Consider the following 57,671-nt stretch of genomic DNA (forward strand, 5'->3'; position numbering starts at 1 on the left):
TGGGCCTTTAGGTAACGTTGTTTTCTTTGGGTCACGGAGCATATTATAGTTCAATGTAACTATATCAGGGCTATCAGCTCCCATGTTCATTCCTGCCATGCTTTTATCATTTGGCATCTGCATACCGGACATTGCATTTTTTTTGGTTTTTGCTTTCGGATTTTCTTCGCCCGTTACTTCCGGGTACATGACGGTATTCATATCCATAACCTGATTCTGCATTTTCATGCCTTCCATTTCCACCATGTTACCGTTCATATCCATCATATCATTCATCATCTTCATTCCAGCAAAGTACTTCAACTTTGGCAGCTTCTGAGCAGGGACTTTCTCTCCATTACCCAACCAAAGTGATGCAGAATTAGTACGGTCTTCAGGTGTAACTAAAAACTCATAACTTTTATTTTCCGGAATGGTTACCACCACATCATAAGTTTCAGATACAGCTATAATTAATCTGTCAACTTCTACTGGTTCTACATCGTTTCCATCGGTAGCAACGACGGTGATTTTACCTCCTGCGTAAGTCAACCAGAAATAATCAGATGCCCCGCCGTTAGCAATACGAAGTCTTACTTTATCACCTGCTTTAAATTGGGGCTGTTCATTCTGGTTTTTGCCATTTATCAGAAATCTATCATAGTAGACATCGCTAACATCCATGGCATTCATACGTTTCCACTCATTGGTCAATTTAGTTTTGAAATGACCCGATTTAATCGCCTCTATATAACTTTGGGTCGTCCCTTTTTTAATTGCAAACCAATCGTTGGCGTTTTTCAGGCTTCGGTGTACCTCTTCAGGCTTCATATCTGTCCATTCACTCAATACCACCGGAATAGTTGGGATATCCCATTCTTTCCTTTTGTTCATAATGAATGCGCCATACATCCCAATCTGTTCCTGCAGCTCACTATGACTATGATACCAATGTGTACCATGCTGAACGATGGGGAATTTATATATATAGGTAGAATGTGGCTTAATAGGCATTTGGGTTAGGAAAGGAACTCCATCCATCTGATTTGGCAAAAACAGGCCATGCCAGTGCAGAGATGTCTCCTCATTCAGTTTGTTATGTACATATATTAAAGCCGTATCACCTTGGGTAAACGTTAAAGTTGGCATTGGTATCTGTCCGTTAACAGCAATTGCCCTTTTTGTTTTCTTGCCATAGGTTACAGTTGTATCAGCAATGTAAAGATCATAGCGAACAGTACGAGGTGGGACATTACTTGCAATAGTTTTAATTGGCCCTAAATTTACCTTTGCCTTTTTAATGTTTTCTAATGTGGTACTGTTATCCCCCATGTCCATACCACCCATGTCTTCCTCTTTGTCATTCTTTTTGGGAGTATCTTTCATAGGCATTTCCATTTGGTCATGCTTAGGTGTAGTAGTCTTAATTTTTTCTGGCACCAGTTTCATTCCGCACTTAGGGCAATTACCGGGCTTAGAAGCGTGTATTTCGGGGTGCATCGGACAAGTATAAGATACCCCTTTTGATGGTTCGTTACTTCCTTGTTTTTTAATTGGCATCTTCATATCACCCATATCTGATGCCTTTGCAGGTTGTTTCTTCTTAGCTGGGGCAGACGCTTTTGGTTTAGCAGCTTTTGTTTTTTGAACCACGAGTTTCATACCACATTTCGGACAGTTTCCAGGCTTATTAGACTGTATTTCCGGATGCATGGGACAGGTATAGATAGTCTCCACCTGCTTATTGTCTTCTTTTTTTTGCATCTTCGTTCCTTTGTTATCCTGAGCAGAAGCTATAGAATAAAGAATCAATAAAAAGGCCGTTAATATGTTTTTCATGTCTTTGGTGATTAAGGGTTAGTTAAAGATCCTTTTTTTAAACTATCCTTTGAGTTTTGAACCCAATTGATAATTAGCGATTTCTCCGCTTCGCTCAAAATCGCATTTCTATGGATCAGGGTGTAAGAAGACAAGGGCATAGTGCCATCTTTTAAACTATTCTCTATGGAACGTAATTTACTCTGCTGTCTTCTTGGAGTGTAAGTGCCGAATTCATTAAAATTTAGTTCTTCTTTACCAGATTCTATGTGATAATTCATAAACCAATGCATGGGCTGTATATAAATATACCAGGGATAATCTGTATTGTTACTATGGCAGTCATAACAGGCCTTCTTCAAGATTCCCTGTACATCACCTGGCATGGCAACCATTTTGGAAATATCATTTGGCATACCCTGCCCACTTTTGTTGCGGGCAGGGTGTATAAACTGGATAATTATAAGGATTACTAATAACCCAAGAAGTATTTTCTTTATGCCGTTCATGGCTATTATTTCAATTCCTCTTTAACAGTACCGCAAGTTGGCATAGCCTGTCCCAAATAAGGATTGCTGATGTCTTTGGACTCACTAATCCAATTTGCACCTTTGTTCTCATTATACATCGGGCAATGGTCAACATATAGCTTCTGACTTGCACCAAATCCTTTAACCAGATCATAAATATCCTGACTTAGGGTTTCAAAATGTTCACGCTGATGCTTAATGTTGCCGACATTTGCGCCAATATGTTCCGCATGTTCCTTGGCATCGGTAGCTATATCATCATATAGCTTAGCTTTATCTGCGGTCAAAGAAGATTTATCAAAGTCTGCGAATGCAGTTTCCAACGCCTTACCAGACGATGCAGCATCTTTATCGTTATCTTTTGTAAGTGCATTCTTTAACTGTAAATAAGCACTAATAATGTTGTTGATTGGTGACTCCTGTTGCGATTTTGGAGTAGTGTCTACCCCGGCTGCTGTTATACTATCAGCACTGGAAGTAGTTTCGTTCTTCTTTGTTTCATTGCTACAGGCAGCTAAAAAAAGGATGGACGCAGCCAAACTAAATATGATATTTTTCATGATGTTTTTATTAAAATACAAGTAAAGCCCCAAACATGATGCTTGAGGCTAATTATAAAAAGATTACTTAATGGTTTCTACTACTTTGCCGCATGTCAGCATAGAGCTGCCGTAATAAGGATTTTTAATTGCTTTCTCACTGCTTAGCCAGTTGGCCTTTTTCATGGGGCAATATTGTTGGTAAATAGGTTCGGCAGATAACTTCGTAGATTTAGCGAGTGCAATCATTCCGTCAGAAAGACCTGCAAAATGTTCACGTTGACTTTTCAGCTCTTTGCTTTCCGCAATCATACCTGCATGTTCCAACAAAGAAACTTTCATTGCCTTACTGACAGTTTTGTCATCAGTACTATTTAATGACTTAACCAATTCTGCCGATTTTGAGGCAGCAAGATTAGCATTTCCTGCTACAAGTGCATCCTTGGTTTTATAGTAAAGATTTATCAGGTCGCTAGATTGAGTGTGACCCGAGTGGTCTTGTGCAAAACTATAGTGCACAAGGGACGTTGCTAAAATTGCAACTAAAAGAAATATTCTTTTCATGATGATTTGATTTCAATGGTTTATAGAAAATTATAGGCATAGAGGTTCATCCTCCATGCAAAAACTATGAAATCATTTAATCAAATTTGAAAACTTTGAATGCTTATCCTTATATCCCATGTGGGCGGATGATAGCTTCTTACGAAATATTTAGTATTGGGTTGATATACAGAGGATGCCAAAGCATTTAACTGATAATAAGTGGGAAGTAGAGCGAAAAAAGTAACTGGTTGTATACTGAATGTTATTTTAGAAGGAGATACTTTGTCTTCCTTTAGTAGTTTTGTGACTTCATCCTTACAGCATTCATCTTTATCTTTTTTTGTGGTATGATGATCCGTCAAATCGTGATGAGCATCCGCTGATTTAGAATGGTCATGATTAGCATGATCATGACCTGTATGTTTATGTGATTCTGTGGCATGTTGCTCCTGTTGAGGAGTACCATTCTGCATAGTGACAGCACAGGCAAAACCAACCACTGTGTTTAATAAAAACACAACCAGTAAAAACACTGCTTTTAATGGTACGGATAGTTTTCCTTTCATCAATATCAAAATTACGTGATATTTCTCCTCCTAGATTTATATTATTCTGTTATAATTTTATATAATTCTGGCAAGCATCATTAATTTGTAGAACAGTTCAATAAAGATATTGTTTAGAATATGTATAGTTTTATTTTGACCGTACTTTAAGCTTATTTAGATTACTTCCTCTGAAACCAAGTTCCTTTAACTATTTATAGCCCCGTAGTGCTATATTTAATAGAAATCTATATGACTATTTCCATCCCCAAAAATCTTAGACATGGTTCAATAGGTGGCACTTAAATTTGGAGATTATCCGATTTACTTTAATACCACTTTGATCAATAAATATTCGTCATTGCTGAGCCGTACGTAACCGTTCTCATAACAATAGGTACAAGTATGTCCTCTATAGTTTCCATTGCTATGGGTATGGTAATTAAAATTGAACCCTGATGCCATTAACTTAATAGCACTTACTTTTGTTTCTTTGTCTGGGTTAAGCATTTCCAGTATGTCACGGTTTCTTTTTAAGATCAGGTTTACCGATTTGATTATGATATTGTTTTCTGCTTTTATTCTATTATTGTAGTTACTTCTACACTGGTCATGACAGAACTTTTTATCAGTTCGCCCATATAGGGGGCGACTGCAATCTAAACATAAACGAGTTGTCGGTAAGGTCATAGCTTTAATTTACGAAACCTGACTAGCATTTTATTTAACAGAATAAGGTCTGATAAAGTTGATCAAATAGATTGCTTCGACCAGTTTTTCTAAGTATTCCATTACAAATATCATAGGGCAGCCATTATCTCCGTAGGTATCATCATAATCTTCGTTACTACAGGCGCAAAGAACTAAGTTATCCAACATAGTGTGCCAATCAGAAAGAGGCATGAAAGAAAACAAATCTTCGAAAAACACCCTCACATTGTTTATTTCAAGGTCGGTCAATTGTCGGAAGTAAATAGCAGGATAGCCAATTGATTCTTCATTATCAACGTGGTAACCAAACCAATAACTACCTTTTCTATAAAGGGGGTTTTCTTGTGAAACTTCCAAATCTTCCCCGCTACACTTCAAATAATATGCAATTTCCAACATCTTTATAATCTGCCGCTGGTTAATTATATGACTTTGCATATCCAGACTGGCCTTTTCGGAAGTGGTGTAAGCTGATTTTATCAAAGTAATAACCCCGAGTCTTAAATCTTCAATACAAAAATCTAGGGTACAAAGATCATAAATACAGCTAAATAGATTATTCATTTCATCTTCCTTTAGGTATCTAAAATGACGATTGGCAGGCGTTTTACATTCTATTAACATATAATATAATTTGGTTTTGAATTATTTTGACTAACACACGATTGCATTAAATTTCACTTTTTGAAGCTCAATAAATAACGCCAAACATTACAAATGTAATGCTAAACATTTCATTTACCAATAAATAAAGTGATTTAATTTATTGAGGGCTATATTTAAAATGTCCCAAAAAACAAAATGAATTAATGACCAGATTTGGCGAATTTCTAGCTCGTAGACACATCAACAAAAGTTCCTTATCTAAAAGAACTGGATTAACTACACAACGTATAAATGATCTTTGCAATAAAGCCAATTCTAGGCCGATGGCATTTGAAGTCTACTTGGTTGCAAAAGCTATTGGGGCAGATTTGAACGAAATTAATCTGTTTTTATTTGGTGATTTAGAGTTAAGAGAGGTAAATCAGGAAAAATCTACTGATTCAAAATAAGGCTGTAGAATAGCAAGTCTTGTTTTCGATGGCTTTATCCTTCTGAGCAGCGCAATAGTTTATACCAATGACATAAAATCCAATCACCTACCTCTTGCGCTGGTAATAATCTATGACCTTGTTTAAAAAGCTTTCGCCTTTACTTCTAAGTTCATTAATTTCTTTATGATGTTGTTCGATTTTCAGTTCAATTGCTTTATGATAGGCCGTATTCCCTCCCTTTGGATCACGCATTATCATATTCTCCAAAATGTTAGTGATCTGATAATTATTAAATTCCTTATTTGCATATTTCTCCTGAAATTCTTCTGGTGTGTACCAATTTCCGTTCGATTTGTTGTAGAGCCACACTTTATGCAATAGCGCTTCTTTAACAATTGGCATTAATCGTTTAAAATCTCCACGCTGTTGATCATAGTGGCTAAGTCTTCTGGCATCCTCCGTTTTCTGTCTCATTGTACCCCTCCATTCATTTAAATTTATAGTAACAAATTTATACTAATATTTTTAGCAAAAAGAAGCGTTTTATAAATTTATTTGAGCCTGGCTTTGTAAGTTCCATTCCGTACGGATTTAATAGAGATTATAGAATACTATTATCGTCAATTGCAGATCACTTATAAATCACTTAAAGCGCCGACGAAAAAAGCCCTCATTTCAACCTTCTTAAAGTTCAAATAAAGGGCTATTCTGGCTATGGGAGCAGATATTTCTTACGGTTGATAAAGTAAGTTAACCGCAGTTTTGAACTTCTCATTTTTGCTCTTACGGTCTGCATATTTGACGATACGATCATTCACAAAAAGACTATTGTGCATAAAAAACAATTGATCAGAAAAGACTCTACTGCTTTTTTTCATATTAAAAGTATGTCTTTTTAAGATATCTGCGGTATTCTCCGCTATTGAAAACCAATATTCAAAAGTAATAAGACCACAATCCCACTCCTTTATATATGCTTCTTTTCGTTCTTTAAGGTCTTCACAAACCTTGGTCAAATCCTCCAAAAAAAGAGGAATTTCGGCAGGGAAAAGATCGTATAGCAATCTTGCTTTTTCGGTATTTGTTAAATTTTGTAATGCTTTCATAACTTAGGCATTAAGGGGGATTACTCCCCCTGTGATTGGTCAGTTAATTAAGTGCGCTGTTACCCATTTTCGCAAAATCAGTACAAAGGTTAAAAGCGGATTGCGTCCGGTTCATTGCAGTACCGGACATAATTGATTTGAATTTTGCTTCTTCGTCTTTGAAATTCCGAACGTTCTGGTAATACCCCGTAATTGAATTAAACGCTCCGAATACAGTTCCTTTGGTTGTTTTCATTTGTTGGCTCTCACTGCTCATTGCATATTCATATACGTTTTCAATGATATTGTTAAAACTGGTCGATAGTTGTTCGTCCTCTCCTTTACGGAGTTTTTCCAACATCACCCGATTTGGAACCATTGCAAGCTGTATTAATCTTTTTAATTCAGGATCAGTAATGCGGACCTGTGACCATCTGTTATAAATTCCCTCCATTTCTACGGACAGCATATTGCTAATACCTAACATTTTATGCGCCAGTTTCAGTTTTTCGGTTGCACTCGCTGTGTGACGGATTTTAATACGGCCTGTATTGTTTTTCAAAGCTGCGTTTAAGGTATTATTACACACAATCCGTATAGGCGTGTATGCAATTGTAATACTACCCAGTCCGTCATGAGTAGAAGTTAAAAAAAGATATTGCTCGATCAGGTCGTCACGCCCCACCCGTATATAATCCGGTAGCTTGGCGGTAATAAAAATAATTTCACCTTTGCCCAATGCTCCGGCGGTTTCGTACTTAATACCGTCCCCGCCTACGATGTCATCAAAAAACGCGAACGCTTCGGTATTTTGTACCACCTCATAATCAGCCCCAATTTTACCGCCCAAAATATCTTCTGTGTCTGTCCGGAAAGTAAAGTAACTGTTATCAGATATAATGTTCAGACCACTTGGTAAAGGGTGAACATTAGAGCGCTTAGCTACTTCATAATCAAGCCCCGCATATTTTACGGCTTCGGCACTGGTTGGGTAGTGTTCAATTACCTGACCTAAATTGTGCCATGCTTTTTCTTTGACACTCATAAAACTGTACTGATCTGTTTTGCTGTTATAATTGATGTTATGTGCCATGATTTAGTTATTAAAAGGATTAAAAGATTCAATTTGTAGCACCTCAGCGTGCAAAAACCGCACGTTTTCTGTATTGCTGATTAGGAAAAACGCTTCCTTTTTCACCTCCTGAATGCTGTCAGACGGCTCTAAATCGCTGTCTACTTCTGTACAGATGGTTACATATAAAAAATACTTTTTCATAATGTCAAGTTTTAAACACCCCCGTAATACGGGGGTGTAGGTTTCTACTAGGCAGGAATAAAAATTTCGCCTTCTATTTCACCTAATTTTTCAGAACATAGGTTTAGCACCTGCGCAGCAACGGCACTAATGATAAAGGTGTTTTTGGTAGTAAATTCATTCCCCTTATCGTCTTCAATAGTTAACATGCAACGGCTGAAACGATTGGTTTCTGTTTCGTCCGCATCTTCATGCTGTTTGATCTCAAAGGATTCTAAATTTTCAATGGTTTCTAACAGCTTACCCCTTTGGTTGATTCTTCGGTTTAAGTCTAAAACCAGTTTTACCGTGCTGTCCAGATTTCGGGCGGGTTTGGTTTCCTGCAAATCTTCTTTAATCTCCATTTTTGTGGCCTCTGCAATAGGTTGATTAACTACATTTTCTACCGCTTTCACCTCTTCTTTTGGTGGCTCTGCGGTTATGACAACAGGAAGGGTTGGCATGATAACTGCATTTTCTTCTTTTTTTACCTCCTCAAATGTTTTACTAGGTGTAAGCGCAGTACTGTTTGAAGCTAGTGCCGGACGGATCGCTGTTTTTTCTGTTACTGCCTGATTGTTAACTGTTCCTTTAGTTGCGCTGATAGTTACTTTTGAAATTTTCATGATTTCTATTTTTAAATGATTAAATAATTTTTAATTGATAGTGGCCGGATACGGCATAAGGGACGATCTGCTTTGTGTGAGCGTCTAAGGGGCTGTGGGTGGGCTTCTGCCGTTGGTTGTTTTCATGGGACTATGGGTTAAAAAAATATCTGTCGGCAGGAGCCTCCTGCCTTTTTGATAATACCCTCACCTGAATCCAATCCCTTTTTCAAGGCCAAGACTTTGCGAAAAAAAATACTACCCGAGCGTAGCGAGGTGTGGAGATTTTTTTTCAGCAAACCCCAAGGGGGTCTGTCTTGACGGAAAAGGGATTGTTCATTAATTTGTATTCAAAAAGGTCGGGGGCAATTTTAATATGACCTTCTAAGGCAAGTATCACTTAGAAATAGTGCCGTGAAAGGTTAACAGAAATCAAGGACGGGAACAACAGTGGGGAAAAAAGAGCGGGAATTAAACATGAAAATATCGCAAAGCCAATAAACCGAGACGCTATCCAAGAAACACTATGCCTAAAGGGATTGGGTTCGCAGAAATGAGCTCAATAAAAAAGCCCGAATGTTTCCATTCAGGCTTAAAATTCAAGAGCAATCTTATTTAACTTTTCTTTTTGGCACTCACATCTTTTCTGATATCATGGGCCAAGGTTTTGGAGGCGAACAAAGCTTTACGCAATCGGGTTCCTGCTGTCTTGTTACCTTTTTGGTAAAAATCAATAGCATGCCTTTCTGCTAAAAGGATTAATAATTTTAATTCATGAAACTTCTTCATATTGATAGGATTAATGGTTAACAAAATATTTTTATTTTCAACGTTATCGTACTTTTGATGCCTAAACACCCAATGCTTGATTTTCAGCTAGGTTATTTTCTTTTGACCTATCCTTATTGGACATTTGATTCTCCAACGCTGGTGCCTTTAAAAACAGCTCCCGTTTTTCAGGCTTGCCATCAGGTCTAAAAAAATTGAGTTTACCGTAACGCACAGCAGTTTCCAGATTCACTTCTATGGTTTTCCCCTCCTTTACTACTGTTACTAACGGCCTCTCACCATTTCTCAAAGCAGCATCTATTTTCTCCAGCTCACCCGGCTTTTCTAATTCCTTGATTTTATAATCCTGAATTACTTTAGTTAAATCAAAGCCGTATGCGGGGTCACGAAAGCTCTTTAGCTTAAAATTAGGGCTATTTTCTTTCTTGCCGCTATCAATATCCAGATTAACCCAGGCTTTATAAACCTCGCCAGTATTGAAAGCGACCAGATCATCACGATATACAGAACGACCCTGAACCATATTGCCTGCTTGTGGAGCAGTGAAACCTTTCCCCTCTTCACAATAAAATGTTTGTTCCGTTGGTTTCGCATAAAAACTTCCACGGAAATCTTTTGATACGTAATTAACCGTACCGTTCTCCATGCTCGCTAAGGTTGTTTTGTTTGCAACATCCTTTCCTACAGCCAGCTCACAATTCTTATCTCTTTTTTTAAATTCTCCGATTGCATCAATTGGATGATCGAGCTTTTTCACATCATTTTTCCCTCCATCTTTTGGCGTGATGACAAAATAAGATTGCCCTTCTTCCAATGGCTTAATCTTATAATGTGCAGCTGTAAACCTAGTGAAGTAATAATTTTCGGAATGTTCAGGCCGTTTAAACGGATACGTTATATCAACATGTCCATTTGTAGCGGGTTTTGTTTCCCTGACTGTAAAATTAAGCAGCCCCAGCCTCATTTTATCTTCCATTTCTTTTATGGATTGCTCACTTGCACCAAGAGCCTGCATGTCCGCCTTTCTGTCTTCCAGATTGTTTAAATTAATTGTACCCATAGTCTTTTAATTTTTTTTAGAATTAGTTCAACGATTAATTTGAATGTGATTTTCCTGTTGTATGTCTTTCTGCTTAATGAATTTGAGTTCTTTAGCTGTTTCTTTTTTGGCCGGATGAATGATTTGTTTTAAAGAAGCCAGGTTAATTGGCTTGTTGTCTATATCAAAAAAAGCTACGGTTCTGGCTGAAGGATTTGCAGCAACGGCATACCTCCCATTTTCATTTATTTGAAATTCAACTTTATTTCCTGCTTCCAATCCACGCTGGACAGCTTCTCTGGCGATACTGTAAAAATCAAGTTGGATAGCATTTTCAAGCAGTGTTTTTTTAAGATCAAACGTATGTGAAGGTGAAAAACTGAGCAGTTCATGAGTCGGTTCCAGATGTTTTCCTACATAAGTTAGTTCAAGCCATCTATGACTAATGGTGCCATCGGCATTTTCGTGACCTTTATAAACTGGCCTGCCTTCCAGGATATTGACAGCCTCATTTAGATTAACATTTTTGTGTGCTGAAAAGAATGCAGATTTCTTTTCACCCTCTATATCAATCATGGAAGCTGTATAACCATTAAATCTATAAGAACCTTCACTGACCTTTTCAAGGTGAACTTTAACCTCCAATTTACTATCACCAGCAAGATTACTCAACGATTTCAAGTCAATCTTTCGACGTTCAAAGTCCAGTTCCCGACCTAAGTTTCCCGAAAAATGATGAAGTCCTGCCGATTTGAGCTGTCCCTGAAGTTTTTCAAGACACTCCTTTTTCTGTTCCTTAAATAAGAAGAGCTGCGCAGGTTTTTCTAGAAATAAGTTATTCAATCTATGAAAGAACCTGATCACCGGATTCGGATAAAGCTGTTTTTGAAGCTTAGCTGTTACATTTTTAATGGCAAAAACATAGAGTTTTTCTTTTTCCCTGGGATCAATTGAAAGCCGGTTCAAACCCTTGGTCAAGTAGCTATATTTGAACTGTAAGGTGGCCTTATCTTCCTTTGACCCAGTGAGTTCCTGTATCTGCGATGCTCTATGCTCCCAATTTTCCCAAAGTTGTTTTGCTCTATTGACCTGACCGTCCATACTAACGAGGTTTTAATTGATTGTTTCGCAACAGAACGATCTGCCCCGCTTCCAGTTTAACTTTTACCCTTCGTAATTTTTTACTCATGAGATTTTTTGCCGCATCAATTCCAGCGCCTGCAACTTGGGTCGCCAGAGACTGATCAAAGCCAATTAAACCAACATCCCGAACAGCCTGATCGGTTCCACTATTGAGCGCATCTGTCAGCATCGCTTCAGGTGCGTTAATACCAATCATACCATCCAAACTATAGACAGATAAGTTTACAGGAATTATAGAAGTACCTAAACGGATTTGCTTAATATCAAGCAACAGGCGCTGATTGACGATTTTGCAGGAACCAAACAGTTCATGCCCTTTTGGAATTATCACCCCGTTAATGCGAATACTATCCTTCAAAATAAGTTTTATTGTCGCACCTTGAATGGCCTTTTTGTTATTCGCTATTGTTGCGGGAATGGCTTTGAAAACACTATCAGGACTAATACTTTGCTGTTCCTTGTACTTTTGCTGTACCCGTTCGGGATGCTGAATGTCAAGGATGTTCTGCATTAAGCCATTGAGTTGTTTCATCTCTGGGTCTTCAGTTTTATTATTCTCCTGCATGGTTTTCATCAAAGCTTCCAATCTGTCTACATCACTTTTCAGTGCCGAGGGTTGGGGGTTTTGAGACAAGGGATTTTGACGATTACCACCTGTTTCAACAGGTTTGTTGATTTCTCTGTTTAAGGCTTCCAGTTTAGCGTCAATCTCTTTTGTCTGCGTTTGCTCAACATTAGAATTAAAGCCTAGATGCTTAGCTACACTTTCAAGGCCATTTGGTTTCGAGTTCATGGAATCCTTGTCGGCCTGGTCATAGAAGGCCATTTTATCCTTTGGCTGATTTTTATTAAAAGTTGCGTCAGGCAGGCTGGTATTGATGCCTTTTTTTAGCGCTTGTTGCTCCTCCCCGATTGTCCCCTCTCCACCGCCCAGTAACTTAAAGGCCAATGCAAGTAAAGGCAGGATTAATAGCGGAAGCAGTAACAGTACTTTTCGCTTGTCTATGCGTTTTTTCGTTTCCATATTGTATAATTTTGGTGAATATTTTGTTGTTAAAAACTGCTGGTTATGAGGTAGAGGCAGTAAGAGCCGATTATCGTACAGAACAGGACTAAGGCGAAGATTAAAGTCTTACCTCTAAGAAACTGGGTTTTTGTATTTAAAAAATCTGCCAATTTCCGTTGTCTCTTGATAACCCAAAGGCTGAGCTTACTGCTCAATGTGCCTTCTGTCTGAGGCCGCTTATTTTTTATAAAGAATTTCATAGGCTAGGGCTTAGAGGGTAAGTCCTTATTTTCCAGTATTTCCCAGCCACGGATCAGAAAACCATGTGGGTTATCGTCCGTCTTTTCTTTAAGCTCATCAACAACTCCTTGCGTGATTAGCCTACGGTAAACTGTAGAGCTTGACCTGACTAATTTCTCTGTAGCAAAGCATGTGAACAGATATGGATATTGGTTAATGTTGAGCCGAATGCTATCCACTTCTATATCTTTTGAGATATTCGCTGAGATTAGGTTATTGATGTAGCCTGATTCCTTTAAATTATCAAACTGCTTTTTCGCAGATTCATCAGCTAAATACAAAGCCTTGGTAATGGTTCTTCGGATCGCTTTATCATCAGGACTCAGGTTAAAGAAATACTGGTGAAAAGTCTTGATGTGATCCCTTAATTCAACAGGAAGGTTACTTTTTTTATCTGAAGCTATTGCTTCAAGAACTTTCCCGTTATAAAGCAGATATATGCGATTGCTCGCCCTTTCAGTGATTCTGCTATTGTTATAGATCACAAAGCAAATAGTGATTGTATTAGCTAAAATCAGGAAGAGACTGAAAGTCTTAATGTGCTTAAAAGCTGTATCTATATTTTTAAGTTGTGAAAACATAAAATTGGAATTAAAAGTTTATTTGCCTGAGAGTTTATCCTTGAAGTAGTCCTGCCCCGATGCCTCTGCCATTCCTTGTGATAAATTGCGTCTTGCATTGTCAAAACTGTCGACAATCATTCCTGCACCTGCCTGGGCACCCTGGTAACCTTTTTTTGCCATGTCCTTTGCTGAATTTGCAGTATTGGTGCTGATGGAATTAACTTTACTCAGTATGGAATTACCTCCACCAGCATGTATGATCATGTTGGCAACATTTGGCACACAGAAATAGCCGACTATTCCGATGATCATAAAAATGAGATAAGCGGTATCAGTCGCACTAAAGAAGGTATCCCCGTTCTGCTCAATCTCACTTATGTCCAGCTTAATCATATTCTGCTGAATTTTCCCGAGAATTGCCCCAAAGATATTTGCAATTGGAAGCCACAGATAAATGTTAATATAGCGGGCAACCCAAACGGATAAGGTATGTTGCAGGCCATCAAAAACAGACAGGCCTAACACGATAGGGCCAAGTATTGCCAGAACAATTAAAAAGAAAGTCCGTAAAGTATTGATGCAAAGGGCCGCTGCATAATAAACAACCTGCAATACTTCAGACATAAATTGTTTGATACTGTGACGCATCTTATAATCCTGCTTATCCAACCAGAACCTCATGTTGTTCCCGATGGCTTCAACCCAGTTTTCGTTGTTTCCTTCTTTGTCATCGGGGTGTGTCAGTTTGTACCATTCTTTTCTATCTCCTAATCCATCATCCCCTACCAGATATTTCCATTTATCTGTTTTCTTCAATTGTATTTCTTTCTGTTTTAAAAGTGCCTTGATCGCCTTATCGCCATCCTTAACCATTGAAGTTGTTCCAATAACAGTTGGTTTTAACACCCCATTCATGGTAGCGATGAGTGCCGGAAAAAGCAAAATGGCAAGACCAATGGCAAAGGGGCGCAATAAGGGGTAAAAATCTACGGGTTCCGCCCTGGCAATGTTACCCCAAACACGGGTTGCGATAAACCAGAGGGCACCGAACCCCGCCATGCCCCTCGCTACCGAAATAAGACTGGAGCAAAGCGGTATCATCTCGTTATACACTTTATCCAACACGAGGTTCAATCCTCCTATCTCCTCACCTATACTCTGGGCCATAGTCAAAAAGGGAAATAGCAAAAGGCTGGTTGCAGTAAAGACTGCAACCGAAATTTGATTCGTTTTCATAGTTTTGGGGTTAAGGAAATAAGCCTAATGTTTGCCCGAGGTCTTCTTTTTCCTTTTCCCGCTGTAAGGATAAGACCAGCGCATGACTGTTGAAACTTCTTAGAAACATCAACTTGTCCTCGGTATCTTCAAATATTTTATCAATGGCCAGTAAACGCTCCTGGTCACTCATCCGAAGTTTGGATGAGGTAATGATCAGCACGAGCTGATCAAGGTTATCAATGCTCTGATCAAATAGCTGTTTATAGACCCTGCCCAGATAGTCTATTTCTAAAACGTTGAAGTTATTGGTTGCCTTAAAGCGATTAAAGGCGGATTTATATTCTGAAACTATCCTTTTCTGATAGACAATTATATCAGCCACTTTTCTGTACTTCTTAACTTCAGGACTGACTATCATTAAACCATCGAGGAAAACATCATGCAGAGAAAAATTGCCCTGAGAGATATTTTTAATGGCATTGTAACCACCTGAAACAATGGTATACCCTTTCTTCATGTCCTGCAGGATGTTCTTTAATTGGCTCAGTTTTTCAACGTTTAGTAATAATTGCTGGACTTCAGTAGACTGGGCGCAGATTCTGCTTCCTGTAAACGCCATCATTAGGATCAACAGAACTGATATTTTGATTTTAATTGATTTCATAATTCCTTCTTAATTGATTGATAAATTGTTCTTCTTTCTCGGCCTGATTGATCATTACCATAACCTGCCCAATAAAATCCATCGTAAATGCGTATTTATCAACCATAGATTCATAGATACTGTCCAGTCTTCGCATTCTTTCTTCATCGCTCATTTCCACCTTTCCGGAAGTAATAACCAGGAGTAACTCTTCTAAGTCTTTTCCGCACTCATTAATTACCTTTTCATGAACACTGAGTACATATAGCTGATTAGAGGTCGTCAGATAAGGACTATATTTTACCGTACCAAAGACTTTTCCGATCCTGATCTGATATTCGAGAATCTCAGCTACTTTAATGTGCTTACGGATCACAGGACTGACGGTTTTCAGGGAAGTAATGAAAGCTGAGTGTAGACTAAACTCCCCCCCCGTAATGTCTTTTATGGTTTGCAATCCGCTATTTGCGATGTCATACCCTTTTTTTGCATAGCCGATATAAACCTGTAAAGCGGCTATCTGTTGAAGCAGGTACTTTTTCTGCGTTTTCTTTTGTTTAAAAAATTCCGCAAAAGTTTGCGCCTGACTGATCTGTACTGTCAAGGCTGATAAAAGACATGTCAGTACTATGATTTTGATTAATCTATTCGATGCCATATATCTCTTTTAATTTTGCTGTTTCGTCAAGAGAAACCGCTCTTTGAATACTCGTTGATATGTTTTGATAATTGAACTTTTTGAGGATCGTATAGTTAGCTTCCATCTGATCAGCTGCCTTGTTGATGATTTCCAATCTTTCGGCATCGCTCATTTGCGTCTTGAAAGAAGCTAAGACCAACAGGATCTGGTCAAGATTTTTAATACTTTCTTCAAGGATTCCACCATATACCTTCTCCATGTAGTCGAGTTCCTCAACAGTAAAATGCTTGTCTTGCTGAAAGAGGTTCCAAGCCCATTTATATTCATCGACTATCGCAACCTGTTTTGCCGTTAAATCCTTAATCCGCTTGTAATAAGTAATGGCAGATTTTATTTTCCATAGCTCCTGGTAGTATTCGGTATAAAGATTTTTCTGTTTTTCAGTCCAGTCAGCGATTTCCGTTAGCTTTAGTTTGGATAATTGGTTTTCTAAGACCTTTTGGGCATTTTGTAGCCAGATCGTTTGATTTTGGAGACGCTGTATCTTTAAATCCACAGCTTTAATAACTTTTTTAACTCCCGCCTTGATTACTTCCACCACTGCGATCTGGGCATTCGCCCCTTTCGGAAGTGCGACAAATAACGTCATGGTACTGACTGGCAGGATGACCATGTACTTTTTCATATACTTTAATATTTTCATTGGGTTTATAATTAGTTTTATGGCTTATGAAACTCTTTATCAGTTTCATTGATTATTTGAGATTTACAGGGGACATTCAGGTTTTACAGTCGCTTTCCAGCTCTGATCTCCTCCGCAAGTACAGCTATACCTTTTTGGGTACTTCCGTATTTTTGGGCATACGCTTGCACCTGTATTTTTTCCCGTTCTTCTGTGCTGTACGCGAGGTATTCTTCGAGTGAAACTTCTGTTCGATAGACTTTTGAATGCCCGTTTCCCAATGAGATGAATACCTCTTTGTATTTCCTGTTCGGATCATTTGCTTTATTGAGTGAAAGCACCTGCGCTTTTTCCTTCTCCGTCAACCCCAGAAGCTCCTGAATGATGTCAAACTTGTTCTCGTATTTGCTCTGGTCCAGCAGGATCTTACAATCACTGTTATTGATGATGGCATTTTTCACGATTGGTGAACTGATGATATCCTCTATCTCCTGGGTCACAACAATAGGTTCCCCATAAAATTTGCGCATGGTTTTAAATAAATAACGGATATATTCGGCTGTTCCTGGCTTTGCGATTGCCTTCCAGCACTCTTCAATCAGCATTATTTTACGGATACCTTTGAGCTTGCGCATTTTTGAAATCACGAGTTGCATGATCACCATCACGGTGACGGGAAATAGGATAGGATGATCCTTCAAATTGTCCAGTTCAAAGATGATCATGCGCTCGTGGAGCATATCCAGATTCTCAGTCGCATTCAATAAATAGTCAAATTCTCCTCCCCGGTAATAAGGGTTAAGAACGAACAGAAAATTTCCGATATCGAAGTCTTTCTCCTTTACCTTTCCGTTTTCCAATACCTGCATGTACTCTTCCATCAGAAACTCATAGAAGGTATTGAAGCAGGGAAATATGTCTGGATTTTTTTCTAAATGTGCCAGGTATAACGTAAGTGCGTTGGAAATGGCAATATATTCTGATCTGGTATATGGTTCATCGTCTTTTTTCCAAAGTGCCAGTAATAATGTCTTGATGCTTTCTCGCATTTCAGTATCCATTACGTCACCTTCAGACAAATAAAAAGGGTTGAATTTGATAGGGTCTTCTTGTGTGTAAGTAAAGTAGTACCCCTCAACAAGCTCACATAAGCCCCGATAGCTATGTCCAATGTCCATCACTACGATATGAGAACCTTGTTCGTAATAGCTTCTCAGCATGTGATTTAATAAAAAGCTCTTCCCAGACCCGCTTCCCCCGAGGCAAAATTTCGACCTGTTATTGATCCATCCCAAATCATAAGGTTCATTACTGATGTCTACGTGAACAGGTTTCCCCGTAAGGCGATCACCGAAACGAATACCATAAGTACTTAAACTTGACGTGTAATTGGTTTCTAAGTTAAAAAGGCAACTGGCTTGTTCCAGGAAGGTATCAAAGCTATCATTCATCGGAAAGTCGCTCTGGTTACCCGGTAATCCGGCAAACCATATTTGTGCCTGACCATCGGTTTCTTGTTTCGCTGTAGCATCCATTTGCGACATTGCCGAACTGATGAGGTTTTTTAAATCTTTAACCTTAGTTTGATCCTCTGACCATGCCACCACATTAAAATGCGCTTTTACAGGTAATTTTCCTGAAGCAATGGCTTCATTGATAAAATCGTTCACCGCATCCCTGTTAATTGCGTTTTCTCTTGAATAAGAAGATAAAGAATGGAGGCGTAGCTTTTTTGCTTCCAGCCGTTTGATGGTCTTTTGCGCATCATCAAGAAAGATGTACTGGTTGAAAATGTGGTTACAATTCACTAATAACCCTAAAGGACTGGCAAACCCGATGCTGAACTTTGTACGATCAGTACTGTATTTGTCATAGTTTATTCTGCTACCACACAAAGAAGGCAGGTCTTCGGTATCGGAAAGTGTATATAATTCTACATGTTTATCTCCAACACGGATTTCATCTTTAATGTGAATATCTCGTATCACAGACATTTCATCCTTACCTAAGAGAAAACAATAGCGTTCGATGATTCCAGGCTTATTTGCATTTCCAGCGAGATCATCATCAGTGAGTCTTTGCAAAGCACAAAAACCGCTATCGGTCATGATGCGCTCAAATTGTCCCGTTGCGTTGGTAAATTCTTTAAACAGCTTCGGATCAATGGTCTGGGTTGGCACAATTGTTTTCCGGCATATATTGCTGTACACAGAAGATGAAAGCTTTCTGCCAGCAGGTTTTTTGGTTAGATAAATGAAACACTCATGTTGCAGGTAAGGACGTTCATTAAAGAACTGCTCACTTGACCTGGACAGGAAACCTTGATTATTTTTTTCAAAATCAGCTTTATACTTGCTTTCAAGGAACCAATCCTGTTTATGAAACACACTATGCTGAGGAAGTAGCTTGATTGCCCTGACCCAGGATTGATGGTAGGTTTCATAATCCCTTTCTGAAAGCGTGAAAATTTCAGGAAGCGTTGCTTTATAGACAATGGTAATATCTCCCGCCATTGAAAGTATACAATCATGCTCAACCTTATAGATTGGAAAAATATTTAATGCTTCTACCATGATTAATGTTGCTTTAGTTGAGTAAAAAGCCGCCTGGAGCGGAACTTCAAATGGTCGGGTAAGTTGCGTTTAGCAAGGAATTTCATCAGGCCATGTTCACCGTATTTGTGGCTTAAGCGAAAGACCAGGATAAATAGAACCGACCCTAAAGCAAGAATCAGGGGCATTAATAGGAATAAGCTCATCCCAGCAACATATCCTGCTGCAAAGCCGAGTAAGAGTAAGACAAGCCCAATAGCTAAATAAGCGATGTACTGGGCTTTAAGACCTTTAAACATGATAGGTTTGCATACTCCTTTGTTGATTTGATAGACACTCGCCATGATCAGACCCCGAAAAAAGATTTAAGAATTGTAGCGACCACGACCAGGAAAATACAGGAGCCAAACCATGCTGAAGCCACCTTGCTGGTATCAGGTTCCCCCGCGTTCCATTTATTAAATACCTTAATGGCTCCTATGATCCCCATAACAGCACCAATGGCATACATCAATGTGCATCCTGTGTCGAAATACCCTGCAACCTTATCGGCGGCAGCCTGAATACCTGCCTCGCCATCGGCTGATTGCGCGAATGCAGGGAGAATGGACAGGATATTATACAGGCATAGTGTAAATACCATCAGCAGGCATTTGGCTAGAGTTTGTTTTTTATGTGTTACGAATTGATTCTGCATAGATTTAATATTTTGATAATGAAAAATTGAAGTGTAATCAGATCAGTACCATAGGGTATCCAATTCTTCCCTGGTGATGTGGAAAGACGCATTTGAGATAATAAAATCGTTGATTTGGTCAAGGTTGGGATGGGAAGCTATCTTCGGATAACTTTCCCTGACTGATTGCATAAGATTTACGAAATCATATTTGTTTCCGTCCTCTTTAACAAGAATGCCAAAGATGGTTTTGATCTCTTCCAATACATCAGCTACAAGGCCAAGCTGTTGGGGTTTAGCATCTGCAAAGCCTATTTCCTCTGCACTTATAACCGAAACCCCTTCGGGCATTTTCGATTTGCCCATCAGATAATCCTCAGCTTCCTGTTCAAACTGATCAACCTGCTGATCCCAGTGGTGTGGAAGCGGTTCTATTGCTTTACTCTGAGTGGGCTTTCCATTTAAAAAGGATTTTAACTCTTTGCGGTAAAAAAGAAGAATGACTAAACAATACCAGACGAGTGTGAGTACTGCGGCGGCTACAAGAAACTGTGCCCAGGTGAATTGTGCTAACATAAAATTTGCTTTAGCCCCAGTGCTTTATTGCACCGGGTTCAAAAGCAAATTTTGTCTGACTGGCAATTTTTAATTGACAACCAGTTGGGTAGTGGCTATAAATAAACTTTAAATTATCCGCCCATTAAAGGGTTTTTATGCGTGTTTTTTATTGTCATCAGGATGATAAGCATCGTCATCATCAATCTTTTTGTTAATAGACTTTATCATGTTGTCCAAATATTGAGTTCGGCTTAACCTTTTGCGTTGTTTTATTTCAGCGAACCTCCGGTAAGGTCTTCCCATGCTAACATTAAATACTTTTTCAAACTTTCTGACCAACTCCCCTATTCCAATTTTACCCTGATTAATCTGCCCGGTATAATAAACGCCGTAAGCGACTTCGAGCAAATTTATGCTCTCGCCAGTCCAGTTTGTTTCAATGTCATTTTCGGCAAAAGGGTGAAAATCTAAACCAGTTACAGCGTTTTCAAGGTATCGGGCAATTTGTTCAGTTGCCATGATACGGGCAAACATATAATCTCCTGCGGTGGAAAATCTTTCATCCTGGTCAACACGAATTTTACACAACCATCTTGGTGGATCTGCAACGCCTCTAAGAAATAGTTTACTATCTAAATAATCTGCCTCTGACCGATAATAGGCGTAAACTTGCCGATTGCTATCGAAAAATCTTTTAATAGTTTTCAGTTCGTTCTCGTAATAACCTTTTAAATGGGAAAGGCTCCCCTCCGGTTTGTCAATTTCAATACGTTCTATATTGCTATAGAAGATCAAAAGGCTACTAAATTTTGGTTTTGTCTCTTTAAAAAAACAAATCTCTTCCTCTTTAGAAGCGAATGAATAGTTAAGGACTCGTTCTTTGAGCTGGATTAAATAGTTTGAAGTAGTTTCAACCCTGGCTTTTCTCTGGCCTGTAATGCTCTGATCAGAAGAATTATCAATCGCATCAAGTTCCAGACGCTCTTCTTTAAAGAGCAATTCTGCTAAATCTTTAATCATAATAATTGCTTTCAGTGTAAATTGAAATCAAAATGTGATAAATAGATTTCACCGAAAAGTGACATAGCTTACATGATCAAAGTGTAAGGCATTGCAAAATCAGTAGGTTAAGTACATAAAAAGGCATATTTACATGACAGTTTCATGTAAGCATTTTACTAATTGATAAGAAATAAATTCGTTGTAAAAATGCAATTAGTTTAAAATCACATCGAAAATGAACGAGTAGCTAAGGGCACCAATAAACCATATTTTTAATTGACCTCCAAAGTGCGTATCGATATAATTAATCATTGTCATTAACCATCCCCTTATCTTTCGTATAATTCTGGAAGGCACTTCTTTATTTGGCCCAAATATGTTTCTCATGTATTGAGCTGATGGACTTTTTGAACGGTCTGTTCTAATATGTCTTGAAACAAAACTGTATAGATTGGCTTTAAACTTTGTTTTTATAAAACGTACTTCCAACATCACCCTCATTAAGAAAAACAATTCCTCAATAGTTGTAGCTACTTCAAAGTAGTAATTTGAGGTACGGCCGTTTGATCCGTTTATGGTGTAAGGCATCAAAACATCTTTCATCTTTGCCACTGTCGCAAGCTCCCGCTGAAGATAGCTGCAAACAGATTCCTGTATCGATGGCACCTCAATATTATACCCGTTTTTACGTTCTGGTCTAACATTTTCTATTGTCCTTAAAAATATAAGCAATTCCATTTCCTGCTCTTCATAAGGCATATCTGCACTAACGAGCCGGACAGAATAGTCCAACATAAATTCGTAAAAAACAAGGGGATTGAAATTGCATCCAATGAGAATTTTAATCAGCTTTAATGTATCTGTTTCAGATCTGGAGGTTTCTATATAAGTCAAAATATCATTGGAAAGGTTTTGCAAATAGAAAAATTGTCTCCAACTTTTAATTTTAGAATCTCCAGGAACATGCAAACAGTTAAGGTAACTATCGACAATCTGTATTAATTCAGGCTCAACCTTTCTTAATTCAAGATTATGTTTAATGCGATTCTGGTATGCTATCGCTTTTTTATTGACGTAAATAATCCAATATGGAATATCCGCGTTCATTTCAAAATGCTCGGCATATTTAGTGTATAGGGTTTCTAAAGTCTCCTTAACCTCTATAGCGATTTGATATAAAAAATCTTTTATCTCTAAATGGCAACTTTCTTTGCATGGCTCCAAATTGGTATAGAGCTTATAAAGCTTGTCTGCAAACACCGTAAGGTTGCTTTGAGCAATTCTGATAAAAATTGATAATTTATCATAGGTGTCTTGCTCTTCTATACGTTTTTCAAGATCAACTAAAAATTCGTCCCAAATACCCCTTATTGTCGCCTCTTCATTATGATACTTCTCTTCCCCGCAGCAAATTTTGCCAAGCTCCGCCGCTGCTACAGTAAAAGCATTTAACTGAATAAAATCGCCTATCAAAGTATATCCCGTTTTGGTTAAACATGCAATGCCAAAGCTGATTCACCTATCAATAAAAAGTTTAGTGAGCAGAGCGTGAGAGGATTGCGTTACAATTAAAGTAAATATCACCAAAATGTGAGAAAATATAAAATTTATTTTTGTCATGTATAATCACACCCATAAGTACGATAAAGGCAGCTTTTCAATAAAAGTTACATACTTACAGCCAAGTGATGTCATGCGTAATACTAATATTTTAGTTGTTAATTGCTGCAAATAATTAACGAAACCTGAAGAAGATTGGAAAACAGTCTCACTAATCAGCCTATTTATTATCCGCTTTTCTTAGGTACAAAAAGTATAAGCTATGATCAATCCAGCCTTTCAACTTTTGATAGAGGAACTTGAAAAGTACTACCCCCTGATTTCAACACGTTTCAAGTTAAAATTGCTTGAAAAACTATATGAAATAACCTATAGAAAAGGGAGCCGGGTATTGAACTACAAACAGATTCAGGATTCAGGGCTTTTCATCTATAAAGGTTCAGCAGTAGAGCTATTTGTAAATCCGGCTACATTGGAAGAGACAGCAACTAAATTCTGGTTTGAAAAAGATTTCCCCTACACAACCCCAGGCTTATTCGGAAGAGAACCATCGCCAAGCTATATAAAGCTTCTTGAAGACACCCACTTTGTCGGCATACAATTCGAGGAATTCTTAAAGATGAAATCCGATTTTCCAGAGATAGAACCGCTTACTGAAAACATAAGAAGTCATTATGATAAACTTCGTTATGAATATGAAGAGGATTTTAGGTTCTCCGCCAGACATAGGGTAAAACGTTTGGAGCAAGCGCATCCCAACATCTACAATCTAGCGGAAATACAACACATTGCCCAATTTCACAAGATCAGTCTAGAAACACTTAGAAGACTTAGAAAACATTAAAAAGGCCACAAATGTGCGATTGAAATACCACATTTGTGGCTTTTTTTTGCCTCAAATATGTGATTTTCCCAAGCACAAGTTCCTCAACTTTAATCTTACGGTGAATGGTATTATTCACTGCAATTCAATTTTAAAGAAAGGAGTGCTGTGACAAAGAGTAAAAATTATGATCAGTGGGTCACGTACCCGCCAGTGACGGTAGTCACAAAATCAATTGAATGACAAATCAATTTTACATCTATGGAAAGTATAACCGAGCGTAATAGATCATTTAGGTTTAATGACAGTTTTAAAGAATGGCTAGTATTGAGTATATGTCTTATCTGTACTTTTTTATTTCTGTTTTCGGCTTATGAAAAAATAATTGATCATAACAGATTTGCCAAAGGCTTGTCTAAAGTGTCAATCATTAGTTCTTACGCAATCCTTATTGCCTGGGCTGTACCTATTTTAGAAATACTGGTGTCCATATTATTAATTGTCCCTAAGACACATCAATGGGGCCTTTATGGATTTACAGGTTTAATGATTCTATTTACGGTCTACATTCTGAGTATGCTGCTCTGGAAAGAGAAATTGCCTTGTCATTGTAATTTGATTATTGAAAAATTAAGCTGGGGACAACATTTATGGTTCAATCTGGTCTTTATAGCCTTAGCCATAAGTGCGGTTAAACTTAGCAAACCAAATCTTAAATTTTAAACGTAACAACATGAACAACCTTAAAAAACTAGCTTTAGGCTTATCAGTAGGCGCTATGGCTATCGGATTCAGTGCTTTCAAAAGTTCTGAAAATGCAAATGCTAAATTTGCTCCACAAAAATTCTATAACACGACTGGTGTTCAAAGCAATGACCCTCTTGATTATCAGTACAGACCAGATGGTGCTTGTGAGAGCCTACCTGCGGCTGCTTGTAGTGCTTTATGGAATCATTCTGGAACATTATCAGAGGGAGCTCACCCAGATGGATCAAAAGTTTCCACTACCGATGCCATCGGCACCTATGATGGTAATTAAATAAGGAAGGGCTGTAAAAACAGCCCTTTTATTAGTTTGAACGTTTTGCTTCCAACAGAAGAGCGGACAACCTCTCCACTGAACTTCGTAAATCACTTTCTGTATTATTGAATAGCTTTCCCTTCTTATCTATAATTATTGGTCTTGGATAAGAAGTAACAGCAAAGTGATTAATTATGGGGTGGTTTACACCCAAACCGTTTGTATATAAATTAATAGCTGACAATGATGTGTACTCCCCTTCATTAACACTTTTTATCCATTTTTCTTTATTTTTATCAACGGATATCGTGATAAACACCACAGTACTATCCTTTTCAAACGCTTTCTCAACCTTTGAAAGAATCAATTTGTGATAACTACCACATCCAGCACACCCAGTGAACCAAAAATCAAGAAAAACAACCTTACCCAAAAACTGACTAAGTTTGATAAAACGGCCACTACTATCAGGCAATGAGAAATCAAAAACATTGCTTCCTTTACTTTGAGTATTAGCTGTAGTTTTTATCAGCTCAATATAGTCCTTATCTGAAATACTTTTTAAAGCGGCCTCAATAGCCATTTTTTGATCAGTAATTTCTGTAAAATCAGTAAGAATATATTCCGTCAACAACCGCTCCTTTAACTTTCGGTCTGTGATATTGTTGATCCTTATCCATTTCCCTTTATCATTTAATGCCAGATTCTCAAATTGGAACTGACGTAGTAAGAATGAGGTATAAAACATAGAAAGCGGAAGTACTCTATTCGGAAATCCAACCTTTGATCTAATTTCTTCCAAATACCACTTTAAAAACTTCCCTTTATCTCCTGAATTTAGTGCATGAATTTGCTTACGTTTTATATATAACTGTTTATATATTTTAAACATTTTTTTTGAATACAGATTCACTCTGACCAAATCAAAGGCGAAATCACTCATACTTGATTTATTCTTTTGAAGAATAGTACCATTACCATGATCAAGAACTGTAACAAAGGAAATGGCATGTTTTAATCCCTCAAGTAACCCCTTCTCAATCATGGAATTTGGTCGTTTTTGCCAGTCGCCCAGATTATTCTTCTCATTTTGATCTATCAGGTATTGACAGGTATATTTTCCTGCCCCTTTTCCCTTAAACATAAGACTCTGAATGCTAAAATTACTATTGCGGCTATCAGTAGTAACAACCACGTTAATATCATCTCCCCGCTCTGCTAAATAGGAAGTAAACAGTTGTATTTTAGCACCATTATTTGATTTATATACAAGAGACACATAAACAGGATTCTTCGTTTTTATTTCAAATTTAAACTTCCCATCATCAGAAATCGCATTAATTTGTTTTCTTTCCCGCAGTACTAAAGATTCTCCAAATGCGAACTTACAGTCTTTGTAAATCAGCTCAATAGAGTCCTTGTGATTAGATTTTAATACCCCACTTATTTTAACATTTGCAGGAGCATATTTTTGTGCTGATACAAGGTTATTAAAGGCAAAGCAATTAAACAGCAAAACTATCGTAAGTATAAGAACTTTGTTTTGACGTATATTTTCCATGATTTATTTTTTTTTAAATTAATCCCGTTTATTCTGCTCAATTCCACTTAGTCTAATTTCATCAGGTGGTATGGAAAGGGTGTATTTTATATCATTTGGTACAAGGTTATGTGTCTGCCCGTCCAGGGTTCTTTTTAAAGTAATTGCATAGTTAGGATCTATATTTAGCCTTCTTAGGTCAGTCCACCTCAACTCCCGAAACAACAATTCCTTTCTTCTTTCCTCCAAAATTATTTTGATGGCTGCGATGGTGTTTGAAGCAGTTTTATTAATATAAGTACTACTTCCATCAGGGTTTTTCTTCCATCTTGTTTTGAGTAATAAATTTAAGTCGACCATAGCCTCATCAACTTTATCTTTCCTCGCCAGACACTCTGAGCGGATCAGCAGCATTTCATCAACTGCAAGGCCATTAAAGAAAACATTGGAACCACTGTAATTACCTTTAAACTTTGCATCCGATCCAGAGAGGGTAAAGTATAGCGATTTGCGCAGATCATTTATTTCGTACGCCTTATATAATTCAGTGTCAACATTAAAGTTCGTTCTGCTTATAATTCTGTACGTGGCTGCTTCGCTGTGAAATATCACTTCAGCATTGAACCTCGAAAAGGGAAGTGCTACGGTTGGTTTAAGTGTATTGTAATCTATTAGAAGCTCGGAAATGCCAAGAGAGGCATTTGAACTCTTTAAGGCACTATCAAAGTCGCCCATAGACAGGTAAATTCTAGCTAACAGCGCATAAACGGCATTCTTCGATGGCCTTGTTAAATAGGTTGATTTTAATGGGAGTAATTCAAGCGCATTATTTAAGTCTGTGACGATCTGCTGATATGTTGCTTTAACACTTGTTCGCCCAACTTGCTCATTAACATTTGATGATAAACGCATCTGAAGCCCCAAATCATTGTTAGCACTATTTTCCTGATAGGGTTTACAAAACAATTGGGAAAGATTAAAGTAGCTGAATGCCCGATAGAATAAAGCACTTCCTTTTACATTGCCCCAATTCTTTAAATTTTGATCTGTGGTGGTAATTTTACTTATTCCCTCAATTACCAGATTGGCATATAATATTTTCCTATAGCTTTCGTCCCAATCTGGATTATAAGTATCGCCACCATAAAGGTCTTTTGACCATATATAATTATTTCGTTCCAAAGTACTACCGCTACCCTGCCAATTTGCTAAAGTGACAAAGTAGTTATCAGAACAGACCTCATTTAAGCCCGGATAGTTAGTATTAAACACATCCGTGTTGTCTAATATTGCCTGATAATCCTGAATGGTTGTAGGGATGGTTAATAATTTATCCGGTTTCGCTTCCAACCACCCCTTTTTACAAGCTTGATTTAAAATTAAGACCAGAACAAAACACAAGATGTGTATTAGCTTTTTGTGAAATGAATTTTGATTTCTCATGATTACATAGATTATAAGTTGATTTTCAGCCCTAGTGCGAATGTTTTGGGGCTCGGGAAAATTGTGGTTGTATTTGATCCGGGAATGAAATCGGGGTCAAGATTGCTATTTGTGGCCTTCCAAAGAATACCAATATTATTCATGTAGGCATAAAGCTGAATATCATTTACAGGAATAAAAGGGAAATTGGATTTTCTTAAAGTGTAGCTTAAACCAATATCCTGTAATCTTATATGATCGCCTTTCTCTACCCGAATAGAGGAATTGGCGTAAAATTTATCTCTGGCGGAATTTGCAGGGTATACACCTGAAGGTACATTCGTGGTCAATTCATCCCCCGGTTTCATCCAACGATTGCTATAATCGGCGTTACCTTGGATGCTGTTTTGATAAAGATCGGTGTAACTAACGGACGGTTGCCGGAAGTAATAATTAAATTTGAAACTGATATTTATAGTTAATGCTAGATTAGCGTAACTAAAGGTATTCGATAACCCTCCAAAAAGGGTCGGACGTGCTGAACCATTATATTTTAGAGCTGATAATTCTGTAGCGTTCAAGGCTGTATAATCCTTACTTCTCACACCATTTACAAAACCCAACGGATCACCATTATCAGGATCAAGCCCAGCCCAGGGCAAACTAAATACACTATACACAGGTTTTCCAACTATCGGAACTATTGATCTGCCGTTTAAACCATCTGAACCTACCAACTGGCTATTGGATGCTTTAACATCATACTTCGTAACCTTATCAGTGGCTTGACTAATTAACATTGAGGTCAGCCACCCAAATTTTCCAATGATGTTTCTGGAATTTAAACTTAGATCGAAACCTTTGCCTTTCATTTCGGCAAAATTCCCGTTGAAATTCACTATCCCTGTATTAGGAGCTAGTTGAGTACTGCCTATCAGGTCAACCCCTTTTTTGAAAAAATATTCAAAACTTCCTGTCAGCCTGTTATCATTGGATGCGAAGTCCAAACCCAATTTTGTCTGACTTATCCTTTCCCACCTTAAATCAGGATTTCCAACACTTCCTATTTCAGCATAACCGATTCTGGTATATTTTGCGGAAGACAATCTATAAAAAGTTGTTATTCCGGTTGTTGACCTGTCAAGATTACCATTGTACCCGTACGTCATGGAAAGGTTTAACTGTGGTAGCCATTTGAGTTGGTAAAATTTTTCAGCAGAAACATTCCATTTCCCTCCTACTGACCATAAGGGGACAGATTTTTGATTGGTTGCAACTCCGAAATAATTGGAACCATCTATTCTCGCGCTTCCTGTGAAAATATATCTCTGCTTATAAGCATAAGAGCCTATAGCATAGGCAGATCTTAACCGCTCTAAAGTTCCTCTTATTATGATTCCATCAGGTATGTTTGCTCCACCTGAGGGATTTACATCATAATATTCATTGTAGTTAACAAGGCCATAAGTAGCTAAGTTATCATCATACCCATACATTGCCCCTCCCTTTACATCAGTCGATGACTGGCTAACTTCATAGCCTGTTAGGAATGAGATATCATGATTACCGAGTGTTTTAACCAAGTTAAACTGCGCCCTAAAATTTTGAGATATAATATCACCGTTCTGATAGTTTAATATTCCACCAATTGGTACGTTGTAATCTACTACACGGTCATTTGACACTACTGAAAACTGATTGATCAGATTTCTTGAATAGTAGGAGTCTTCATTCTGAAATACCTTTCTCTCTGTGGCTGATTTTTGATACTGGTATTTTAGATCAAAGCTTAACCCTTTTAAAAGATCGTATTTTAAGCCTGTGACTATTCTTGAGTCAGTTGATTTGCTCCTATTTTCAGTAAGTCCAATTTCATTTAACGGAACGTAAGTCCAATCTAGAAATCCTTTGGAAGGTGCGGAAGCAATATAACTATCCCTGTAACTTCTGGTAATGGCCAAGGGATTACTATTGAGGTCTGCGTATTGTATGTACGGGTAATAAGTTGACTGCTGACCTAAAATTGAATTTAAAGTATTATCAGAATTTGCCTCTGACTGAGTATAGTAAAATCCGGCAGATAATTCCAGATTTTCCAGTGTTTTGAATGTATTTAACGTGTTTATAGTTATCCGCTGATTATCATTACTTATCAAACTTCGTAAACTTCTATCCAGACCGGATGAGACATAATAAGTTACTTTTTCAGTTCCTCCGCTCAAATTGATGGCATATTGCTGTGTAACTGCTTTTCTGTAGAAATATCCACCGTTCTGATTTCTAACATCAATATTTTTTAGGCGATTAATTGCTGCTAGTGAGTCTGCTGAGGATAGCCTACCATTGTTTGCCATTATCTCAACCGCCGGGGAGATAGCAGGGTAATTAATCACATCAGAAAGTGCGGTGGTATACTTCCCTTTATCATAAAGGAACTTTTCTACCTCGATGTAATTGGGGGATGATAAAAAATTAGGATTATAAAATAAATCAGGCTTATTAGCTATGGTAAAATTTGAGTTCAATGAAACTTTCAACTGTTGATTGACCTTGCCCTTTTTTGTCGTAATGACAATTACACCATTTCCGGCCTTTACTCCCCAAACAGAGGATGCCGCAGCATCTTTCAAAACTGTAACTGAAACTACATCATTGGGATTTATATTATTGATGTCGCCACTGTAAGGAAAGTTGTCCACTATGATCAATGGCTGATCATTGGCTCTTATCGTGCTTCGACCCCTTATGTTAATATCAAACTGGCCATTAATGGTATTGCCAGTATTGGAATTAAAAACCAAACCGGAAGTAATGCCATTCAACTTACTCAACACATCGGTAGAAACTCTACTTTCAAAAGCTTCTTTGACAGGTTGCGCAAAAGAGCCTGTTGCTCTTTCTTTGGGCATACTCTGATAACCAGTACTGACAATTGCCACCTCTTTCAGTTCATTATTATCTGATTCAAGAAGAATTTCGCCAAGATTGAGGCGCTGAATATTTGTAACCTCCTTTGTAATGCGGCCAACGCTTGTTATTATAAGTGTTGCACCAAGCTCCACATTACTGATTAAAAATGCCCCTTCTTTGCTAGTGGTCGCATAGAGATTTTTTCCCTTTATTCTAACATTGGCACCTACAATGGGTAATTTATTTTCGTCTATAATCTTCCCTTTCAAAGTAAGGGGTATTTGCGCTTTAACTTTAAAATTTAGGCAAAGCACGGCCATGACGATGTATATCGTTAATTTTTTCATGTTAATGAGTTTAGTTGATCAAGAAATGTTTAGGGGGATGATTCTATCATTTTAGAACTAAACTGGTGGCTTAACAATATTCTCAAATAAGATTTCCAGAAACCTGTATTTCTTCTTGAATAAGTAATTGACATAGTACGCTACTATAATCGTGTGTATACATACATTACCAAACCAAACCACCGTAAAGGCATCAGGGTCAGTCTTAATTTCTCCCAAACTGATTAGGGATTTGTATGTAGTTTGCATTGCCGTACATAATTTAGTTTACGATTGAATTATGTAACGGATTTGGTGACCTCAAATGAGCATGGACCCCAAACCCGCTATCCGTCCCTGCCAGGTGAAATAACGAGCGGAGTGCCATACCCATTTCAGGTATGGTTTCCACCCATACCATGCATTCACATTCTCGGCAGGGACGGTGCATGGTTAAAAAGTGTTAACCTAATTTTTAAACCATTCAAAACTAAGGGGGTTGATTTTTAGTCCTAAAAAAATAGTCTACTCTGGCATACGGTTGTGGTATATCAATATTTGCGTAATATATAAATGCCGTTTTCATTGATCAGTTGATTGAGCAAAATGTACTTTAAGATTTTGCATGGCTCTGTAGAGGCATTTGTGGACATCGGAACTGGTTAAGGATAATTCTTCTGCGACTTCATGGGTTGGAGTGCCAAAGAAAAAAACCTTATAGAAAACGGAGTAATCACAAGGATTTATAATATCAGATAACTGACCATCACCGTAAATTGGTTGAGAATCAGTATTTGAAAGCCTAATTTCTTCCATAATACAGTCACGGACAACCTTTAAGATCCAAATAAAAAACTTCTCTTTTTCCGAGTCAAAATGATCAGAATCTATCCACACTTTAAGAATAGCCTTTTGAAGCACCGAAATTCTGGCCTCATGACTTTCAAACACCGCCGCAATTATTCCATACAACTTACCACTATAGTTATTGTACAGCACCTCCAAAGCAAGTTTATCTTTCATAATCAAACCTTGAATGATTTGCTCTTGCGTATAATATGTTTTAGCTAATTCCATGATGGTTTGAATAATTTAAGTCGTTCCTCCCCTTTTTCAAATATTCACCAAGTGCAAATAAATGTTCCTCTATTTTGTCACTCTCCAAAAGAACCTCGAAGAACCTTTGAATGATCACATTTAATAATTGCGGATATAGCCCTACCCTTTCATCAAACTCATGACGATTATCCCATATTTTTTGTATCGCATATGACATTACAGCAAGTAACTCGGGCGATTTATCTACCTCCGCAGCTTGTCTTTCACGCAAAGATCTAAATTGCCTTTTTGCAAGTTCTTGAAAGGCAAGGGCATCATTTGTTTTGAGCAAACAAATCAGTACTGGTTCAGAAAGGTTAATATATTCGGTCATTTTCCAAGTTCGTTAAGGTTTACGGGAGCATATTTGAAAAAGACAAAGCAAGGCGACACTAACCCCTTCCTACAAGGAATAAGGTCGCCCGCTTTGTAATACCGATATTTAGATTGGGTTTTTGGGCTTTAAAGAAAACAACTTATCGAATGGACTTATGCCACGAAAAATTTCAAAAAATACACCCTTTCTATACACTTTTATATAGTGAATAGCGTAATAAATATAATGTATTCTTTTTTGTACTTCCATAGCTCGTATCGTTTACGAGCCTCATATATGAAATAAGGAGGGGCGCTCCGTATTGCTTTATTCCACCGGGTCTGACGCCTTCGAACTCTGCATAAACGATAGCGCCCACATCCTTAATGACGCTAAGTTAGCATAATTAAGCAATGCAGGCATAATCTATCGTTCTCACGTTCGATTTTTATTGTCAGACGAGTGGAAGTGAGACTCTTTAAATTACACCATTAGAACACCAAGTGTTCAACTACTAAATTTTTAAATTTAAACTTTATAAAATTCGCATTTTCAAACTTTTAATATTATCAAATATAAGTTTTTTCAATTAAAATCAAACTATATTTCAAATATAAATTGAAGTTATATAGCCTTATTTTAGCAAGAATGAAATCGAGGTCTATAAATATTAAAGATTTGAAGGGAAGAGGAAAGAGCTTGTATATAGCCGTATCGCAAAGTGGGTTGAGTAATAAGGATGCAGCAGAACGCGCTTCTTATAAGGAAAACACTTTCTACGCCCATATCAAACAGGAGTTTTTAGATTTCAAAATCATGGCCAAGTATGCAAAGGCAATTAGTCATGATTTCTCAATGCAATATCCGGAAATCTTAAATTTTCAACCTGATAATGCCATTGAACTAGCACAAAAAGAAAGTAAGGCTTATTTAGAGTTACAAAGGAAATATACCGCTCTCTTGGAAAAAAGTCAGTTAACCAGTGAACGTAATGCGGAAAAATATGCTGAGCTAGAGAATAAGTATAATGCCCTGCTCTTGAAATACAACGCGTTAAAGACATAAAAATATTATATAGTTTTTCCGAAAGCATATAAATGCAAGGCCGAAGCTCGCATTTTCAGATCTAGCAAAATTTCTTGTTCTCTACCTTTAAAAGTAATTGATCTGAATTACCTACTTTTACAGCGTGAAATCCATTGCGCTATTTTTATCGGTCTTTGTACTTGTATTAACTACAATACCATGCTGTGCCTTGCAGGAGAGTGAAGGTCACGCACATCAAACTGAGCAAAAGGAAGAAAAGAGCTGTAATGAACAAGATGATAATTGCTGCAAAGACTGTTCGCCGTTTTACGTATGCGGCACATGTGTGGGTTTTACTGTTACCATCCAACAGATAATTGTTTTTGCCACCTCGTTAAAGCCAGTACAGCACAATTTCGTTTACATTCCTATAGAACTGCCCACCATTTCGGTAACCATCTGGCAACCACCTAAGCTTTCTTAAATAATATTGCTTACACGTCCTGTAAGGACGCATTTATCGAAATCATTAATTATCAGATCACATCATGAAGAAATTGATTGTGCTTGCGGCAATACTGGTATCAACCGTCTCTGCCTTTGCCCAAAATACATACAAAGCCGTCATCAAGGACGCAGAAAAGAATAAACCGTTGCCAGGTGCAACAGTAAAGATTTTAAACACCAATATAAACGCAGTATCCGATCCTAATGGGCTGGTGACACTAAGTAACATCCCTTCGGGCAAACAGGTTATTCAATACAGCTATGTTGGCTTTCAGACAAAAACCGATACCTTAACCTTTCCGCTTGCCGAAACTACTATTGTTACCATTTTACTGGAAGAAGCAAAAGAGGATGAAGAACTGGAAGAGGTGATCGTTTCGGCTACCAGGAGCAGCCGCACCATCGACAACATCCCAACCCGTGTAGAAGTAATTGCCGGAGAAGAACTGGACGAAAAAGGAAACATGAAACCTGGTGACATCCGTATGCTGCTAGCAGAAAGCACTGGCATACAAACCCAACAAACTTCCGCTACTAGTGGTAACGCAGCCATACGTATCCAGGGATTGGACGGCAAATATACCCAGATCATACGGGACGGATTTCCATTGTATTCCGGTTTCTCTGGTGGTTTAGGTTTGTTACAGATCGCACCGCTGGACTTACAACAGGTTGAGGTGATCAAGGGATCATCTTCAACCCTCTATGGTGGTGGTGCCATTGCAGGGCTTGTGAATCTGGTTTCTAAAAAACCAACTGAAGAACGTCAGCTTAATTTCCTACTGAACGGAACCTCGGCACTTGGATTAGATGCAAGCGGTTTCTATGCGCAAAAATTTGATAAAATTGGAATTACAGTTTACGGTGCCTACAATAAGGGAACAGCATACGATCCTTCGGATGTTGGCTTAACTGCAATTCCCAAGTTCGACCGCTTTACTTTAAACCCGAAACTATTCTTCTACTTTAATGAAGCTACCACCCTCTCTGCGGGAATCAATGCCACGACTGAAAAAAGGATTGGGGGTGACCTGGAATACGTAAAAGGAAATGGCAACGCAAGTCATTCCTATTTTGAAGAAAACAAAACGGGTCGCTACAGTTCACAGATCGAGCTTGATCACAAAATAGATGAAAACCAAAAGTTGACACTCCGTAATTCCGTAAGTTATTACGACCGAACGATTGGTCTACCAAACTATCTTTTTTCCGGAGTACAGGTCTCTACCTATAGCGAAGCCAATTATAGCCGTAATGGAGAAAAAGCAGACTGGGTATTAGGTGTTAATTTTCTGACAGACAACTTTAAGGAAGATCAAAATAATTCAACTGCCTTAAGAAACTACAACTATAATACAATTGGCGTCTTTGCACAAAACACATGGAACCTATCTGAAAAATTCAGCGTTGAATCCGGTATTCGAGGGGACTATCATAATGAATACGGGTTCTTTTTCTTACCTAAGATATCTGGTTTATGGAAGATCAACGAACATTTCTCAACCCGCTTAGGTGGTGGATTAGGTTACAAAGCACCTACTGTATTTACAGAAGACGCCGAGCGTATCCAATTCAGAAACGTATTGCCGATTGATGTAGCTAACACAAAAGCTGAGCGTTCTTATGGAGCCAATTATGATGTAAATTATCGCACATCGCTTTTTGATGGCAATGTAGGATTCAGCATCAACCACATGTTCTTTTACACCCGTATAAACAATCCTATTTTATTAGCTGCCGCAACTGGTGGTAATTTGGCATATGTACAACCTAATGGCAATCTGAATACCAAAGGAATGGAGACCAATGCCAAGATTACCTATAGTGACTTTAAGCTGTTCATCGGTTATACCCTAGCTGATGTGAATCAGCACACAGGAAGCTCCAGCACCACATACCCGCTGGTTTCAAAACACCGTTTGAACAACGTGCTGATGTATGAAATAGAAGATCAATGGAAAATAGGTCTGGAGGCCTACTACTTCAGCAAACAAAAGCTTAATGATGGTGCTACGGGTAAAAGCTACTGGACAACCGGATTCATGGCAGAAAAGCTATGGGAACGCTTCTCTATTTTCATAAACTTTGAGAATTTTAGTGATACCCGTCAAACCAAATTTGACAGCATTTACACGGGAAGTATCACCAGCCCTGTATTCAGAGATATCTATGCACCAGTTGATGGCTTTGTCGTAAACGGAGGTATAAAGTTAAAGCTGTAAAAGCTTATTTTAATTAATAACAGAATGTATAAAGCCGGGTTAGTCCCAGCTTTATACATTCATACACCTTTTAATTTAATCTGGTGAAATCGTTAACTACTTAGGCATTTCTAGGCATGTAGATAATAATACTTGCGCCAATAAGCGCAATCGATGCACCAATGACATCCCACTTGTCCGGCTTAAAGCCATCGATTTTCCATGCCCATAATAGTGCCAGGACGATAAAAACTCCGCCATAAGTGGCATAGACCCTTCCAAAGTTAGCCGTTTGCCAGGTAGCCACGACTCCATACGCAGCCAGTATCACTGCTCCGATCAACCCATACCACAAAGGTTTTCCTTCCTTCAGCCATAACCACATGAGGTAACCACCACCTATTTCACAAAGCCCTGCGAGCACAAAAATTGCCAGCGATCTAATTACATCCATTTATTTCTATGCTTATTTACCCGTTTTGTTTTCTGCTCTGGCTGCTGTACAGCTGATTGCCTAAAGGTGTTAATTTTACTTGACAAAAAACAAGTCCCAGTTCGCCTTCTGCTTTTTAATCACCCTTTTTCTGCCGATCAGCCAGTGAATAAGCTTCTTCAGTCAAACTTGAAATAGTTTTTTTTATCCGATCTATACCATCTGTCGAATTCATATCTATCCCACAAAAAAGAACATCCGTCTTTTTTGCATAAAGGACTAAGAAATATATCCCAGCAGCAATTAACGCAAGCCTAGCCCTGATGTCTACATCCGTACCTTCAAAATGCGGATCGGTTAATTCCACAAATATCCGGCTTACCTTTTCTCTTTCCTCAGAAATTTCAGTAAGTAGAGAACTAGGTTCACTAATATGCCATAGTACAATCTGTTGCAGATAGTCATCATCAATAAAACAATCCAGTTGGTCAATTAGAATTTTTTGAATCATCTTATTTCCGAAATCGCCTTCATTCTCTTTAACAAGTTCTCTGGCCTTATCAGCTAACCCCATATAGAAATCCTTTTGCCGAATGTAAGACTCGACTAAGTTGTTTATAGAGCCGAAATAATCATATAAAAGCTTTCGATCCACCCCTGCAACTGCTTCTATATTTTTTAATTTAAGTGCAGCATACCCATCCTTCTTGATGATTTCACCTACAGCATCAAGTAATTTTTGCTTAGTCCTTTCCTTATTTTTGAGAGCGCCATCATATTTCCTGGTCATAAGGTTTATTTCTGTATTTGAAAATGCAATTTTTGAGGCATATTATCAAGTAAAAGCTAACCTTGAAGTGCGAAAACAAATTACACTTGATTTAAAAATGAAATCAAAAACAAGATTGATTTTTACTAACTTGACACAGGATTAACGACCTTAATTATGATACACCTTTATATTGACACCAATGCTTATTTGACCTTTTATCATTTGAGCAGCGATGATCTGGAAGAGCTCAAAAAGTTACTTGTTCTGGTAAAAAAAACACAAGAAATAACATTACACTTACCGGAACAAACCTTTGATGAGTTTAATAGAAATCGTGAGGTCAAAATTGCAGATGCGATTAAAAGATTCAGGGAGGAAAAACTTACCAACCAGTTTCCACAGATGAGTAAAGATTATCCTGAGTTTAAAAAGATGAAGGATGCCATCAAACAGTTTGATGAAAGCAAGGCAAAGCTTTTAGAGAAACTAATGAAAGATGTATTAGGCAAACAGCTCGCAGCTGACAAGCTTATTGAAGAGCTTTTCTCAACTGCACAGTACTATGAAACCGATAAAACGTTGATTAACCTTGCGAAACTTAGGTTCGATCTAGGTAAACCTCCGGGAAAAAATAAGTCTTACGGAGATGCTTTGAACTGGGAAACATTGATTGCCTTTTTACCTGAAAAGGAAGATTTATATTTCATTTCTGATGACAAAGACTTTTATTCCGAAATCGTCGCAGATAACTTTAACAGTTACCTGTTGACTGAATGGAAGGATAAAAAGCACACAAAACTTTATTGTTATCGCAGAATTTCAGATTTTTTTAAAGAAAACTTTCCGAGCATAAAAATCGCTTCTGAATATGAGAAAGAGTTACTTATCTCAGAGCTTGGTAGAAAAGGCTCATTCTCAGGCGCAAGGCAAACTCTGATTAAACTCTCTCAGTATGAAGAATTTTCATCTCAACAACTTCAGGATTTCATTAATGTGTGCATGAGTAATAATCAGGTATTTTGGATTAAAGATGATTTAGATATTAAAGAAATGATACTGAATATCATTGTTCCGAACAAAGACAAAATAGACAACGATCTATTGGCAGATTTCTTCGATTTTTACAAATATGCTTAGGTCGAATTGACCAATCACAGCAAAATGAAGGGAAAAAATCAGTTTTCATTAACAGAAGAGAAGGAGATCAAGTTAATTCTTAGTAGAATCTTGCTGGGACATGGAAATCCTCAATATCTCCAAAATGTACTTCGAAATAAATATAGATTCTATATCTCGGATTTTAATTTCTACTCCCTTCCAAGGGCTTTTAGAGTAAAAGACTTTGAGCATGCTAAAATTAACGGAGACATTATTGTTCGCTAACCGCGAATAATTTGTTGCAAACTTCAAACAAAAAAAATGACTGAACAACTTACAAAATATGCCGGATTAATACCACTAGCAGCAATATTTGTTTATATACTAGGATACATTTCCTTGAGCGCATATCTGCAATCATATGGGATAGATGAAAATATCGGTCTGGATTTCAATATTCTGAAGCTGGGAATATTATTGTCTATTATTATCGGACCAGTAATTTTCCTTTCCTTTTCCACTTTTAAAATAGGTGATTACTCTAATGCCGTACCCGAAGTATCAGATGGACTAATCAATACACTTCATGATGCTTTAGGCTACACTATATTTTACTCATTGAATATTTCCGGTTTGTTATTCAAATATACTTGGGATGTTCCCACTATATGCATGGCGGCATTTTTAGTAATAGGATTTATCTTGAATAAGGTACCTCTAAAACCTACAGCGAACAAATTCCTAAAAGGATTTTTCATAATGGTCCCCTTCTTTGTCTTTTTAATTATGATCCTGGAATATCCATTTTCCGGAAAGAACGGGCTTTACTTCTTACATATAATGGTCTACACTGCCTGTGCGACATTAAGAATATTTAATAAAGAAGGCATTACTTATCAGATTAGCAAGATTGGTATTATGATAACCACCATACTCTCTAGCAGCAATGTATTCGGAGAGTTTTTAATGGATGATATTCCGGCAAAATATGGAGGTGAAAAAAGGCTCACCAAAACCTATTTTATAAATGACACGGAACTTGAAAAGATAAAGCAAACCGCATTGCAACCGTTTATTGGTAAGAAAAATGAACTAACCCTACAGGTCATCTATGATAATGGAGATTCATACTATTTCAAAGTACCACCCAAAAAAGTCGTTTCTATTCCAAAATCATATATTGGTGCTGGTGAGACAACGCTTACTAAGTCATTCCGTTAATTATTAGGTCGCTGATAGATGATATGACAGCACGGCTTTCTGGTTTAAAAATATAACAAATAAATTCACTGAATAATCATCGTGACACGCCTCTTTCTACTTCTTCAGCTTCGTCATCTTGATCCTCAGTTTCATCGGTCTGAGCCACCTCATGTGCATTCCGTTGTCTTTCAAGAATTTTTGCAAGTTCATGCTCAAATAACTGTTCAATATCATATTTGATTTTCACATAGTTTTCAATGATATCTGCATAAGTCACATTCTCAACGGCAGGTATAGGTTTGTAGCCTTTTTCCTCCTCCGCAATGGCCTTATGGTCGTTTTGAATTTCAGAATGAAACATTTTTAGTTTGATCTTCTGATCTGGATTATCAGCCACAATACCAACAAACTCCCCTGATGACAGCGCGGCAATTTTTGAAGCAGGGATTGCATAATCCATTTGGGTAGATTTTGAAATTGAAATATCCGAGCTATTGATACTTTTGCTTTCCTTGTCCTGAACTATTTTACCAAAATTCTCACTTAACTTTTTCGCCGAACTCCCTGTTACCTGCCCACTGATAATATTGCCTACGATTCCTACGATAACATCAGCTTGTTCTGCGCTATAATCTTTTTTTAGCTGCTCAAAATTCTGAACGGCCAAAGTTGTGCAAACAAAATTTGATCTGCTCGTAGCCAAAAGCCCATCTATCCCCGAAGAACCGCCGATGTAAATTGTAGGAAATTCATCAAATACCAGGCTACTTTTTAACTGTCCCTTGCGATTCACAAGTTTGATCATCCTTGATACATACAAAGACAGCACAGCACCATAGATTTGTTGTTTCTGAGGGTTATTCCCCATGCACACAATCTTTGGCTCTTTTGGATTATTGAGATCTAACGTAAAATCATTACCGCTTAAAACATAATAAAGCTGTGGTGATGACAGCCTGGCAAGTCCGATTTTAGCAGATGCGATTTGCCCTTCCAATTGTGCCATCGCCTTATTTTGGTAGGCAGAAATAAAGGGATTGATTAAAACCTTGATCTCATCCTCTTCTTGTAATACAGCAAATAAGCGGTCATAGTCAGCCTGAATGAGTTCAATTACATGAGGAAGTGTGCAATACTTCCCATTTTGGTACTTTCTTAAATACCAGATCACCGCTGTCAAAAAATTGATCGGAGATTCAACGAAAAAATCTCCAGATTTTTTGATCCAGTCTTTATTAAGCCCCAGCATAATTGTCCGACTGGATTCCGTTGCATCGGTGATATCATCCATGCTTTCAGGATCTAGCGGATTACACCTATGAAATATCTTATCAAAGTCAATTACAAAGAATTTAGGTTTGACGGCATAATTGCCCTGGTATTGAAGCAACTTGTTGTAAGCAATTTTGCTTAAATCATCGAACTTGTAATCGTAGATGAACATTGAAAAACCTTTTTTAATATGCTGATCAATGATATGGCGGATTACAAAATAACTTTTTCCCTATTCTTCACCTCGATCCGGGGGTGCCTGAGATCAGCAGCCCCCGGAAAGGATTAATAAAGTTGATATAAGATTTACGGATTTTTCCTTTTAAGTTGTATGTGGCAGGTAGGTTTATGGAAAATTCATTTTCCAACAGCCTTTCCTCTTGAGGGAATGTTTCGTTGTCAGAATTAAATATGTCTTGGTTTAAAGTATTTTTAATCATCCTTGACAACAACCCTCCTCCTGTCAATACAAGCATATAGCCAATTGAAGTTAAACCAATGTAAATCACTGCAATGATGACTGGGTTTAAAACCAGATAAAAAGACAAAACACTTATAAAATATAGCAACAAACCTATAACCAGATATATAATTATATCCCTTTGCCTGATCTTTTCATCTTTTCGGCCTTTAATACCAAAAAGAGAAACAATAAGTAGTATCAATGCTCCTATTTTGGGGGTAGTTATGTCATCAAACAAACCTGTTTTTGAGATGTTCAAAATAATGCGGTCAGTAATGTCAGCAGTCCAGCCAAAGTACTTGAATGCCATATAGCAACACATATAAAAATGTATGCTTAATATAAAAATGCTGATAAGCCTGGTAAATTCAGTGATCTTCCGTAGACTCTGGGTATCTTCTCCTGTATTCATATAATTCTGTTTTATAGGGTTAATCCTCTTCTTCTTTTTTTTCTTTTGCGCTTAATGTTTGGCATGTATTCAGGAAGTGATTTGCCGAGCAGATCATCAAGGAGGTTGGTGCTTGCTACCGGTTCCAGATAGGTCTTTACATGAACATCTGTATTAGTGTTTAAATACGCTCTTGACGCATTTGAAGGCTTCAGGAACGCTCTTAGTTTGTCTTCCGAACCAATCACTTTCGATATGGCATTAGCGCTGTATCGCTTATCTAAATCACTCCCTTTGAATACCACCTTGTTTTGATGATCGACAAAGGTTATTCCGTAGATACGCCCTTCATTATTTTCTCTTATGGCAAGGTTGATTCCTTGTTTTTGCAATTCACTAATAAGCGTGGTTCGTGTGAAGGTTTGATATTTCAGCAGTACTTTATCAATGCGGGCAATTAAATCGGATTTATAAGGTTTGCGCTTCTCCTTGTTTTTTTCAAATTTCTGCTCCAGGTTACTCATGGTTGGTTTCGCATAAAAGGCACTAGCTTTAATTGGTACGCCAACTTTATCACCGTTTTTGTCCAGCATGGAATAAATAAGCCCTTTCTTTTTGAACATTTCACTGTCTTCTTGCCCCCTGTCAGCAGTTACATTGAATTGTCTCAGGATAGCATTAAGTTCTGTGACAGAAGTAAACATGTAACTATTGATTACACCAGACAGAACGTTGCTGATTTGCCTTTTTGTTGATTGCTTGCCGTATTTGATCTGCTCCAAGTCAGCTGGTCGTATGCCTGGTTCTTGTTTAAATACTTTGCTTTCAGCTTTAACAAGGTCAAATTCAATCTCTATGGCTTTTCTAGCTGGCTCAGATTGTAGCCTGCCAATATTATGCAGGTCAATACATTCTCCACCACGTTGAATGCTTGTTGTAGCAATATGTAAATGCTGATGCCCGGCATCATTGTGCCTGTAAACGATATAAGGTTGATCACCAAACCCTATTCGTTCCATGTAAGCAATTGCTATCATTTGCATTTTAGCGCTACCGATGTTCTCTGAAGAATCGAAATTGAGCGAGATATGGAGCGCATTGGTTTTAACACTTGGTTTAAGTTCCGTTAAATGCTGAAATCTCTTAAGCTTATTATCGAAACTCATCTTTTCAATTTCTCCGGCAAATCCAGAAGCCAAAATCAGTTTAGCTTCTCCCTCTGAAACTTTGTTTTCATTGTAATGCAGAATGCCTCTTATGCTTTTGCCAATCACTATTTTTGCAACCATTTCAATGCGAGATTAGAGAGGATGAGGAACAATCGATCAATTTTGGGTTCGATACTTTGATAGGTTTCCGCTGTTTTATTGGTATGAAATGCTCTTTCCGTGTCGTTCTGACTAATATGGAATTTGTATGTCTGCTGATTGATATTCACGCCTATACTCTTGATTTCCTTACGGATCAGCGCCATTTCCTCCATTGTCTCGTTCATAGAAGTGTCCTTATGCAGAAGTTTTATTGGCTTGTTCGCAATGATTTTACGAACGATGTAGGCTATCGTTTTACCGTCACTTTCTTTAGAAAGTTTATCGAGCTTGTCATATTGCCCGGACGTAACCCTAACAACTATTGTGTGACTTAATATACTGTCTGGATCTCTCGCTTTTTTCCTTGACATAGAATACACTTATCATTGACTTCAGGATCACGAGTTCCGAGTGATCCTCTGTCCGAACGGACAGCAAAGTGCTTTTCGCATGCGAAAATACATCTTTGCTAAGTCCACGCGGACTTCAAAGCAGATCACCCGAAGGGTGCTGTGACCTTCGGTGTCGGTTATAAAATGGAATGGATTGACGAGGAAGAATGACTTTATCAGACGGAGAACTTTCGGTAGATTTCTTCCATAATTTCCTGGTCTTGAAAAGTCAGGGCTTGTCTGAGCAGGCGTTTGATACGGGTGCGGGGCTTGGCTCTGGATTGTTTGAGCTTTGGCTGAAATGTTCCTAAGAAATCAGCAGTCTTTAAAGTGGTTTTTCTAATTGCCTTATTCATCACGAAGCTCCTTCCAATAATTTCACGATCTCATCATGCTTGTAATAAAGAAGCCCTCCTATTTTAGAAAAGCGTAATGTACCATTTCTCCGAAAAGTTGCCAGTGTACCAGCCGAAATGTTTAAGATAGAGCGAACTTCATAGCTTTTCAGCCATTCCTTTTGTTCTTCCTTTTTGTTAAGTTTGTAACCAGGTCTCCTTAATTCCGCAAAAAGTTCGACTTTAAACTTCTCCAGATCATCTTTTGTGATTAAATCAAATGCTGCCATATAAGTGATTTTAAGTTATGACAGCAAAATTTGAAATACTAGAATGAAATAGTTGGGTACTTGTTGGGGAGTGGCTAAAAATAACCTTTAGAGAGGTTATGCTTTCAATGTCCTTCACTTAGTTAAATTGATGACAACCACCTCCAATCTAATTGACTAACGCTACTAATAGGAGTTCTTCGGATCTTTCAGCCCAAAACTGATTGCACTCCGCAGCAAATAAAAAAAAGGGCCAATCTTTTTGAAAGACAGCCCTTTTCTCGCTATTGTAACTTTCGTCACCAACTGCTCTTAAATTCTAATGAAGAGTTAGTAAACAATAATCAGTTTTAAACGAACAATTTCTATCCACCAACTCGACGTTAAAGTTTTTTAATTATCTCCCAATAGCTGATCCAGCTTTTTATAAATCGCATCATCTTCTCCAACAAATCTTGCTACAATTTTTCCATCCGGCGAAATGATAATTTTTGTAGGGAAGCCCGCAACATTGAACTTCGTCACATAATTTATGTTTTTAGGATTAAGAATATGCACCCAGTCAAATTCAGGTTTTCCAGCTAAAAACTTCTTCCAGGAGGTACCGTCATCAGATTCTTTCGCAATACCAACTATTACCAGCCTATCCCTATACTTATCCTGATATTCCTTCATTTTTGGCATTCCGGATATACAGGGCATACACCAGGTTCCCCAAAAATCTAACACAACATATTTACCTTTCAAAGCAGTTAATTTGAACGGCTTCCCATCATATGCCTTATCTACAATTATTTCCGGAACAGGTTGTCCAATTGCAGTTTCTTTTATTCCTCCCACTCGCTGCATTACCTGCGTATAATAGTGATCAGATTTAAATTTAGTTCCCGAAATTTTCGGAAAAATCTCCACAGCTTCTTTATCGGTCAACTCGCTTCTCAACATCATGTCATTTATTAACCATATGGCAGCATGCGAATTGGGATTTCCGAAAACCAGCTTTCTTTTTTCAGTATCAATTTCCTTATTCAAGCTTTCAATTTTAGAAGCAATTGCAATTGAATCCCCTCCCTTATCTGTTCTTTGTTTGACATATAGATTTGCGTATTCATTATCCAAAGGATAAATGACCTTATTTAGTTTAGCCAATACCTCATTGGCTTCATCACCTGACGGATAAGCATCGACAAAATCAGTGACTTTACCGGAAATGTTCAAATGCGCTCCAGGCGATAAAAATATTTGCAGAGAACCAGATCTGTTGGGTAAAAAACCTTTACCGACTCTTTTGGTGGTCTGTTCCATATTCATATTTATTGTCGCCAGGCAGACCGCATCAACTTCTTTTTCATAATGAAAACTTCCATTCTTAACTGCAATGCTATCCCTTACATATCCTTTTGCGTTTTCAATAAAAATAAAGATTGTTTTGGAAGTCAGACCCGCGATCTTTCCTTCAACTATTGCTTTTTTTTGTGCAAAGGCACCAGCTATGCTAAAGGTGATGATGAACATCACCAGAATCATTTTTTTTAACATCGTAGAGTAAATTAAGGCAGGACGATCAAATCCTGCCAATTGAAATTAATAGGTATTTTGTTTAATTACTCCCTTACTTGCAGGAAGCTCCATGGCTGGTATAGGTTGTGCGTACCTTCTGGAGTTATTGGGTAATACATAGGTTACCGGAGCTGCCGAGGTATTCACCGTTGTGGTGTAAGGATAAAAGGTTTTCGAAATTACCACATCATCGCTATTATCACCGTTGTGATTTAAGCGCCTTATGTCCAACCAGCGATGAGAAAAAGGAAGTTCTCTACGTCTTTCCTGTAAGATTTTCGCAAGTGCTTCAGCCTGATCTTCAGCAGTCAGGTTGACCCAAAGCCCAGGCTTCATACGTTTTGCCCTAAGCATGTTCACTGCCGTTAACGCGTCCCCTGTATTGTTCTCCCGTACCAGACATTCTGCTTTGATCAGATACATCTCTGCTGTTGTAGGCCCGGATGGCACCTTACTTTTATAAAAGAAAATGTAACCTGGGTAAGAATAAGAAGGATTTGCATTTAGCCCCCTGTCGTAAGAGTAACCTTCAACAAAATGGTATTCATAACGTAAATCATTTACCTGGTCATATTGATTCATTAAATCCTGGCTCGGCATAAACCACCAACCTGAAAAATTCAAGGTCCGCAGGTACAGGAATTCCTTCCATCCAATGATATCAAAGTCGTTTGAGCTGTTATGTGTATAGGGATACTTGATGGTAAAGGGAGTTCCATTTACCGTGACTACTCCATCATTACCATACTTCATCTCCGTATTATAATCTACCAGGATATTGTAATCAGCCAAAGCCAGATTGGCATATTTTAAAGCCGCTGTATAATTATTGATCTGCAGATAATACCGCGCTGCAAAACCTGCAGCAGCGGTCTTGCTTCCTCTCCAGTGTCTAACCTTTCCATTCACGATCAAGGATGATGTTGATTTGAGGGCTTCTAACACGTCATTTTCAATAAAGGCATAGGTTTCCTGTAAAGTCGCCCTGCCTACTGGCTCTTCAAAGCTGGTAGTTTGCTTTAAAACTAAACCAGGCTCAGTTTTATTGCTTTCCGTATAGGGCAGACAGAAGTTATTTGCAAGAACAAACATAGCGTAAGCCCTCAGCAGATGTGCTTCCGCTTTTAAATTGGCCTTTTCCTGTGTCCCACCAGCAACCTTATCCAAGCTGTTCAGCACCAGATTAGCGGTAAATATTTTCGTATATTCTCCCGACCAAAGTCTGTCTAATGTATTATTTGCAATTAAATCCGGATCGCCAAAAAATGAATAAAAATACCATACGTTTGGAAAAACGGAAGGCTTTACATCAAAGATATTTTTGTTGAAACCAGTATTATCTGTAGCCATAATGGCCATATTATTTTCCTCGGTATAGAAACTGCTATAATTGGCAAGTATCGCATCCAGATCACCAATCGTGGATACCGGAATATTGGAGGATTTAGAGGGAAGTTCACTTAAAAACTTTTTACAGGAACCCAGCAAGAAAAGGAAGACTGCTATCAGAAGTGTTCCGGTAAAATTAACTATTTTGCTTTTCATAATCTGTTCTATTAAAAATCAAACTTAATTCCTAAAGTAGTTTTTGGACTTGGCTTCAAAGTCCCATATTGATACTCCGGATCTTCTTTAAAATCATTTGCAACAACAGTTAACAAATCATTTCCCTGTATATAGATACAGGCCCCATTTAAACCCATTTTTTTAAGTGCCAATGCTGGCAGTTTATAAGTTAGATTTACTTCCTGCAGACGGAAATGAGTAGCACTTTGCAATAAATAATTCATCATGGGCGTATAGTTCTCGTAATTATACATTTCAGATTCATCATTAGCCGGCAAGGGTACAATCGCTGAAGGATCAGCATTAAGCACTTCTCCGAGGTATTTATTAGGCAAAACTCTTGTACCCGACCACTGAACCGGATAATCAAAACCTGTCCTTAAAAACTTATGACCCATTTTTCCAGTGATGATAAACGAAAGATTAAAGTTTTTATAATTAAATGAGTTGATCAAACCCAGTGTATACGGTGCGACCTTTGTCCCATAGTCTTCCAGAAAGTCAGGCCCATTCCAGTTTGCCGGATAATAAGAAATCAAATTCTGATATTGTCCGTCAGCTCCGGCGACAGCAGGAGCGCCATTCTGAATGCCCACATATTTATGTAACCACAAAGCATTAGCATTATGCCCCTGTACCCAGCCAGAAGAAGTAGAAGAGGGATCTGTAGCTGAATAGGTCATATTAATCGGGCTCTGATAAACCAGATACAGGTCTGTTATCTTATTGTAATTGTACGACAGGTTCACATTTCCTGTCCAGGTTAAATCTTTGCTTAGTTTCTGCACCGTTCCCAGCTCAATTTCAATGCCCCTGTTATTTAATTTCGCTGCATTGAAACGTTGGGTTGTGCTTCCGTTAACCGATGGAATTGAGACAGAAGCGATCAAATCCTTACTATTCTTGTTGTAGAAATCTACCTTTCCAAACAATTTGCCTTTAAAAAAGGAAAAGTCGACCGCCGCATTCAGAATACCCGTTTTTTCCCAACGTAGCATAGGGTTCCCTAAACTCGCCAGATAAGCAACATATTCATTGGTATACGTATTTGGCGATCCACCAACGGAGATCAAAGGCTTAAAAGATGTTCCTCTGTCCACATTACCGTTATAACCAAAAGTAGTACGAATAACTAAAGCGTCAATCCAGTCTTTTGCAGCGATAAACTCTTCTTTTCCGACGTTCCATGCTCCGCCAACGGACCAAAATGGGTTGTAGCGATACTTTGGATCATCAGTAATGTAATTAGCCGCATCAAAACGGGCACTTCCTGAAACAGTATATTTACTTTTGTAAGTATAAGACGCATTTGCATAGCCAGAAAAAGTCCGTTCACGAACATATCCAAAACCGTTCGTATAGCCCAGAATCGCCTGTGAGGAGTTTAAAAAATTTTTCAGTGGTACAGCAGCGCTGCCAGTGCCATTGGGGTAAATCCCTACCTGATTGGTCGTTTTATTAAATCCAAAAGCACGGGGACTGCTAAATGTTTCTGCCTTCCTGTCGTAAGTTTCCGTACCTGCAACCGCATTAATTTCATGGTCAGTTCCAAACCTTCGGTCATAGGCAAGCTGGGTTCTAAAAGACCAGACAGTATACTGAGATTTTGACTGATCTAGAATCGAGCCTTTAGGAATATTAAGTATCGGTGCGGTGTTCATTGTAGCCGGGTTATAGGCTGCTGCAGTATTCACAATCGTTCTTGTCGTATATGAATCCTCTCCGTAAAGCGCCCGGTTATTAGCCACATACCGCTCCAACTGAACCTTGGGTTCAAAAGTGAGGCCTTCCAAAAGTTTGATACGCAAGCCAGCCTGTAGTCTGGTTGTATAATCCTTGGTCGTAATATCCCGGGAATTGATCTCTCTAGCGGGATTGTAACTCCAATCACTATAAGGAAAAAGATCCTTCCTTATAAAACGGTCGATCACCGGATTATAGAACTCGGAACCAATATCGGTGAAAGAACCATCCGGGTTCTGCAACATCTCGAAAGGAGCCAGGCTCTGGATATCAGGATTCGCAACAATACTGGTAGAACTGAATGGTATGAAAGGATTTATAGTCATTGGTTTAGAGACTCCGCCTAAAACAACACCATTATTCGTGTAATCACCATGTTGAAGCATGGCAGACAGATTCAGATCCAGCCAGCTGGTCAGATTTGAATTGTTTCGCCAGTTCAGCATATACTTTTTGTTGCCGGTATTTTTAAAGTTAGATTGATTTTTTTCAAATAACATGGAAACCATATTATTCATTCTCTGTGTTGCACCGGAAAGTGTTAAATTGTATTGCTGATTCAGCGGATTTTCCAATAAGAGGTCTTTTATTTGCTGCCTGTTGTCCAACGTAGCCAACCTTGCCAGTTCTGCATCCTTTTGCTGAGTGGTCAGAAAGCCCAGTTTATGTTCATTTAATGCAACCTGGGCAGGCGTATAATTGTAATAATAGTTTGATTCCAATACACCTGAATTAACGAAGAAAGTATTTCTATCGAAGGAATATTTCGTGTAATCAACAGTTTCTGCCGAGCTGGCTTTAGGGTTAACATAATCCAGATCGAGCTTCGCTCCCACCCTTGTAAATGCAGAAAACTCCACTTTAAGTCCTCCCTGCTTTCCTTTTTTGGTAGTCACCACAATTACGCCGTTTGCCGATCTCGCTCCCCAGATGGAGGCTGCTGCCGCATCTTTTAAAATCGTTACCGATTCCACATCATTTGGATTTATTGAAGCCAGGCCTCCCTGCACGGGAAATCCATCTACCACGACAAGCACCTCCCTTTTGTTGGTATTTGCATCATAGGAGGGATTATATAAGGTCGACTGCCCTCTGATTTCAAACATCGGATTTCCGTCAGCATCCATAGAAAGTGCCTGTACACCAGCATTGGTTCCAATAAGCCGCTGGGCAATATTGACGCTGGGTTTTTCCAATTGTGCTTTCGTAACACTTCCGAAAGATCCTGTGACTCTTTCTTTGGCTAAATTCTGATAACCCGTAGAAACGACAAGGACTTCCTCCAGATTGGCAACATTCATGGTCATGCCAATTGTTCCCAGATTTGCGCTGGCTTTTAGTTCTTTCTCTTTAAATCCCAGAAAATTAACAAGGATCAGGTCATTCTCCTTCACGTTCTTAAGGCTGAACATTCCGTTAATATCAGTCGTTACCACCGTCGAAGTCCCTTTAATCCTCACCGTCGCACCGGGTAAAGCCTGCCCGTTTTCATCAACTACTTTTCCAGAAACATCAATGTTGATCCCCAGATCAACATTGCGTTTCACTACTATTTTGGTCCTTTCGTTAAGGATGATGGCTCTGTCAGCTTCTGCAAGGGTATAAGAAATCGGCTGATCTTTGAAAATTCTGACCAGTGCTTCGCTTAAATCTATGTTTTTGAATTTAATAGTGACTGGCCTTGCTTCTTTAATGACTTCTTTATCATAAAAGAAGTCATAACCGCTCTGCGCACGGATTTCGTTAATAACACTCTTTAGATCCGCATTTTTTTTATCAATGCTGATCTTTTGCGCAAAAGTATTTGCACTGACTTGTAAAATGGAAGCGATTAATAACAGGATAATGAGCTTCATGATTAGTATCAGGTTTAGGTTGATCACCCGGGAATAAACAACACGGGGGTTCAGCCCACATTGTAGAAGTGGTAAAATTTTATACATTTGTTTGTTGGGTTTAGTACTTATAAAATTTGTTAGGTCATCTTTTATCCGCTGATGCGGAAGGGCAAACTCATCAAACTAGGCCAAAGGTGGTTCCAAGCACCTTTGGTTTTTTTTAGCCGCCCACGGTTTATTTCTTTACAATCACCCTCCTTCCTTCTATATTAAAATGAACACGGCCGGTTAACTCCATTACTTTGAGAACTGAGGATAAATTTCTACTTCTCGACATTTTCCCCTCAAACTCCATTGATTTGTTGATATGATCCGCGTAAGAAACTTCTACGCCATACCATCTGGATATTTTATACATGATACTTTCCAGGTCTCCGTTGAATTTAAAATCACCATCCTTCCAGGCTATTGCTTCCTCCAGGTCGATATGCTCTTTTAATGCGATACCATGAGCGCTGACAATTGCCTGTTGTCCAGGTAACAAGAATTTAGTACTATGCAATGCCTTAATCTTAACAGCACCTTCCAATAGTGTGGTTTTGCTATCTTTTTCTTCAGGATAGGCCATCACATTAAAATGAGTACCCAAGACTTCAATTTCCTGCTTTTCCGTCTTCACCATAAAGGGATGTCGCCGATCTTTGGCTACTTCAAAATAGGCTTCACCTTTTAACTCCACAGCCCTCTTTTTCAATAAATTAAAGGACGCCGGGTATTTAATTGTCGAAGCCGAATTCAACCAGACACGAGTTCCATCGGGTAAGGTAATCCGATAGGTTTCCCCATTCCCTGTACTCAGCATATTGATTTGAGCTTTAACACTTTCATTCGGGTTTATCAACCGATAACTGATTTCTCCTGTAGTAGCTTTACTGATTACTACGCCCGATTCAGTGGCCAATTGACCACTCTTCTGATCGTCAAGTCTTATCTGTCTGCCACCTGCAAGTGTTAACACAGCAGCATATTTGCCCGGTGCCACATCATTTTGATAGGCGAGTTTCTGATGATCAGGAGCAGCATCCCGTTTAAATAAAAAGAATGCAACTGACAAAAGACCAATGAGCAGGGAGGCTGCAATCCCATAACGTAAAAAGAAGCGCTTCTTTTGTTTAAGATGGACTGGTTCTGGTTCCGTTATAGACATCATGAGCTTGTTGTAGACTGCACCTACTTTCTCATCAGTAAGTTCCTCATACATCTCTCCATTCATTACCTTCTGAGACTCCTCCATAAAGACCGAGTCCCACTCATCGATAAACTGACCAGCCATTAATATTTCCATTACCTTCTCAAGCTCGTTTTCTGAGCATTGATCCAGGTAATATTTTCTAAGAAGACGGATAATTTCTTGGTTCACAATTATTGCTTTTAAACCTATTACAATTGGGAGGCAAACAATAACTATGCGGGCGACAATTTATTTTAACAGTATGGCCAGAAATAAGCAAAGTCCATTTGACTCGGCCAGAAAAGCTTTGATATTTTTTAAAGCTTTACCAATTTGATTGTTCACTGTACTCTCAGAGATCCCAAGCTCTTCGGCGGCCTGTTTATGACTAAGTCCCTGAATTTTACACCGTAAAAAAACTTCCTTGCATTGTTTAGGCAAAGTCTTAATGGCCTGATTGATCAATGCATTGCTTTCTCTATAAGCAACCAATAAATCTGTAGAGAATTCCTGTGTTATCGCATTCCGTTTAATTTCCTCAACGATTGAATGTTCATGTTTTGCACGTTTGACTAAGTTCAACAGATGCATACGTGCTACGGTATATAGGTAAGGTTTAAAAGGTTGCTCCGGATCAATTCTCCATCTGTTTCCCCAGATTTTCAGGAAAGTATCCTGTACAATATCCTCTGCAAGCTCAGTTGATTTGGAGGCTTTAAGGACAAAGTAGGTTAACTGTTTTACATGCTGATAGTATAACGCACTTAAGGCATCCGTATCGTTTTCATGAAGCAGCAGAACTAATTCCCTATCCGGATAACCTTGATACTTGAACATTTACCTTTTTGTCAAACTTAATTAAAATTGACCGGATTTAGTATCTCAATGATTTCAGGTACTTATTCTTTTTATTCTACCCCATTTTGAATAGGCCAGACACTGGATTATAAATATAAAAATCAAAACCTGATCCGTCAAATATAACCCTGCCACTGCCGACAGAGTTTTACATTTACAATGATTGTTACCTAAAGTTTTATTGACAATCCTAAAAATATCATTAATATTGACCCTTTAAATCGACTAGCCCTTTATAATCCACACCAATGAATCAAACATCAGCGCTTAGCGATGAGCAACTTCTCCATGCCTTCCAATCGGGAAATAAGCAGGCGTATGAGCTGATTTATGAGCGTTACTGGATGATTCTTTTCCGGCATGCGCAAAAGATTCTGCAGGATGAAGAGGAAGCGAAGGATGTTATTCAGGAAGTATTTACCACCTTTTGGCTGAAAGCTGAATCCCTCTTACCCACTCAACCTATTGCTGCTTTTTTGTATGCTACCACCCGGAACAAAGTGCTGGATCATTTAAAACGCACTAAAGTAAAAACAAAATATATAGAAGCCTTAAGGCTAATCATGGAGCAGCATAGTCCGGCCCCTGATGAGCGAATCATCGAGAAAGAACTTGCCAGACAAATAGAAAATGAAATTCAATTGCTCAGTCCCAGAATGAGAGAAATCTTCAGGCTTAGCAGAGAACAACATCAGAGCTATAAAGAAATAGCTAAGGAACTCAACATCTCTGACAATACGGTTAAAAAACAAATAAGCACCGCACTTCATATCTTAAGGAATAAATTTCAGGTATTTTTCAGCCTATTTTAATTTTTTTCATTTTCCACTACTACATTCATCTTAACAAATCGTTAACTCTATAAATCCCGAGTAAAATAGAGCAATGACGAATAACCAAAATCCTACGCCAGAGGAACTGTACGAAAGCTATCTTCAGGGAACCTGTAATGCTGAAGAAAAAAGATTAGTGGAAGACTGGTACAATCAGATTTCTGCAATTTCAACCAAAGAACAGGTACCTGAGGTTGACTACGATAGATTGAGGGATGCGATCTGGAATCAACTCCCTCCGGTAAAACAGATTGAAATTGAGCGCCCCGGCCGAAGAATCTTCAGCCCTCTTCGTATTGCGATCGCCGCTTCATTATTAATCTGTGGTGGTTTAGTAACTTATCAATATGCTTTAAAGGATTCGCCTGCAGGGATACACAACGACCCGGCTGCAGCTACCATCCTACCTGGCAGAAACAAAGCGTACCTGACCTTATCAACCGGCCAGCGCATTCTTCTGGACGACAGTTCCACTAAAAACATCCAGGATCAGGGTGGCATTGAAATTAACAAAACTGCCGATGGACAACTCACTTATACAATCGACGATCAGGGACAATCCGACCTTCCTAAAACTGCAGCGGTAAATAAAATTGAAATCCCTAAAGGGGGGCAATATCAACTGATCCTGCCAGATGGAACTAAGGTCTGGCTTAATTCATCTTCGTCGCTTAAATATCCCGCCAGTTTTGCCACGCTTAAAGAACGAAAAGTGGAACTTTTTGGTGAAGCTTATTTCGAAGTAAAACACCAAGATAACATGCCGTTTAAAGTCATTAGCGGTACTCATGAGATAAAAGTTCTCGGCACCCATTTTAATGTCATGGCCTACCCGGAAGAACAGGCCATACGTACGACCTTGCTGCAAGGATCAGTAGGGATAAGTAATGGAGCTTATTCCATGAAGATTAAGCCTGGCGAAGAATCTGTATCATCTGGAAAAACCAAACAGATCGCAGTGGAAAAAGCCGATTTGGAAAAGGCAATGGCCTGGAAGAATGGTCGTTTTGAATTTGCCAATTCTGAGCTTCCGGAAATCATGCGTCAGCTTTCCCGCTGGTATGATGTAACAATAGACTATCGTTTAACGGCTAATCCGGGAAAATTTGGTGGAGGTATCAGTAAAGACCAAACGCTGGAAGAAGTGCTAAAACTGATAGAAGGCAATGGCATTTGCCACTTTAAAGTTGAGGGCCGAAAAGTCGTAGTTCTACCATAATCATGATTCCCTATAAAAGTCTAATTTTTCACCTAAACCAATTTAATGATTAAAAATAATTCAGAAAACTAGGGGAACCCTCCGATTAGGAATTAAGTCAGGAATGCTACCAACATTCCTGACAGCGTTCAGGCCTTAGCCCAAACCAGGTTAGGCAAATAATTAATCTATCGACAGACCATTGTCACCTAAACTTAAACAAATGTATGTATTTATACTTTAACCTATCCAGGAAGCGAAAACTTCTCTCTGACCTATCTATTTTTAAAAATTTAAAAAGCTGGTTATACTACAGCTTCTGCATCCTGCTGCTATCATCTGCATTTAATGTAAACGCGCAGCAGAGAACAGCGAGCATTACGGTGACGGATGCCAGCTTGCAAAAAGTATTGAAAGACATCATCAGACAGACCGGCGCTTCCGTGATTTACAATGAGAAAATCCTGGAGAATACCCTGCCGGTAACTGTTAGTTTCAAAAAATTACCCATTGACAAAGCCCTCAAAGAGTGTTTGAAAGGACAACCTTTAGAATATGGAATGGAGAGAGGAAATATTTACATCCGCAAAAAGCCGCAGAAAACAATAGCTTCCTCAGAAACGGCCTGGATAACTGTTACTGGTAAAACGACCAATGCAGAAGGCCAGCCACTTCCGGGTGTGAACATTAGAATAGTAGACACTGAAAACGCAACAATTTCTGATGCTTATGGCAATTTCTCCTTAAAATATGTATCACCAAAATCGATCCTTATTGCTTCTTTTATTGGGTTCAAGACAATGGAACTACCTGTGGAAGTTGAGCAATTCATGACCATTTCCATGACTCCTTTTAGCAAAAAACTGGAGGATGTGATGATCACTGCAAATACAGGTTATCAAAGTCTAAGTAAAGAAAGAGCTACAGGTTCCTTTGAGGTCGTCAACAGAAAAGAACTTGATCAAAGAGTTGGGCCGGACATTATGAGCAGATTGGAGGGGATAACCTCTATTCAATTTGACAAGAGCGCGGGTATTAACCGACCAAAAATGACGATCCGGGGATTAAGTTCTATTAATGGTATCCAAGATCCTTTGATTGTGGTCGACAATTTTCCTTATGAAGGAGATATTAAAAATCTAAATCCAAATGATGTAGAAAGCGTAACGATCCTGAAAGATGCTGCTGCCGCTTCCATCTGGGGTTCAAGAGCAGCGAATGGCGTGGTGGTCATTACCACCCGAAAAGGACATTATAACAGACCTGCTCAGATCAATTTCAGCAGTACGGTGACGCTTCAGGAAAAACCAGACCTTTTTGCCGTAAAAAACATGAGTTCCAGTGAATTCATCGACCTTCAACAGCAGTTGTTCAAAAATGGTTTTTACACTGCGAAGGAAAACAGCAAGACCTACAGAGATCCATTACCACCTGTTATAGAAATTCTGATTCTTCAAAGAGACAAAAAGATCACTGCGGCAGAAGCCAATGCTCAGCTCGATGCTTTACGTGGACATGACATTCGGAATGACTATAACAAGTTGGTCTATAAAACAGGCGTAAATCAGCAATACGCGCTGAGTGTTTCTGGTGGAAGTAAAGATATGTCTTATCTATTTTCTGGTGGCTATGATAAAAACAAAGATGTATTGAGCAGTGCTTATGACCGGCTAACTTTCCGATCGTCCAATACCTATCGCCCGATAAAAGGATTGGAAATCGCAACAGATGTAAGTTATGCCAGTACCAGCACCAAAAGTGGGAGAAATGGTTTTTCCAGCTCCAGCACTGAATTCATGTATCAATCTCTAACAGATGCAGATGGTAATGCCATGCCCTTCGACAGGTTAAGGGGGCTGTATACGGATACTGCTGGCAGTGGGAAACTATTGGATTGGAAGTACTACCCTCTTGATAATTACAAGTCTGTTAAAATAACCAGTAACACCAATACTTTTGTTGGAGGACTGGGCTTAAATTACAGATTCAATCCCAATTTTAGTGCTGATGTAAAATACCAGTATCAGGATCAAAAGCAAAATTCGGTCAACTTTAATGGTATTAATAGTTTTTTCACCCGAAACATGATCAATAAATATACCCAAATTGATCCGGTAACTGGGGTAGTAAAACGCATCGTCCCTTTGGGAGGAATCAGGGACCTTCGTGACAACAGTGTCATTACGAACAACCTGAGAGGCCAGATCAATTACAATCAATTGTTTTCCACGAAGCATGAATTAACAGCAATTGCGGGAGCAGAGGTCCGCCAGATCAAAACAAACGGCGTTGCAAATAGGATTTATGGTTATGATGAAAGTACCGGAGCTTCTGCATTGATGGATCTGGTCAATGATTATCCTGATTTTATCAGTGGTTTTACGAATGTAATTCCAGGAAATAGTTATAATACCGGCGAAACCGGAAGGTATGTTTCTGTCTATGCAAATGCGGCATATACCTACGATCATCGTTATACGGTTTCAGGAAGTATCCGACGTGACGCTTCCAATCTGTTTGGTGTAGAAACCAGAAGCAAATGGAGTCCTTTATGGTCGGTTGGTGCAAGCTGGAATATTGACCAGGAATCGTTTTATAAGGACAGAAATCTCCCTTTTTTAAAAATGAGAATGACTTACGGTTTTAGCGGAACCAT

Annotated in this window: 55 protein-coding genes and 1 pseudogene (1 of these 56 running past the window's edge); 12 read left to right on the forward strand and 44 right to left on the reverse strand. The window is 38.4% G+C overall.

All coding sequences use genetic code 11. The features are described 5' to 3' along the window. The 7 genes from R2Q66_RS21855 to R2Q66_RS21885 all read right to left on the reverse strand — a co-directional run. Positions 1–1,818, reverse strand: a 1,818-nt coding sequence (locus tag R2Q66_RS21855) for a multicopper oxidase domain-containing protein (RefSeq protein ID WP_316753238.1), incomplete at its 3' end; no start/stop codon positions are given. An 11-nt stretch (positions 1,819–1,829) separates the two neighbouring features. Then, positions 1,830–2,306: a heme-binding domain-containing protein gene (locus R2Q66_RS21860; protein WP_316753241.1), complete on the reverse strand. Its 477-nt coding sequence runs from the start codon at positions 2,304–2,306 to the stop codon at positions 1,830–1,832. Positions 2,307–2,311: 5 nt separating this feature from the next. Next, positions 2,312–2,887 carry a DUF3347 domain-containing protein gene (locus R2Q66_RS21865; RefSeq protein WP_316753243.1) on the reverse strand — a complete coding sequence of 192 codons (576 nt, stop codon included), beginning with the start codon at positions 2,885–2,887 and terminating at the stop codon, positions 2,312–2,314. Between the two features lie 63 nt (positions 2,888–2,950). Further along, positions 2,951–3,430: a DUF3347 domain-containing protein gene (locus R2Q66_RS21870; RefSeq protein WP_316753245.1), complete on the reverse strand. Its 480-nt coding sequence runs from the start codon at positions 3,428–3,430 to the stop codon at positions 2,951–2,953. 80 nt (positions 3,431–3,510) lie between these two features. Continuing rightward, positions 3,511–3,978, reverse strand: coding sequence for an HYC_CC_PP family protein (locus R2Q66_RS21875; protein WP_316753247.1), 468 nt, complete (start codon positions 3,976–3,978; stop codon positions 3,511–3,513). A gap of 303 nt (positions 3,979–4,281) precedes the next feature. Then, positions 4,282–4,647, reverse strand: a complete 366-nt coding sequence (locus tag R2Q66_RS21880) for a hypothetical protein (RefSeq protein WP_316753249.1) — start codon at positions 4,645–4,647, stop codon at positions 4,282–4,284. A gap of 30 nt (positions 4,648–4,677) precedes the next feature. After that, positions 4,678–5,292 carry a hypothetical protein gene (locus R2Q66_RS21885; RefSeq protein WP_316753251.1) on the reverse strand — a complete coding sequence of 205 codons (615 nt, stop codon included), beginning with the start codon at positions 5,290–5,292 and terminating at the stop codon, positions 4,678–4,680. Between the two features lie 185 nt (positions 5,293–5,477). Between R2Q66_RS21885 and R2Q66_RS21890 the strand changes: the two genes are divergently transcribed. Beyond that, positions 5,478–5,723 (forward strand): helix-turn-helix domain-containing protein, encoded by a 246-nt coding sequence (locus R2Q66_RS21890; protein ID WP_316753252.1) that lies wholly within the window; start codon positions 5,478–5,480, stop codon positions 5,721–5,723. A gap of 87 nt (positions 5,724–5,810) precedes the next feature. Here R2Q66_RS21890 and R2Q66_RS21895 read toward each other — a convergent pair whose 3' ends face one another. From R2Q66_RS21895 to R2Q66_RS21990, 20 genes are all read right to left on the reverse strand, one after another. Then, positions 5,811–6,179, reverse strand: coding sequence for a hypothetical protein (locus R2Q66_RS21895; RefSeq protein WP_316753253.1), 369 nt, complete (start codon positions 6,177–6,179; stop codon positions 5,811–5,813). Between the two features lie 257 nt (positions 6,180–6,436). Continuing rightward, the gene (locus tag R2Q66_RS21900) at positions 6,437–6,811 is read right to left on the reverse strand and encodes a hypothetical protein (protein WP_316753254.1); all 375 of its coding nucleotides are present in this window, start codon (positions 6,809–6,811) and stop codon (positions 6,437–6,439) included. Positions 6,812–6,854: 43 nt separating this feature from the next. Then, on the reverse strand, positions 6,855–7,883 hold the full coding sequence (locus R2Q66_RS21905; protein ID WP_316753256.1) for a DUF932 domain-containing protein: 1,029 nt from the start codon (positions 7,881–7,883) through the stop codon (positions 6,855–6,857). Between the two features lie 3 nt (positions 7,884–7,886). Then, complete coding sequence (locus tag R2Q66_RS21910) at positions 7,887–8,066, reverse strand: hypothetical protein (protein WP_316753258.1); 180 nt, start codon at positions 8,064–8,066, stop codon at positions 7,887–7,889. 47 nt (positions 8,067–8,113) lie between these two features. Beyond that, complete coding sequence (locus R2Q66_RS21915; protein WP_316753260.1) at positions 8,114–8,710, reverse strand: hypothetical protein; 597 nt, start codon at positions 8,708–8,710, stop codon at positions 8,114–8,116. Positions 8,711–9,304: 594 nt separating this feature from the next. Beyond that, positions 9,305–9,478, reverse strand: coding sequence for a histone H1 (locus tag R2Q66_RS21920; protein ID WP_316753262.1), 174 nt, complete (start codon positions 9,476–9,478; stop codon positions 9,305–9,307). A gap of 61 nt (positions 9,479–9,539) precedes the next feature. Continuing rightward, positions 9,540–10,538, reverse strand: coding sequence for a hypothetical protein (locus R2Q66_RS21925; protein ID WP_316753264.1), 999 nt, complete (start codon positions 10,536–10,538; stop codon positions 9,540–9,542). 27 nt (positions 10,539–10,565) lie between these two features. Continuing rightward, complete coding sequence (locus tag R2Q66_RS21930; RefSeq protein ID WP_316753266.1) at positions 10,566–11,618, reverse strand: hypothetical protein; 1,053 nt, start codon at positions 11,616–11,618, stop codon at positions 10,566–10,568. Position 11,619: 1 nt separating this feature from the next. After that, on the reverse strand, positions 11,620–12,684 hold the full coding sequence (traM, locus tag R2Q66_RS21935; protein ID WP_316753268.1) for a conjugative transposon protein TraM: 1,065 nt from the start codon (positions 12,682–12,684) through the stop codon (positions 11,620–11,622). 245 nt (positions 12,685–12,929) lie between these two features. Beyond that, positions 12,930–13,547, reverse strand: a complete 618-nt coding sequence (gene traK, locus R2Q66_RS21940) for a conjugative transposon protein TraK (protein ID WP_316753269.1) — start codon at positions 13,545–13,547, stop codon at positions 12,930–12,932. An 18-nt stretch (positions 13,548–13,565) separates the two neighbouring features. Further along, complete coding sequence (traJ, locus tag R2Q66_RS21945; protein ID WP_316753271.1) at positions 13,566–14,765, reverse strand: conjugative transposon protein TraJ; 1,200 nt, start codon at positions 14,763–14,765, stop codon at positions 13,566–13,568. A gap of 10 nt (positions 14,766–14,775) precedes the next feature. Continuing rightward, complete coding sequence (locus R2Q66_RS21950; RefSeq protein ID WP_316753273.1) at positions 14,776–15,411, reverse strand: TerB family tellurite resistance protein; 636 nt, start codon at positions 15,409–15,411, stop codon at positions 14,776–14,778. Next, positions 15,398–16,048, reverse strand: coding sequence for a hypothetical protein (locus R2Q66_RS21955; protein WP_316753275.1), 651 nt, complete (start codon positions 16,046–16,048; stop codon positions 15,398–15,400). Before R2Q66_RS21955 ends, R2Q66_RS21950 begins: the two co-directional genes overlap by 14 nt. Further along, positions 16,035–16,715, reverse strand: a complete 681-nt coding sequence (locus R2Q66_RS21960; RefSeq protein WP_316753277.1) for a conjugal transfer protein TraI — start codon at positions 16,713–16,715, stop codon at positions 16,035–16,037. The genes R2Q66_RS21955 and R2Q66_RS21960 overlap by 14 nt, the downstream gene beginning before the upstream one ends. A 101-nt stretch (positions 16,716–16,816) precedes the next feature. Next, positions 16,817–19,285 carry a TraG family conjugative transposon ATPase gene (locus R2Q66_RS21965; RefSeq protein WP_316753279.1) on the reverse strand — a complete coding sequence of 823 codons (2,469 nt, stop codon included), beginning with the start codon at positions 19,283–19,285 and terminating at the stop codon, positions 16,817–16,819. Between the two features lie 2 nt (positions 19,286–19,287). Then, positions 19,288–19,563, reverse strand: coding sequence for a DUF4133 domain-containing protein (locus R2Q66_RS21970; protein WP_410479445.1), 276 nt, complete (start codon positions 19,561–19,563; stop codon positions 19,288–19,290). A gap of 47 nt (positions 19,564–19,610) precedes the next feature. Continuing rightward, positions 19,611–19,961, reverse strand: coding sequence for a DUF4134 domain-containing protein (locus R2Q66_RS21975; protein WP_316753282.1), 351 nt, complete (start codon positions 19,959–19,961; stop codon positions 19,611–19,613). A 42-nt stretch (positions 19,962–20,003) separates the two neighbouring features. Further along, on the reverse strand, positions 20,004–20,516 hold the full coding sequence (locus R2Q66_RS21980) for a hypothetical protein (RefSeq protein WP_316753284.1): 513 nt from the start codon (positions 20,514–20,516) through the stop codon (positions 20,004–20,006). Between the two features lie 135 nt (positions 20,517–20,651). Further along, positions 20,652–21,518 carry an RteC domain-containing protein gene (locus tag R2Q66_RS21985; RefSeq protein WP_316753286.1) on the reverse strand — a complete coding sequence of 289 codons (867 nt, stop codon included), beginning with the start codon at positions 21,516–21,518 and terminating at the stop codon, positions 20,652–20,654. 195 nt (positions 21,519–21,713) lie between these two features. Continuing rightward, positions 21,714–22,973 (reverse strand): hypothetical protein, encoded by a 1,260-nt coding sequence (locus R2Q66_RS21990; protein WP_316753288.1) that lies wholly within the window; start codon positions 22,971–22,973, stop codon positions 21,714–21,716. 349 nt (positions 22,974–23,322) lie between these two features. Here R2Q66_RS21990 and R2Q66_RS21995 point away from each other — a divergent pair, with 349 nt between their 5' ends. The 3 genes from R2Q66_RS21995 to R2Q66_RS22005 all read left to right on the forward strand — a co-directional run bounded on the left by R2Q66_RS21995 (position 23,323) and on the right by R2Q66_RS22005 (position 24,922). Next, positions 23,323–23,904 (forward strand): hypothetical protein, encoded by a 582-nt coding sequence (locus R2Q66_RS21995; RefSeq protein ID WP_316753290.1) that lies wholly within the window; start codon positions 23,323–23,325, stop codon positions 23,902–23,904. Positions 23,905–24,144: 240 nt separating this feature from the next. Continuing rightward, the gene (locus R2Q66_RS22000) at positions 24,145–24,606 is read left to right on the forward strand and encodes a MauE/DoxX family redox-associated membrane protein (protein ID WP_316753292.1); all 462 of its coding nucleotides are present in this window, start codon (positions 24,145–24,147) and stop codon (positions 24,604–24,606) included. Between the two features lie 10 nt (positions 24,607–24,616). Beyond that, positions 24,617–24,922, forward strand: coding sequence for a hypothetical protein (locus R2Q66_RS22005; RefSeq protein ID WP_316753294.1), 306 nt, complete (start codon positions 24,617–24,619; stop codon positions 24,920–24,922). 31 nt (positions 24,923–24,953) lie between these two features. Here the strand turns inward: R2Q66_RS22005 and R2Q66_RS22010 are convergent, their stop codons facing one another. The 6 genes from R2Q66_RS22010 to R2Q66_RS22035 form a co-directional block, all read right to left on the reverse strand. Further along, positions 24,954–26,465, reverse strand: a complete 1,512-nt coding sequence (locus tag R2Q66_RS22010; protein ID WP_316753297.1) for a TlpA disulfide reductase family protein — start codon at positions 26,463–26,465, stop codon at positions 24,954–24,956. 18 nt (positions 26,466–26,483) lie between these two features. Then, a complete protein-coding gene (locus tag R2Q66_RS22015) occupies positions 26,484–27,887 on the reverse strand; it encodes a RagB/SusD family nutrient uptake outer membrane protein (RefSeq protein WP_316753299.1) in 1,404 nt (467 codons plus the stop codon). A gap of 11 nt (positions 27,888–27,898) precedes the next feature. Next, positions 27,899–31,123, reverse strand: coding sequence for a SusC/RagA family TonB-linked outer membrane protein (locus tag R2Q66_RS22020; protein ID WP_316753301.1), 3,225 nt, complete (start codon positions 31,121–31,123; stop codon positions 27,899–27,901). Positions 31,124–31,180: 57 nt separating this feature from the next. Next, entirely contained in the window at positions 31,181–31,372 is a 192-nt protein-coding gene (locus R2Q66_RS22025) for a hypothetical protein (RefSeq protein WP_316753303.1), read from the reverse strand. A 312-nt stretch (positions 31,373–31,684) separates the two neighbouring features. Next, positions 31,685–32,179: a hypothetical protein gene (locus R2Q66_RS22030; RefSeq protein WP_316753305.1), complete on the reverse strand. Its 495-nt coding sequence runs from the start codon at positions 32,177–32,179 to the stop codon at positions 31,685–31,687. Continuing rightward, on the reverse strand, positions 32,166–32,534 hold the full coding sequence (locus R2Q66_RS22035) for a hypothetical protein (RefSeq protein ID WP_316753307.1): 369 nt from the start codon (positions 32,532–32,534) through the stop codon (positions 32,166–32,168). The genes R2Q66_RS22030 and R2Q66_RS22035 overlap by 14 nt, the downstream gene beginning before the upstream one ends. 660 nt (positions 32,535–33,194) lie before the next feature. Here R2Q66_RS22035 and R2Q66_RS22040 point away from each other — a divergent pair. Both R2Q66_RS22040 and R2Q66_RS22045 read left to right on the forward strand, forming a co-directional pair. Further along, positions 33,195–33,581, forward strand: a complete 387-nt coding sequence (locus tag R2Q66_RS22040) for a hypothetical protein (RefSeq protein ID WP_316753309.1) — start codon at positions 33,195–33,197, stop codon at positions 33,579–33,581. A 509-nt stretch (positions 33,582–34,090) separates the two neighbouring features. After that, positions 34,091–36,271 carry a TonB-dependent receptor gene (locus R2Q66_RS22045; RefSeq protein ID WP_316753311.1) on the forward strand — a complete coding sequence of 727 codons (2,181 nt, stop codon included), beginning with the start codon at positions 34,091–34,093 and terminating at the stop codon, positions 36,269–36,271. A gap of 100 nt (positions 36,272–36,371) precedes the next feature. Here the strand turns inward: R2Q66_RS22045 and R2Q66_RS22050 are convergent, their stop codons facing one another. Together R2Q66_RS22050 and R2Q66_RS22055 are read right to left on the reverse strand one after the other, a co-directional pair. Beyond that, positions 36,372–36,704 carry a YnfA family protein gene (locus R2Q66_RS22050; RefSeq protein ID WP_316753313.1) on the reverse strand — a complete coding sequence of 111 codons (333 nt, stop codon included), beginning with the start codon at positions 36,702–36,704 and terminating at the stop codon, positions 36,372–36,374. A 115-nt stretch (positions 36,705–36,819) separates the two neighbouring features. Beyond that, a complete protein-coding gene (locus R2Q66_RS22055) occupies positions 36,820–37,473 on the reverse strand; it encodes a TetR/AcrR family transcriptional regulator (RefSeq protein ID WP_316753315.1) in 654 nt (217 codons plus the stop codon). 156 nt (positions 37,474–37,629) lie between these two features. Between R2Q66_RS22055 and R2Q66_RS22060 the strand changes: the two genes are divergently transcribed. Further along, positions 37,630–38,592: a PIN domain-containing protein gene (locus R2Q66_RS22060; protein ID WP_316753317.1), complete on the forward strand. Its 963-nt coding sequence runs from the start codon at positions 37,630–37,632 to the stop codon at positions 38,590–38,592. 282 nt (positions 38,593–38,874) lie between these two features. Further along, a complete protein-coding gene (locus tag R2Q66_RS22065; RefSeq protein ID WP_316753320.1) occupies positions 38,875–39,774 on the forward strand; it encodes a hypothetical protein in 900 nt (299 codons plus the stop codon). A gap of 76 nt (positions 39,775–39,850) precedes the next feature. Here the strand turns inward: R2Q66_RS22065 and mobC are convergent. From mobC to R2Q66_RS22080, 3 genes and pseudogenes are all read right to left on the reverse strand, one after another. Beyond that, positions 39,851–41,903: pseudogene (gene mobC / locus R2Q66_RS22070) on the reverse strand (conjugal transfer protein MobC). A gap of 11 nt (positions 41,904–41,914) precedes the next feature. Then, entirely contained in the window at positions 41,915–43,171 is a 1,257-nt protein-coding gene (locus tag R2Q66_RS22075; protein WP_316753322.1) for a relaxase/mobilization nuclease domain-containing protein, read from the reverse strand. Beyond that, entirely contained in the window at positions 43,156–43,563 is a 408-nt protein-coding gene (locus R2Q66_RS22080; RefSeq protein ID WP_316753324.1) for a mobilization protein, read from the reverse strand. The genes R2Q66_RS22075 and R2Q66_RS22080 overlap by 16 nt, the downstream gene beginning before the upstream one ends. Before the next feature lie 188 nt (positions 43,564–43,751). Between R2Q66_RS22080 and R2Q66_RS22085 the strand changes: the two genes are divergently transcribed. Beyond that, the gene (locus tag R2Q66_RS22085) at positions 43,752–43,895 is read left to right on the forward strand and encodes a hypothetical protein (RefSeq protein WP_316753326.1); all 144 of its coding nucleotides are present in this window, start codon (positions 43,752–43,754) and stop codon (positions 43,893–43,895) included. Between the two features lie 44 nt (positions 43,896–43,939). Here the strand turns inward: R2Q66_RS22085 and R2Q66_RS22090 are convergent, their stop codons facing one another. The 6 genes from R2Q66_RS22090 to R2Q66_RS22115 form a co-directional block, all read right to left on the reverse strand. Continuing rightward, positions 43,940–44,209 (reverse strand): helix-turn-helix domain-containing protein, encoded by a 270-nt coding sequence (locus tag R2Q66_RS22090; protein WP_316753328.1) that lies wholly within the window; start codon positions 44,207–44,209, stop codon positions 43,940–43,942. A gap of 372 nt (positions 44,210–44,581) precedes the next feature. Continuing rightward, complete coding sequence (locus tag R2Q66_RS22095; RefSeq protein WP_316753330.1) at positions 44,582–45,727, reverse strand: TlpA disulfide reductase family protein; 1,146 nt, start codon at positions 45,725–45,727, stop codon at positions 44,582–44,584. A 45-nt stretch (positions 45,728–45,772) separates the two neighbouring features. Beyond that, positions 45,773–47,293, reverse strand: coding sequence for a RagB/SusD family nutrient uptake outer membrane protein (locus tag R2Q66_RS22100; protein ID WP_316753332.1), 1,521 nt, complete (start codon positions 47,291–47,293; stop codon positions 45,773–45,775). An 11-nt stretch (positions 47,294–47,304) separates the two neighbouring features. Beyond that, positions 47,305–50,913: a SusC/RagA family TonB-linked outer membrane protein gene (locus tag R2Q66_RS22105; protein WP_316753334.1), complete on the reverse strand. Its 3,609-nt coding sequence runs from the start codon at positions 50,911–50,913 to the stop codon at positions 47,305–47,307. A gap of 217 nt (positions 50,914–51,130) precedes the next feature. Beyond that, positions 51,131–52,315 (reverse strand): FecR family protein, encoded by a 1,185-nt coding sequence (locus R2Q66_RS22110; RefSeq protein ID WP_316753336.1) that lies wholly within the window; start codon positions 52,313–52,315, stop codon positions 51,131–51,133. Positions 52,316–52,375: 60 nt separating this feature from the next. After that, positions 52,376–52,963, reverse strand: a complete 588-nt coding sequence (locus R2Q66_RS22115; protein ID WP_316753338.1) for an RNA polymerase sigma-70 factor — start codon at positions 52,961–52,963, stop codon at positions 52,376–52,378. Positions 52,964–53,232: 269 nt separating this feature from the next. On the opposite strand from R2Q66_RS22115, the gene R2Q66_RS22120 reads away from it, so the two are divergent. From R2Q66_RS22120 to R2Q66_RS22130, 3 genes are all read left to right on the forward strand, one after another. Further along, positions 53,233–53,796 (forward strand): RNA polymerase sigma-70 factor, encoded by a 564-nt coding sequence (locus tag R2Q66_RS22120; protein WP_316753340.1) that lies wholly within the window; start codon positions 53,233–53,235, stop codon positions 53,794–53,796. 73 nt (positions 53,797–53,869) lie between these two features. Next, positions 53,870–55,036 (forward strand): FecR family protein, encoded by a 1,167-nt coding sequence (locus tag R2Q66_RS22125; protein ID WP_316753342.1) that lies wholly within the window; start codon positions 53,870–53,872, stop codon positions 55,034–55,036. A 206-nt stretch (positions 55,037–55,242) separates the two neighbouring features. Next, positions 55,243–57,671, forward strand: the 5' portion of a protein-coding gene (locus R2Q66_RS22130) for a SusC/RagA family TonB-linked outer membrane protein (RefSeq protein WP_316753344.1). Its footprint extends 1,084 nt past the window's final position; only the first 2,429 of its 3,513 coding nucleotides appear in the window; it begins with the start codon at positions 55,243–55,245; its stop codon lies beyond the right edge, outside the window.

It is taken from the genome of Pedobacter gandavensis (genome assembly GCF_032677645.1).
Classification (GTDB): Bacteria; Bacteroidota; Bacteroidia; order Sphingobacteriales; family Sphingobacteriaceae; genus Pedobacter; species Pedobacter gandavensis_A.

Excerpts from the sequence above, each read along its gene's own strand:
- R2Q66_RS21885 (WP_316753251.1), bottom strand. The coding sequence starts at position 5,292 with ATGTTAATAGAATGTAAAACGCCTGCCAATCGTCATTTTAGATACCTA.
- R2Q66_RS21980 (WP_316753284.1), bottom strand. The coding sequence starts at position 20,516 with ATGTTAGCACAATTCACCTGGGCACAGTTTCTTGTAGCCGCCGCAGTA.
- R2Q66_RS22105 (WP_316753334.1), bottom strand. The coding sequence starts at position 50,913 with ATGAAGCTCATTATCCTGTTATTAATCGCTTCCATTTTACAAGTCAGT.
- R2Q66_RS22085 (WP_316753326.1), top strand. The coding sequence starts at position 43,752 with ATGACTTTATCAGACGGAGAACTTTCGGTAGATTTCTTCCATAATTTC.
- R2Q66_RS21875 (WP_316753247.1), bottom strand. The coding sequence starts at position 3,978 with ATGAAAGGAAAACTATCCGTACCATTAAAAGCAGTGTTTTTACTGGTT.
- R2Q66_RS22090 (WP_316753328.1), bottom strand. The coding sequence starts at position 44,209 with ATGGCAGCATTTGATTTAATCACAAAAGATGATCTGGAGAAGTTTAAA.
- R2Q66_RS22095 (WP_316753330.1), bottom strand. The coding sequence starts at position 45,727 with ATGTTAAAAAAAATGATTCTGGTGATGTTCATCATCACCTTTAGCATA.
- R2Q66_RS22035 (WP_316753307.1), bottom strand. The coding sequence starts at position 32,534 with ATGACCGAATATATTAACCTTTCTGAACCAGTACTGATTTGTTTGCTC.
- R2Q66_RS21995 (WP_316753290.1), top strand. The coding sequence starts at position 23,323 with ATGATCAATCCAGCCTTTCAACTTTTGATAGAGGAACTTGAAAAGTAC.
- R2Q66_RS22055 (WP_316753315.1), bottom strand. The coding sequence starts at position 37,473 with ATGACCAGGAAATATGATGGCGCTCTCAAAAATAAGGAAAGGACTAAG.
- R2Q66_RS22065 (WP_316753320.1), top strand. The coding sequence starts at position 38,875 with ATGACTGAACAACTTACAAAATATGCCGGATTAATACCACTAGCAGCA.
- R2Q66_RS21965 (WP_316753279.1), bottom strand. The coding sequence starts at position 19,285 with ATGGTAGAAGCATTAAATATTTTTCCAATCTATAAGGTTGAGCATGAT.
- R2Q66_RS22115 (WP_316753338.1), bottom strand. The coding sequence starts at position 52,963 with ATGTTCAAGTATCAAGGTTATCCGGATAGGGAATTAGTTCTGCTGCTT.
- R2Q66_RS21905 (WP_316753256.1), bottom strand. The coding sequence starts at position 7,883 with ATGGCACATAACATCAATTATAACAGCAAAACAGATCAGTACAGTTTT.
- R2Q66_RS22125 (WP_316753342.1), top strand. The coding sequence starts at position 53,870 with ATGACGAATAACCAAAATCCTACGCCAGAGGAACTGTACGAAAGCTAT.
- R2Q66_RS21985 (WP_316753286.1), bottom strand. The coding sequence starts at position 21,518 with ATGATTAAAGATTTAGCAGAATTGCTCTTTAAAGAAGAGCGTCTGGAA.
- traM (WP_316753268.1), bottom strand. The coding sequence starts at position 12,684 with ATGGAAACGAAAAAACGCATAGACAAGCGAAAAGTACTGTTACTGCTT.
- R2Q66_RS22045 (WP_316753311.1), top strand. The coding sequence starts at position 34,091 with ATGAAGAAATTGATTGTGCTTGCGGCAATACTGGTATCAACCGTCTCT.
- R2Q66_RS21930 (WP_316753266.1), bottom strand. The coding sequence starts at position 11,618 with ATGGACGGTCAGGTCAATAGAGCAAAACAACTTTGGGAAAATTGGGAG.
- R2Q66_RS21915 (WP_316753260.1), bottom strand. The coding sequence starts at position 8,710 with ATGAAAATTTCAAAAGTAACTATCAGCGCAACTAAAGGAACAGTTAAC.
- R2Q66_RS22025 (WP_316753303.1), bottom strand. The coding sequence starts at position 31,372 with ATGCAAACTACATACAAATCCCTAATCAGTTTGGGAGAAATTAAGACT.
- traJ (WP_316753271.1), bottom strand. The coding sequence starts at position 14,765 with ATGAAAACGAATCAAATTTCGGTTGCAGTCTTTACTGCAACCAGCCTT.
- R2Q66_RS22020 (WP_316753301.1), bottom strand. The coding sequence starts at position 31,123 with ATGAAAAAATTAACGATATACATCGTCATGGCCGTGCTTTGCCTAAAT.
- R2Q66_RS21970 (WP_410479445.1), bottom strand. The coding sequence starts at position 19,563 with ATGTTTAAAGGTCTTAAAGCCCAGTACATCGCTTATTTAGCTATTGGG.
- R2Q66_RS21960 (WP_316753277.1), bottom strand. The coding sequence starts at position 16,715 with ATGAAAAAGTACATGGTCATCCTGCCAGTCAGTACCATGACGTTATTT.
- R2Q66_RS21900 (WP_316753254.1), bottom strand. The coding sequence starts at position 6,811 with ATGAAAGCATTACAAAATTTAACAAATACCGAAAAAGCAAGATTGCTA.
- R2Q66_RS21865 (WP_316753243.1), bottom strand. The coding sequence starts at position 2,887 with ATGAAAAATATCATATTTAGTTTGGCTGCGTCCATCCTTTTTTTAGCT.
- R2Q66_RS22120 (WP_316753340.1), top strand. The coding sequence starts at position 53,233 with ATGAATCAAACATCAGCGCTTAGCGATGAGCAACTTCTCCATGCCTTC.
- R2Q66_RS21880 (WP_316753249.1), bottom strand. The coding sequence starts at position 4,647 with ATGACCTTACCGACAACTCGTTTATGTTTAGATTGCAGTCGCCCCCTA.
- R2Q66_RS22060 (WP_316753317.1), top strand. The coding sequence starts at position 37,630 with ATGATACACCTTTATATTGACACCAATGCTTATTTGACCTTTTATCAT.
- R2Q66_RS22015 (WP_316753299.1), bottom strand. The coding sequence starts at position 27,887 with ATGAGAAATCAAAATTCATTTCACAAAAAGCTAATACACATCTTGTGT.
- R2Q66_RS22000 (WP_316753292.1), top strand. The coding sequence starts at position 24,145 with ATGGAAAGTATAACCGAGCGTAATAGATCATTTAGGTTTAATGACAGT.
- R2Q66_RS22030 (WP_316753305.1), bottom strand. The coding sequence starts at position 32,179 with ATGGAATTAGCTAAAACATATTATACGCAAGAGCAAATCATTCAAGGT.
- R2Q66_RS22010 (WP_316753297.1), bottom strand. The coding sequence starts at position 26,465 with ATGGAAAATATACGTCAAAACAAAGTTCTTATACTTACGATAGTTTTG.
- R2Q66_RS21860 (WP_316753241.1), bottom strand. The coding sequence starts at position 2,306 with ATGAACGGCATAAAGAAAATACTTCTTGGGTTATTAGTAATCCTTATA.
- R2Q66_RS21975 (WP_316753282.1), bottom strand. The coding sequence starts at position 19,961 with ATGCAGAATCAATTCGTAACACATAAAAAACAAACTCTAGCCAAATGC.
- R2Q66_RS21895 (WP_316753253.1), bottom strand. The coding sequence starts at position 6,179 with ATGAGACAGAAAACGGAGGATGCCAGAAGACTTAGCCACTATGATCAA.
- R2Q66_RS22080 (WP_316753324.1), bottom strand. The coding sequence starts at position 43,563 with ATGTCAAGGAAAAAAGCGAGAGATCCAGACAGTATATTAAGTCACACA.
- R2Q66_RS22005 (WP_316753294.1), top strand. The coding sequence starts at position 24,617 with ATGAACAACCTTAAAAAACTAGCTTTAGGCTTATCAGTAGGCGCTATG.
- R2Q66_RS21920 (WP_316753262.1), bottom strand. The coding sequence starts at position 9,478 with ATGAAGAAGTTTCATGAATTAAAATTATTAATCCTTTTAGCAGAAAGG.
- R2Q66_RS22075 (WP_316753322.1), bottom strand. The coding sequence starts at position 43,171 with ATGGTTGCAAAAATAGTGATTGGCAAAAGCATAAGAGGCATTCTGCAT.
- R2Q66_RS22100 (WP_316753332.1), bottom strand. The coding sequence starts at position 47,293 with ATGAAAAGCAAAATAGTTAATTTTACCGGAACACTTCTGATAGCAGTC.
- R2Q66_RS21910 (WP_316753258.1), bottom strand. The coding sequence starts at position 8,066 with ATGAAAAAGTATTTTTTATATGTAACCATCTGTACAGAAGTAGACAGC.
- R2Q66_RS21950 (WP_316753273.1), bottom strand. The coding sequence starts at position 15,411 with ATGAAATCAATTAAAATCAAAATATCAGTTCTGTTGATCCTAATGATG.
- R2Q66_RS21890 (WP_316753252.1), top strand. The coding sequence starts at position 5,478 with ATGACCAGATTTGGCGAATTTCTAGCTCGTAGACACATCAACAAAAGT.
- R2Q66_RS22050 (WP_316753313.1), bottom strand. The coding sequence starts at position 36,704 with ATGGATGTAATTAGATCGCTGGCAATTTTTGTGCTCGCAGGGCTTTGT.
- R2Q66_RS21925 (WP_316753264.1), bottom strand. The coding sequence starts at position 10,538 with ATGGGTACAATTAATTTAAACAATCTGGAAGACAGAAAGGCGGACATG.
- traK (WP_316753269.1), bottom strand. The coding sequence starts at position 13,547 with ATGTTTTCACAACTTAAAAATATAGATACAGCTTTTAAGCACATTAAG.
- R2Q66_RS21955 (WP_316753275.1), bottom strand. The coding sequence starts at position 16,048 with ATGGCATCGAATAGATTAATCAAAATCATAGTACTGACATGTCTTTTA.
- R2Q66_RS21870 (WP_316753245.1), bottom strand. The coding sequence starts at position 3,430 with ATGAAAAGAATATTTCTTTTAGTTGCAATTTTAGCAACGTCCCTTGTG.